Origin of the sequence: Skermanella sp. TT6, assembly GCF_016653635.2 — a bacterium.
GTDB classification, from domain to species: Bacteria; Pseudomonadota; Alphaproteobacteria; order Azospirillales; family Azospirillaceae; genus Skermanella; species Skermanella cutis.
On record NZ_CP067425.2, the window covers coordinates 1 to 46,096 of the forward strand.

51 protein-coding genes are annotated in these 46,096 nt (G+C 61.0%); 24 read left to right on the forward strand and 27 right to left on the reverse strand.

Annotated elements, in window-relative coordinates; translation table 11 throughout:
* Positions 1 to 90 precede the first annotated feature (90 nt).
* Both IGS68_RS35035 and IGS68_RS35040 read left to right on the forward strand, forming a co-directional pair.
* Entirely contained in the window at positions 91 to 2,448 is a 2,358-nt protein-coding gene (locus IGS68_RS35035) for a VirB4 family type IV secretion/conjugal transfer ATPase (RefSeq protein ID WP_201083986.1), read from the forward strand.
* A gap of 9 nt (positions 2,449 to 2,457) precedes the next feature.
* Positions 2,458 to 4,239 (forward strand): right-handed parallel beta-helix repeat-containing protein, encoded by a 1,782-nt coding sequence (locus IGS68_RS35040; RefSeq protein WP_201083988.1) that lies wholly within the window; start codon positions 2,458 to 2,460, stop codon positions 4,237 to 4,239.
* A 118-nt stretch (positions 4,240 to 4,357) separates the two neighbouring features.
* Here the strand turns inward: IGS68_RS35040 and IGS68_RS35045 are convergent, their stop codons facing one another.
* On the reverse strand, positions 4,358 to 4,933 hold the full coding sequence (locus IGS68_RS35045) for a tyrosine-type recombinase/integrase (protein WP_201082843.1): 576 nt from the start codon (positions 4,931 to 4,933) through the stop codon (positions 4,358 to 4,360).
* Positions 4,934 to 5,099: 166 nt separating this feature from the next.
* On the opposite strand from IGS68_RS35045, the gene IGS68_RS35050 reads away from it, so the two are divergent.
* The 6 genes from IGS68_RS35050 to IGS68_RS35075 all read left to right on the forward strand — a co-directional run bounded on the left by IGS68_RS35050 (position 5,100) and on the right by IGS68_RS35075 (position 12,617).
* Entirely contained in the window at positions 5,100 to 8,135 is a 3,036-nt protein-coding gene (locus IGS68_RS35050; protein ID WP_201082842.1) for a Tn3 family transposase, read from the forward strand.
* Between the two features lie 178 nt (positions 8,136 to 8,313).
* Positions 8,314 to 9,405 carry a type IV secretion system protein gene (locus IGS68_RS35055; protein ID WP_201083921.1) on the forward strand — a complete coding sequence of 364 codons (1,092 nt, stop codon included), beginning with the start codon at positions 8,314 to 8,316 and terminating at the stop codon, positions 9,403 to 9,405.
* A gap of 47 nt (positions 9,406 to 9,452) precedes the next feature.
* Positions 9,453 to 10,145, forward strand: a complete 693-nt coding sequence (locus IGS68_RS35060; RefSeq protein WP_201083923.1) for a VirB8 family type IV secretion system protein — start codon at positions 9,453 to 9,455, stop codon at positions 10,143 to 10,145.
* Positions 10,146 to 10,210: 65 nt separating this feature from the next.
* Positions 10,211 to 11,128 (forward strand): TrbG/VirB9 family P-type conjugative transfer protein, encoded by a 918-nt coding sequence (locus IGS68_RS35065; RefSeq protein WP_201083925.1) that lies wholly within the window; start codon positions 10,211 to 10,213, stop codon positions 11,126 to 11,128.
* 3 nt (positions 11,129 to 11,131) lie between these two features.
* Positions 11,132 to 12,199: a TraB/TrbI/VirB10 family type IV secretion system protein gene (locus tag IGS68_RS35070; protein ID WP_201083926.1), complete on the forward strand. Its 1,068-nt coding sequence runs from the start codon at positions 11,132 to 11,134 to the stop codon at positions 12,197 to 12,199.
* 19 nt (positions 12,200 to 12,218) lie between these two features.
* Complete coding sequence (locus IGS68_RS35075; protein ID WP_201083928.1) at positions 12,219 to 12,617, forward strand: hypothetical protein; 399 nt, start codon at positions 12,219 to 12,221, stop codon at positions 12,615 to 12,617.
* 14 nt (positions 12,618 to 12,631) lie between these two features.
* On the opposite strand, the gene IGS68_RS35080 is transcribed toward IGS68_RS35075, so the two are convergent.
* Complete coding sequence (locus IGS68_RS35080) at positions 12,632 to 12,817, reverse strand: hypothetical protein (protein WP_201083930.1); 186 nt, start codon at positions 12,815 to 12,817, stop codon at positions 12,632 to 12,634.
* A gap of 456 nt (positions 12,818 to 13,273) precedes the next feature.
* On the opposite strand from IGS68_RS35080, the gene IGS68_RS35085 reads away from it, so the two are divergent.
* The 3 genes from IGS68_RS35085 to IGS68_RS35095 are packed head-to-tail and all read left to right on the forward strand — an operon-like array spanning position 13,274 to position 14,692.
* Positions 13,274 to 13,798, forward strand: coding sequence for an HGGxSTG domain-containing protein (locus IGS68_RS35085; protein WP_305800097.1), 525 nt, complete (start codon positions 13,274 to 13,276; stop codon positions 13,796 to 13,798).
* Positions 13,798 to 14,157, forward strand: coding sequence for a hypothetical protein (locus IGS68_RS35090; protein WP_206379367.1), 360 nt, complete (start codon positions 13,798 to 13,800; stop codon positions 14,155 to 14,157). The genes IGS68_RS35085 and IGS68_RS35090 overlap by 1 nt, the downstream gene beginning before the upstream one ends.
* A gap of 10 nt (positions 14,158 to 14,167) precedes the next feature.
* Positions 14,168 to 14,692: an HGGxSTG domain-containing protein gene (locus tag IGS68_RS35095; protein ID WP_305800098.1), complete on the forward strand. Its 525-nt coding sequence runs from the start codon at positions 14,168 to 14,170 to the stop codon at positions 14,690 to 14,692.
* Here IGS68_RS35095 and IGS68_RS35100 read toward each other — a convergent pair.
* The 4 genes from IGS68_RS35100 to IGS68_RS35115 are packed head-to-tail and all read right to left on the reverse strand — an operon-like array spanning position 14,689 to position 16,283.
* Positions 14,689 to 15,159 (reverse strand): hypothetical protein, encoded by a 471-nt coding sequence (locus tag IGS68_RS35100; protein WP_201083936.1) that lies wholly within the window; start codon positions 15,157 to 15,159, stop codon positions 14,689 to 14,691. The two genes, IGS68_RS35095 and IGS68_RS35100, sit on opposite strands and share 4 nt — an antisense overlap.
* 9 nt (positions 15,160 to 15,168) lie before the next feature.
* Complete coding sequence (locus IGS68_RS35105; RefSeq protein ID WP_201083937.1) at positions 15,169 to 15,597, reverse strand: hypothetical protein; 429 nt, start codon at positions 15,595 to 15,597, stop codon at positions 15,169 to 15,171.
* The gene (locus tag IGS68_RS35110; protein WP_201083938.1) at positions 15,594 to 15,947 is read right to left on the reverse strand and encodes a hypothetical protein; all 354 of its coding nucleotides are present in this window, start codon (positions 15,945 to 15,947) and stop codon (positions 15,594 to 15,596) included. The genes IGS68_RS35105 and IGS68_RS35110 overlap by 4 nt, the downstream gene beginning before the upstream one ends.
* A 48-nt stretch (positions 15,948 to 15,995) precedes the next feature.
* Positions 15,996 to 16,283, reverse strand: a complete 288-nt coding sequence (locus IGS68_RS35115; RefSeq protein ID WP_201083939.1) for a hypothetical protein — start codon at positions 16,281 to 16,283, stop codon at positions 15,996 to 15,998.
* Between the two features lie 117 nt (positions 16,284 to 16,400).
* Here IGS68_RS35115 and parA point away from each other — a divergent pair, with 117 nt between their 5' ends.
* From parA to IGS68_RS36110, 3 genes are all read left to right on the forward strand, one after another.
* Entirely contained in the window at positions 16,401 to 17,042 is a 642-nt protein-coding gene (gene parA / locus IGS68_RS35120; RefSeq protein ID WP_201083940.1) for a ParA family partition ATPase, read from the forward strand.
* Positions 17,039 to 17,308, forward strand: coding sequence for a plasmid partition protein ParG (locus IGS68_RS35125; protein WP_201083941.1), 270 nt, complete (start codon positions 17,039 to 17,041; stop codon positions 17,306 to 17,308). Before parA ends, IGS68_RS35125 begins: the two co-directional genes overlap by 4 nt.
* 382 nt (positions 17,309 to 17,690) lie before the next feature.
* Entirely contained in the window at positions 17,691 to 17,819 is a 129-nt protein-coding gene (locus IGS68_RS36110; RefSeq protein WP_256445809.1) for a hypothetical protein, read from the forward strand.
* Here the strand turns inward: IGS68_RS36110 and IGS68_RS35130 are convergent.
* The 3 genes from IGS68_RS35130 to IGS68_RS36420 all read right to left on the reverse strand — a co-directional run bounded on the left by IGS68_RS35130 (position 17,795) and on the right by IGS68_RS36420 (position 19,572).
* A complete protein-coding gene (locus IGS68_RS35130) occupies positions 17,795 to 18,199 on the reverse strand; it encodes a hypothetical protein (protein WP_201083942.1) in 405 nt (134 codons plus the stop codon). The genes IGS68_RS36110 and IGS68_RS35130 overlap by 25 nt on opposite strands.
* Positions 18,200 to 18,223: 24 nt before the next feature.
* The gene (locus IGS68_RS35135; protein WP_201083944.1) at positions 18,224 to 19,186 is read right to left on the reverse strand and encodes a calcium-binding protein; all 963 of its coding nucleotides are present in this window, start codon (positions 19,184 to 19,186) and stop codon (positions 18,224 to 18,226) included.
* Positions 19,187 to 19,293: 107 nt separating this feature from the next.
* The gene (locus IGS68_RS36420; RefSeq protein ID WP_371822016.1) at positions 19,294 to 19,572 is read right to left on the reverse strand and encodes a hypothetical protein; all 279 of its coding nucleotides are present in this window, start codon (positions 19,570 to 19,572) and stop codon (positions 19,294 to 19,296) included.
* Here IGS68_RS36420 and IGS68_RS35865 point away from each other — a divergent pair.
* Positions 19,558 to 19,737: a hypothetical protein gene (locus IGS68_RS35865; protein ID WP_247881539.1), complete on the forward strand. Its 180-nt coding sequence runs from the start codon at positions 19,558 to 19,560 to the stop codon at positions 19,735 to 19,737. The genes IGS68_RS36420 and IGS68_RS35865 overlap by 15 nt on opposite strands.
* A 183-nt stretch (positions 19,738 to 19,920) precedes the next feature.
* Here the strand turns inward: IGS68_RS35865 and IGS68_RS35145 are convergent, their stop codons facing one another.
* The 4 genes from IGS68_RS35145 to IGS68_RS35160 all read right to left on the reverse strand — a co-directional run bounded on the left by IGS68_RS35145 (position 19,921) and on the right by IGS68_RS35160 (position 21,599).
* Positions 19,921 to 20,190: a hypothetical protein gene (locus tag IGS68_RS35145; protein ID WP_201083948.1), complete on the reverse strand. Its 270-nt coding sequence runs from the start codon at positions 20,188 to 20,190 to the stop codon at positions 19,921 to 19,923.
* A 131-nt stretch (positions 20,191 to 20,321) separates the two neighbouring features.
* A complete protein-coding gene (locus IGS68_RS35150; protein ID WP_201083950.1) occupies positions 20,322 to 20,831 on the reverse strand; it encodes a hypothetical protein in 510 nt (169 codons plus the stop codon).
* A gap of 14 nt (positions 20,832 to 20,845) precedes the next feature.
* Positions 20,846 to 21,049 (reverse strand): hypothetical protein, encoded by a 204-nt coding sequence (locus IGS68_RS35155; protein ID WP_201083952.1) that lies wholly within the window; start codon positions 21,047 to 21,049, stop codon positions 20,846 to 20,848.
* A gap of 256 nt (positions 21,050 to 21,305) precedes the next feature.
* Positions 21,306 to 21,599, reverse strand: a complete 294-nt coding sequence (locus IGS68_RS35160; protein WP_201083954.1) for a hypothetical protein — start codon at positions 21,597 to 21,599, stop codon at positions 21,306 to 21,308.
* A gap of 123 nt (positions 21,600 to 21,722) precedes the next feature.
* Here IGS68_RS35160 and IGS68_RS35165 point away from each other — a divergent pair, with 123 nt between their 5' ends.
* Together IGS68_RS35165 and IGS68_RS35170 are read left to right on the forward strand one after the other, a co-directional pair.
* Positions 21,723 to 21,977, forward strand: coding sequence for a helix-turn-helix domain-containing protein (locus IGS68_RS35165; RefSeq protein ID WP_201083955.1), 255 nt, complete (start codon positions 21,723 to 21,725; stop codon positions 21,975 to 21,977).
* 41 nt (positions 21,978 to 22,018) lie between these two features.
* A complete protein-coding gene (locus IGS68_RS35170) occupies positions 22,019 to 22,231 on the forward strand; it encodes a hypothetical protein (RefSeq protein ID WP_201083956.1) in 213 nt (70 codons plus the stop codon).
* Here the strand turns inward: IGS68_RS35170 and IGS68_RS35175 are convergent.
* The 10 genes from IGS68_RS35175 to IGS68_RS35220 all read right to left on the reverse strand — a co-directional run bounded on the left by IGS68_RS35175 (position 22,228) and on the right by IGS68_RS35220 (position 37,450).
* Complete coding sequence (locus tag IGS68_RS35175) at positions 22,228 to 28,407, reverse strand: Calx-beta domain-containing protein (RefSeq protein ID WP_201083957.1); 6,180 nt, start codon at positions 28,405 to 28,407, stop codon at positions 22,228 to 22,230. The genes IGS68_RS35170 and IGS68_RS35175 overlap by 4 nt on opposite strands.
* Positions 28,408 to 28,486: 79 nt before the next feature.
* Complete coding sequence (locus IGS68_RS35180) at positions 28,487 to 31,072, reverse strand: tape measure protein (protein WP_201083958.1); 2,586 nt, start codon at positions 31,070 to 31,072, stop codon at positions 28,487 to 28,489.
* A 24-nt stretch (positions 31,073 to 31,096) separates the two neighbouring features.
* A complete protein-coding gene (locus tag IGS68_RS35185; RefSeq protein ID WP_201083959.1) occupies positions 31,097 to 31,423 on the reverse strand; it encodes a hypothetical protein in 327 nt (108 codons plus the stop codon).
* Positions 31,423 to 31,956, reverse strand: coding sequence for a hypothetical protein (locus tag IGS68_RS35190; RefSeq protein ID WP_201083960.1), 534 nt, complete (start codon positions 31,954 to 31,956; stop codon positions 31,423 to 31,425). The genes IGS68_RS35185 and IGS68_RS35190 overlap by 1 nt, the downstream gene beginning before the upstream one ends.
* Positions 31,957 to 32,105: 149 nt before the next feature.
* Positions 32,106 to 32,411, reverse strand: coding sequence for a hypothetical protein (locus IGS68_RS35195; RefSeq protein ID WP_201083961.1), 306 nt, complete (start codon positions 32,409 to 32,411; stop codon positions 32,106 to 32,108).
* 82 nt (positions 32,412 to 32,493) lie between these two features.
* Positions 32,494 to 33,153, reverse strand: coding sequence for a ProQ/FINO family protein (locus IGS68_RS35200; RefSeq protein WP_201083962.1), 660 nt, complete (start codon positions 33,151 to 33,153; stop codon positions 32,494 to 32,496).
* A gap of 1 nt (position 33,154) precedes the next feature.
* Positions 33,155 to 33,313 (reverse strand): hypothetical protein, encoded by a 159-nt coding sequence (locus tag IGS68_RS35205; protein ID WP_201083964.1) that lies wholly within the window; start codon positions 33,311 to 33,313, stop codon positions 33,155 to 33,157.
* A gap of 458 nt (positions 33,314 to 33,771) precedes the next feature.
* Positions 33,772 to 36,369, reverse strand: coding sequence for a DUF3987 domain-containing protein (locus IGS68_RS35210; protein WP_201083969.1), 2,598 nt, complete (start codon positions 36,367 to 36,369; stop codon positions 33,772 to 33,774).
* A gap of 60 nt (positions 36,370 to 36,429) precedes the next feature.
* Complete coding sequence (locus tag IGS68_RS35215; RefSeq protein ID WP_201083970.1) at positions 36,430 to 36,672, reverse strand: helix-turn-helix transcriptional regulator; 243 nt, start codon at positions 36,670 to 36,672, stop codon at positions 36,430 to 36,432.
* 598 nt (positions 36,673 to 37,270) lie between these two features.
* The gene (locus IGS68_RS35220; RefSeq protein ID WP_201083972.1) at positions 37,271 to 37,450 is read right to left on the reverse strand and encodes a hypothetical protein; all 180 of its coding nucleotides are present in this window, start codon (positions 37,448 to 37,450) and stop codon (positions 37,271 to 37,273) included.
* 160 nt (positions 37,451 to 37,610) lie between these two features.
* Between IGS68_RS35220 and IGS68_RS35225 the strand changes: the two genes are divergently transcribed.
* Positions 37,611 to 38,315 (forward strand): recombinase family protein, encoded by a 705-nt coding sequence (locus tag IGS68_RS35225; protein ID WP_201083973.1) that lies wholly within the window; start codon positions 37,611 to 37,613, stop codon positions 38,313 to 38,315.
* 67 nt (positions 38,316 to 38,382) lie between these two features.
* Here IGS68_RS35225 and IGS68_RS35230 read toward each other — a convergent pair whose 3' ends face one another.
* The 4 genes from IGS68_RS35230 to IGS68_RS35240 form a co-directional block, all read right to left on the reverse strand.
* The gene (locus IGS68_RS35230) at positions 38,383 to 38,823 is read right to left on the reverse strand and encodes a helix-turn-helix domain-containing protein (protein WP_201083974.1); all 441 of its coding nucleotides are present in this window, start codon (positions 38,821 to 38,823) and stop codon (positions 38,383 to 38,385) included.
* Between the two features lie 2 nt (positions 38,824 to 38,825).
* Complete coding sequence (locus IGS68_RS36425) at positions 38,826 to 39,341, reverse strand: DUF6932 family protein (RefSeq protein WP_371822015.1); 516 nt, start codon at positions 39,339 to 39,341, stop codon at positions 38,826 to 38,828.
* Between the two features lie 1,092 nt (positions 39,342 to 40,433).
* On the reverse strand, positions 40,434 to 40,736 hold the full coding sequence (locus IGS68_RS35235) for a hypothetical protein (protein WP_201083975.1): 303 nt from the start codon (positions 40,734 to 40,736) through the stop codon (positions 40,434 to 40,436).
* Between the two features lie 112 nt (positions 40,737 to 40,848).
* Positions 40,849 to 41,163: a hypothetical protein gene (locus IGS68_RS35240; RefSeq protein ID WP_201083976.1), complete on the reverse strand. Its 315-nt coding sequence runs from the start codon at positions 41,161 to 41,163 to the stop codon at positions 40,849 to 40,851.
* Between the two features lie 338 nt (positions 41,164 to 41,501).
* On the opposite strand from IGS68_RS35240, the gene IGS68_RS35245 reads away from it, so the two are divergent.
* From IGS68_RS35245 to IGS68_RS35270, 6 genes are all read left to right on the forward strand, one after another.
* Positions 41,502 to 42,326 carry a hypothetical protein gene (locus IGS68_RS35245; RefSeq protein ID WP_201083977.1) on the forward strand — a complete coding sequence of 275 codons (825 nt, stop codon included), beginning with the start codon at positions 41,502 to 41,504 and terminating at the stop codon, positions 42,324 to 42,326.
* Between the two features lie 221 nt (positions 42,327 to 42,547).
* Positions 42,548 to 44,110: a type IV secretory system conjugative DNA transfer family protein gene (locus IGS68_RS35250; protein WP_201083978.1), complete on the forward strand. Its 1,563-nt coding sequence runs from the start codon at positions 42,548 to 42,550 to the stop codon at positions 44,108 to 44,110.
* 2 nt (positions 44,111 to 44,112) lie between these two features.
* Entirely contained in the window at positions 44,113 to 44,454 is a 342-nt protein-coding gene (locus IGS68_RS35255; protein WP_206379365.1) for a hypothetical protein, read from the forward strand.
* Positions 44,455 to 44,464: 10 nt separating this feature from the next.
* A complete protein-coding gene (locus IGS68_RS35260; protein WP_206379366.1) occupies positions 44,465 to 45,394 on the forward strand; it encodes an ATPase, T2SS/T4P/T4SS family in 930 nt (309 codons plus the stop codon).
* Positions 45,395 to 45,466: 72 nt separating this feature from the next.
* Positions 45,467 to 45,796, forward strand: a complete 330-nt coding sequence (locus IGS68_RS35265) for a hypothetical protein (RefSeq protein ID WP_201083984.1) — start codon at positions 45,467 to 45,469, stop codon at positions 45,794 to 45,796.
* Between the two features lie 17 nt (positions 45,797 to 45,813).
* Positions 45,814 to 46,083, forward strand: a complete 270-nt coding sequence (locus tag IGS68_RS35270) for a hypothetical protein (RefSeq protein WP_201083985.1) — start codon at positions 45,814 to 45,816, stop codon at positions 46,081 to 46,083.
* Positions 46,084 to 46,096 lie beyond the last annotated feature (13 nt).

Here is a 46,096-nt window from a genome sequence, read left to right on the forward strand (position 1 = left end):
ATGGGAGGCCGGCGCCGCTCGATACACGAGCGGTTGCCTTGGTCCTACTTCATCGCACCCGGTGTGGTCGCTCTCAAGTATGAGGGCTTCATGCGGACACTGTCATTCCGGGGTCCGGATGTGGCCTGCCTGGATGAGACGTCGCTGATCGCGCAGACCGTCCGGCTGAATGACGCGTTACGTCGCCTTCGTGGTGAGTATAGCCTCCACATCGAGGCGCAGCGGGTCCATGCCACCGATTATCCGGGCGACGATCTCACCGACGACGAACGCCGCGCTCTGTGGCCAGATCCTGTTTCCTGGATGTTCGATGAAGAGCGCCGGGAGCGGTTCAAGGAGGTCGGGGAGCACTTCGAGAACCGGCAATTCATCAGCTTCGTCTACAAAGTCCCGGCGCCGACCATCCAGCGCGCCGAACGGATGCTGGTCAAGAACGCCCACAAGCAGCCGGGCGTCGATTACCGCGGCATGCTGGGCGACTTCCTCCGGACGACGGAGGATATCAAGGAACTGCTGGCCGACATGGTCCAGGAGTGCGAATGGCTGGACGACGCCGGCATGCTGGAATTCCTTCACAACACGGTGAGTACCCACCGTCACCCCGTCACGCCGAGCAATGGGAAGGCTCGGATCGACCACGACATTGCCGATTGCAGTATCATCGGCGGGAACGATCCGATGATCGGGGACTGCCATCTCCGAACGGTAACGATCAGCAGCATCCCTGAGACGATGCCGGCGATCCTGGATGCCCTGAACGACGTCGGCTGCGAATATCGCTGGACGGTCCGTTGGATGCCCTACGACCACGGCAAGGGGCTGGAGGTCATCCAGGATCGAGCGTCGGACTGGGGAATGTTCGCGCGGCCGTTCAAGGATGCCATTGCGAAGTTCATGCATCTGGACGGTGCCGGCGATCGGAGCATCACCTCCGATGCCATGACCGACGACGCCGAGGACGCTCTACACGCGGCCAAGGACGAGGCGTTGGCCATGGGCAAACTGACTGCCACCGTCACGGTCTGGGACCCGTCCCTCGCCCAGGTGAACAAGAAGGTCCAAGCCGTCATCGGTGTGATCCAGCGGCGTTCCATGGTCGCCAAGCGGCACAAGCTTGCGGCGTTGGATACGTGGTTGGGGACGTTGCCGGGTCATATCTATGCTGATCTCCGGCAGCCGATCCGGACCAGCGTCAATCTCGCGCACCTGATCCCGTGGGCGGCTGTGTGGGCTGGTCACAAGTGGAATGCCCACCTTGACGCCCCGGCGCTGATGCACGTCAGCGGCGGGAACACGACGCCGTTCCGGCTCAACCTTCACCATGGCGACCTGGGCCATACCCTCGTCCTCGGCCCGCCTGGTGCCGGTAAGTCGACCCTGCTGAACGCGATCCGATCCCAATATCGGCGCTATGCAGGCGCCAAGGTGATCTCGATCGACATCGGCCGGTCCGCGGAGGTCTGCACCAGGCTGATGGGCGGCATCGTCTATCGCGTCGGAGAAGCCGGAGGGATTGGCTTCCAACCGCTTGCCAGGATCGATGACCCGAACTGGCGTGCGTGGGCGCTGGAGTGGGTTCTGAACCGCCTGAAGGAACAGAACGTCACGATCACGGCTGACGTCAAAGCTGCAGTCTCGACCGCTCTGGCTGATGTAGCAAAGAACCCGCTCTATGAGCGCACGCTGACCGACCTGTCGGTGGCCCTGCCGTCCGAACTGAAGCCGGCCATCAACTTTTACTGCGTCGATGGGGATTACGGCACCCTGCTCGACGACAATGCCGAACGGCTCGGAGACTCCGACTGCGTGACATTCGAGATGACGGCACTGCTCGGCAATAAACAGGTTTCCGCAGCCGTCCTGGAGTACTTGTTCTATTACATGGAGCGGGTCGTTTTTCCCGGTCCACGTCCGGTGATCTTGCTGGTCGACGAGGCGTGGCGCTTCTTGGGCGACAGCGCATTCACCAGCCGGCTGAATAGCTGGCTCCGCCTGCTTCGGAAATTGAATGTCGTCGTCGTGTTCGCGACCCAGTTCCTGAAGGATGCGCTGACTGGTCCCCTGTCGGCTGCGCTCAACGAGAGCTGTCCCACCCGCATCCTGCTGGCCAACGAAAAAGCCATGGAGCCCGAAACCCAGGCCAGTTATGCCGCATTGGGGGCCAACGTCGCCGAGTGCGAGCAGATCGCCAACATGGTCCCGAAGCGGGACTACTACTACTCCAGCAGCTCGGGGAAGCGAGTCTTCGAACTTGGTCTGGGTCCCATCGGGCTCCAGCTCTGCGGCTCGTCCTCACCGGATGCCCTCGCTCGCTGTGACCGCCTGGTCGCCGCTCCGTCCAGCATGTCTTTCGCGGAGAGATGGTTCGCCGAGGCGAAGATGCAGTGGGCCGCGGATTTGGTCGCCGACGAAACCGATGCCCCTTCCCTCTTCCTTGCCGCCGAATAGGAGACCCACATGCGTTTCATCGCGTTTCTGCTGGCTGGGACAGTACTGAGCACGCCGGTCCTGGCGGCTACGATCGAGGTCAGGCCAGGGCAGTCAATTCAGGATGCCGTCAATCGTGCCCAAGCCGGCGATGAGGTGGTGGTCGATGACGGGACCTACGGGGCCTTCGAGATCAGGACGAACGGCATCAGCGTGCGCGCTCGCAACAAGGGCGGCGCCCACGTGGTGGCTACCGGCAACAACCAGCCGGCAATCGCGGCCTATTCGCAGAGCGACATCGCGGTTCGCGGTTTTCGGCTGACCAGCCGCAACGGCGACGGCGTGAAGATCGGGGGCGACGCCTCCGCCCCGCTTGCCAAGAACATCGTGTTCGAGGGCAACACCACGGCCTATGCCCGGCTGGACGGCTTCAAGTTCTTTCACGCAGACGGCATCACCATGCGCAACAACGTGGTGGAAATGGCCGGCGGCGGGGGGGCTGCGGGATCGGCAGGAAACCCTAACGGGGACGGCGGGGTCGACTGGGTCAGAGTCAGCAATTCGCTGATGGAAGGCAACACCGTCCAGCGGACAAACGGGTGGGCCTGCGCAATGATCAAGAACGGCAGCAACAACAACCGCGTGGTGAACAACCGCTTCCAGAACTGCGAGGTGAACGGCATCGACATGGCGGCCGGCTCCAGCGGCCGGTCGGCGGCGGCCAACACCACGGGCAAGACGGCGTTCGACAACACTATCGAGGGCAACGTGGTCGAGGGCGGCAAGGGGTGTGCCGTCAAGTTCGGCCAGAAGACCAGCGGCAACCGGCTGACCGACAACGACATAGACGGCCGGCAATGCGACAAGGGCACCGGCAACAGCGGTCTTGCCGCCGGCGCCGACGATGAGGTGGGGGCGGGCGGCGGCGGCGACGGCGACTATGGCGGCGAGGAGGAATACGCTGGAGGCGGTGCCGAGGGCGGTTTCCTGGGAACCGACTACATGGGCGCCGGCGGCGGGTTCAGCGGCGGGTGCGATGCCACCATCGCCAACGGCGCCAGCGCGGGGGCGGCGGCGTTCGGCGTGATCAGTTCCGTTACCGGTCGCGCCACGGCGGGTCTTCAGGTGGCACAGCAGTTCCAGCTTCTGGCGCAGACCCTGTGCGACACCGAGCAGACGGCGCTTCAGGGCGAGCAGTTGAAGGCACAGACGCAGATGCTGCGGGGCATGAACATGACTACCCACGCAGACGTGCTCTCGACCAACCAGCGCCTGCGCTCGATCCTGACCAGCGGCCATCTCACCGGCAACCCCGGCACGATCAACCGCGACTACCAGGAGGTCTATCCCGAGCGGTTCCCCGAGGGCACCACGTATCAGGAGATGGCGGCGGCGAGAGATGCGTGGGACCGCCGCACCCGCGACGCGCTGGACGAGAGCGTGCGCATCGAGAACGCCGTGCTAGTCGACCAGCAGCGCACGCTGCGGCGCTCGGCGGGGCTGGTGCAGGCCGGCCGCGCGTCGGGCGGCATCCGCGGCGAGATCCAGGCCACCAACGGCCTGCTGAACGAGGTAGCGGGATCGCTGGATAACCTGATCACGGCGACCACGGCGCATCACCGGGCACTGAAAGAGGAGAACTACAGGCGCGAGGCGGAGATGGCGGCTGCCAAGCGGGACAGCCAGGACTTCATGGCCGGCTTCGGCGATTGCCCAGAATGCGGACAACGGCCGATCGCCATCTTCGGCAACGGCGGCACCGTGGGACGTCGGGGGATTGCCGCTGATCCTTTCGGAACGGGTGTCCCATGAGGCACGTGCTGCTGATCGCTTGTCTCATGCTGGGGTTCCAAGCCCAAACCCTCGAAATTTTTGAAATCCTCTAAATTCAATGGGTTGGGCTTCCTGGCTTGATTGTCTCGGCTGTTTTTCAGTCGTCCCAGAAGCCGTTGAAGCGATCGGCCGCCAAGTGGGTGTAGACGACGGTGTGCTGGATGTTCCGGTGGCCCAGGTAATGCTGGATGGCGCGGGTGTCCTGGCCGTCGTTGGCCAGCTTGAAGCCGGTCGAGTGCCGCAGCATGTGCGGATGGATCGGCATGCCCAGCCCGGCCGCTTCGCCGGCGCGGGCGACCAGCTTACGGAAGGTGGCCTCGGTCATCGGTGCCTTGCGCTCGGAGACGAAGACGTAGGGCGTGTCCGGATGATTGCGGAACAGCCGGCGCAAGGCTCGGATTTCCGGACCGCGTAGGGGATGGGTGCTTGGCAGCCCGTTCTTACGACGGCGCACATGCAGCAGCCCCAGGCTCAGGTCTACCTGCTCGCGCCGCAGGCCGACCAGTTCCGAGACGCGCAGCCCATGGCGATAGGCGATCAGAATCATCGTCGCATCGCGGTGGCCATGACGTCCGAGCCGTTGGGCGGCTGTGATCAGTCGGTCGATCTCGGTCGGAGTCAAGTGCTCCCGGCTGCGGCGCTCGGCATTGGGTTGTTTCGGCGGCGGTCGCACGGTAAACAGACTTTCCCGAAAACGATCAGTGGCGCGGTGGTTGCCGGCGCCTTCCGGACCAAGCCCTACCTGGGTCCGAAACAGGTTACTTTCCCGAAAAGACACTTTATAGGGAAAGTCCCAGCCCAGTCCATCCGATGGAAACAACCGCGTGCCCGACCGACCGATGCGCGCCGACGGCAGCAAGCGGCTGACCGTCCTTTCCGAGGCCGAGAGGCTCGCTCTGTACGGCCTGCCCGACTTCGACGACTTCCAGCGAGCCGAGTTCTTCGCCCTGAGCGCCGCTGAACGCGCTCTGGTCGACCAGCGCAAGGGGCTGGCGGAACAGGTCTGGTGCCTGCTGCAGATCGGGTATTTCAAGGCCAAGCAGGCCTTCTTCGGCTTCTCCTGGCCCGACGTCCCGTCCAGCGACATCGCCTTCCTGATGGAACGCTACTTTCCGGGAAGCGCGCTGACGCCGCAGCCGATCCGCGCCAACGAGCATTACGCCCAACGCCGGGAAATCGCCGGGTTGTTTGGCTATCGGCTCTGGGCGGACACGGACCGGGCGGCGGTCGTCGGCAGGGCCGGCCTTCTGGCGAAGCGGGACGTGGCCGCGACCTTCATCCTGACGGAACTGCTGGCCTTCCTGGCCACCCGGCGCATCGTGCGCCCAGGTTATACCACGCTGCAGGGCATCATCAGCGAGGTGCTCACGGCGGAACGCCGACGCCTGGAACACCTTGTCGAGGACGGGCTGGACGAGGAGGCGCGCGCCGCCCTGCAGGGCCTCCTCGTGCGCGAGGACACCCTCTCGGAACTGGCGGCGCTCAAGCAGGACGCCAAGCACTTCGGCTACCGCATGATGGCGATGGAGCGCCAAAAGCGCACCACCCTGGCGCCCTTGCACCGGGTCGCGAAGACTCTGTTGCCCAAGCTCGACATCTCGCAGCAGAACGTCGCCTATTACGCGAGCCTCGCCCATTACTACACGGTCTACGACCTGCGCCGGCTGAAGCCCGGCCAGACCCACCTGTACCTGCTGTGCTATGCTTGGCAGCGCTTCCGCCAACTTACCGACAACCTGGTCGAGGCCTTCGGTTTCCACATGGGGCAGATGGAAGGGCAGACCAAGGAGGAATCGGAGGCCGCCTTCGTCCAGGCACAAGCCGGCCGGCAGCAGGAGGGATCCCGGATTGGCCGCGTACTCCTGCTCTATGTCGACGACACGGTCGACGACGCCACGCCGTTCGGGGCCGTCCGCCACCGGGCCTTCACGATCCTGCCGAGAGAAGCGATGCTCGGCGCCGGCCAGAGGCTGTGCGAAAAGCCGGTCAGCCAGCTTGAACTGCGCTGGCAGGCGGTGGACCGCACGGCGGCGCGCTGCAGGAAGCATCTGCGCCCGCTCGCCATGGCGCTCGAGGTCTCGGCCACCACGGCGGACAATCCGTGGCTCGCCGCCTTGCGTTGGATGAAGGGCGTGTTTTCCCGTCAACAGCGCCTCGCCCAAAGGCCCTTCGGCGAGCTCCCGGAAAACACCATCCCCGACCGGCTGCGTCCGCATTTGCTCGACGTCGATGACGATGGCAAGGCGACCGGCCTGCGCGGGTACCGTTACGAGTTCTGGATCTACCGGCAGCTCCGCAAGCGCCTCGCCACCGGCGAACTCCACCTGGACGACAGCGTCCGGCATCGCCGCTTCGGTGACGAGCTGGTCGCGTCGGACCGGGCGGCGGAGGCGCTCCGGGATCTCGACAGTCCCTGGTTGCGCCAACCCGTGGACGCGACGCTCGACGGCTTGTGCGCCGACCTGCATCGACTTTGGTTGATCTTCGACCGCGACCTGCGCCAAGGCAAGCTCAAGCACCTCGAGTACGACCCCGGGCGCAAGACCCTGTCGTGGCGCACTCCCAAGGTCGACAAGGAGGAAGCGCTGCAGGCCGCCTTCTATGCCCGGCTGCCGGCGCGCGGTATCGCCGATATCTTCCGCTTCGTGGACGAGCGCTGCCGCTTTCTGTCGGCGCTGACCCCACTGCAGCCCCGCTATGCGAAGAGGATTACCGACGACGACAGCCTGACGGCCGTGATCCTTGGTCAGGCCATGAACCACGGCAACCTGGGCATGGCCGAGACCAGCGACATCCCGTACCACGTCCTGGAGGCGACCCATCAGCAGCACCTGCGCCTGTCGACCCTGAAAGCAGCCAATGACCGGGTCAGCAACTTCATCGCCGGCCTCGGCATCTTCCCCTTCTACTCGTTCGATCCGGCAGTCCTGTACGGCAGCGTCGACGGCCAGAAGTTCTCGGTCGCCGTGCCGACAGCCAAAGCGCGGCATTCGCGCAAGTACTTCGGCACCGGCAGGGGCGTCGTCGCCTACACGCTGCTGGCCAACCACGTGCCGCTGGAAACGGAGCTGATCGGCGCTCACGAGCATGAAAGCCACTACGTCTTCGACATCTGCTACCACAACACCTCGGACATCGCACCGACTACCATCACCGGCGACATGCACAGCATCAACCGCGCCAACTTCGCCATCCTCCACTGGTTCGGGCTGAAGCTGGCGCCGCGGTTCACCCGCCGGCAAGCACAGCTCAAGCACCTGTACTGCGGCAACCCGATCGAGGACTACCAGGACTGTCTGGTTCAGCCAGCCGGCCGGATCGACCGCGCGTTGATCGTCGCGGAGAAAGCCAGCATCGACCGGATCGTCGCCACGCTCGGGCTCAAAGAGATGAGCCAGGCCATCCTGGTGCGGAAACTGTGTGCCCTGTCCCCTCACGACCGGACCCGCAAGGCGGTCTTCGAGTACGACAAGCTGATCCGCAGCCTTTACACGCTCGATTACCTCCGCGACCCACAGCTGCAGCGTGACGTCCACCGCTCCCAGAACCGCATTGAGGCCTACCACCAGCTGCGCGCGGTGCTCACCCAGGTCAGCGGCGGCAAGCAACTGATCGGGCGGACCGACCTCGCGATCGCGATCAGCAACCAGTGCGGCCGGCTGGTCGCCAACGTCATCATCGCCTACAACTCGGTCCTGCTCTCGACGCTGCTGGAGCGGTACCGCCGGGAGGACGACCGCAAAGCACTCGCACTGCTGCAGAAAATCTCCCCGGTGGCTTGGCAGCATATCCACTTGCTCGGGCACTACACGTTTCGCGGCGGCAAGCACGCGATCGACCCGGAAGCCCTGCTGGCGAACGTCAGGTTAGGCTAACCCATTGATCGGCAAAGCTTCCAAAAATTTCGAGGGTTTGGGCTTAGAACCCCATGCTGGCCGCGTGCGGTCCGGCAGAGCCTGAGAAAGATCCCCAGGCCAGGGAATTCATGAAGGACTTCGGGAAGTGCCCGGAGTGCGGAAAGCGTCCGATCAAGCTGTTCGAGGGCTACGAGAAATGAACCCTATCGACCCGACTACACTCAGTCCTGAGCTGATCGACCAGTTGGCTAGCCACTTCGTCGAGATCATCAACAGCCTGTTCGGCATCCTGCCGGCAAACTTCGAGATTTTCTACGTTGCCCTGGCTCTCGTGGCGTTCGTCCTGGCTGTCGCGAAGCTGATGTGGCTCCGAAGCCTGCAGCCTGTGGCGGAGTTCTTCAAATTCTACGTCTTCCTCATGGTGCTCTTGGTCGTATCGGAGAACTGGAACAGCGCGGCCGACACCTGGGTGGGCTGGATGTCCCGTCAAGCTTACGAGGCGACGGGTCTGACCGCCTCCTACCTAGCGCCCAGCGTCGTCCTGACCGAGGGGTTCCGCATCGCCGGTAGCCTGTATGAGTCGGGCATCAGCTTCTACAGGATCTTTCTTGGATCGTCGGACGACAGCATTGCCGGGCTCATCATGCTGATCAGCATCGGCGTCTTTCTGTGGGCAATCGTCCAGATGGTCGCCGTGCTCGTCGTCACCATGATTTTTTACAAGATCAGCAGCCTCCTCGCGCTTTGCCTGCTGCCGTTCGTCCTGCTGAGTTCGACCAGGTTCGCGGCGGCACCGGGCGTGGTTCGGGTCATCCAGTACGGCGTCCAGTTCTGGGTGGTCTCGCTCATCATCGGACTGTCGTTCCGGTTCATGTCCGGCATCGAGTTTCCCGAGCGCCCCACGGCCAACGAGGTGCTTCCCTTCGCGATCGGCGTGGGCGTGCTGGCAACCCTCATGCGTCACGGTATGCACCTGGCCCGCGAACACATCGCCGGCACGCCGATGCTTTCGCTGCGCGAGGGTGCGAATACCCTGCAGCAGGCGTCCCACTCGCTCAACAACACCGCCAGGACGCTCATGAATTCGGTGAGGCAGCACAGCCGGGAAGTCGGGTTCGGAGGTGGGGTCGGCGGCGCGACTGCCCGGACGATCTCTTCCATGACCAATCGGTATCGGCTGCAGGCACCCACTCCGTCGACGTCCAAGGCTGTCCAGAACCCCAGCCAACCCCCTCAATGGGCGGCGAAACGCAGCGCTGCTTCTCGGCGTGGACGTGGTAAAATCTAACAGTGAATCAATGAGATAGGGGAAACCAGATGAGACTCTTCCGACGCATGACCAGTAAGGACCGGTGGCTTGATCCGATCGGTACGGAGCCATCCTCCGACTACCGTGCCGCCCGGTGGGCTGCCGAGGGCGAAGGTGCCGGCGCGACGAAGGCGGCCTGGGTGCTGGGCGGCTGCCTGGTCGTGATGACCGGCCTCAACGTCGTCCAGTTCTTCGATAACCGGGCTATCGCGAAGCTCGACAGCCTTCAGTTCGTGGTGGTCGAGCGAACCCGAGACGGTGAGATCCTGTCCGCCTCTGTGGCCAACGGTGAACTCCAGACCGACACCGCCATCGAGCAGCATTTCGTTGCCCAGTGGATCGACTGGGTCCGCGCCGTGCCCCTCGATCCTGTGGCCTATAACCGCGACTTCTACAAGGCGCAGCAGCACATGTGCTCCAGCGTCCAGCAGCGTATCTCGAAGCACCAGGAGAGCGACCCGCCGGCACAGATGATCGACCGTGGCATCACCCGGCGCATCCATGTCACCAACGTCACGCCCCGCGGCGGTGAGTCCAACAGCTACCGTGTCGATTGGACCGAGACCGTTTACCAGAACAGCACAGCCATCGCTCAGGCGCCCGGAACGGCCGATATCGAGCTGCGCTACTACACTCCCGCCAACGGCATCGTTGCCGCACAAAACCCCTACGGCGTCTATGTCTGCGGGTTCGACTGGTCCCCGGCTCCGGGATCGTGATCATTTTTTTTACTCCATGACTGTCATATAATGACAACTAAAGAGAACTCAGGAACTTAGGAGACATGATGCGCGTCAAGATGGCTTTGTTGGGCTCCACCATGCTGGCGCTGAGTGCCTGCGCCATGGGACAGGAGCCCCCTGCCCCGGAGCTGGTCACGGTTGCCGGTCCCACGGTCTACCAGAACATCCCCGTCGCCGTGCCCACGCCGTTCGAGTTGCCGGCTGATTCCAAGGCGTCGACCAAGAAGGCAAACCCGATCCAGGCCACGGTGCGAGCGAACGAGGCTGGCCTCGTGGTGCCTGATCCCAACGACTTCGCGGGGGCTGTCTACCAGCCCCCCTACTACCGGGACTTCTGGTACACGTTCTACGTTGCCGAGGGAGATCAGAGTGACATTGAGTTCGCCGAGGGCGAGGTGCTGAAGTCCATGTCCTGCCCGGATGGCGGCGTGGTCTTCAACCTGACCCCTAGCACCTACGGCCCGGACACGAACCCCACCTATCAGGTGCATGTGAAGGCCCGTCGTGCCGGCGCGAGAATGCAATGTACTTTCAGCACCGATCGCGGCCCGTATCGGGTCCGCATCATCGCCAACAAGAACACTAAGCACGTCGCGCTGAGGTGGATGCATCCCGGCCCGACCGTTACCCAGGTCGCACCCGTGGGACAGCGCAAGGTGTCGACCGACTTCGCCGTCTGCGGCGCCGGCTCCGATGACCGTTACCGGCTTTCCGGAGATCTCGCCGAATGGGGTCTGCGGCAGGGCGACGTCAGTACCGATGGCAAGCGAACCTGCATCAAGTTCCCGCCGACGATCGGCGCCAACGGAGGGCCTGTGGTCTTCATTCTCGATGACGACGGCAATCGCCGGCAGGGCAACCCCACCGTCATCGGCTCCTACTACGTCATGGACGGCGTGCAGAAGAAGATGGAACTGCGGATCGGCGGCAAGTCCGTCCTCGTCGAGCGGGAGGGCTGACACATGGCTATCGCACCTCCGGAATGGATCGATGATCCGCGCCCCGGCATCTCCAAGTACCGGTTCTGGCCTCTTGCGGTCCTGGCCATGGGCGTCGCCGTTGCGGTGTTCCTGCTGATCCTGTGGCTGACGTCCGGGCCATCGGAGCCTGCCAGCAGCGCGCGGGATGATGGCGCTCAGATGCTTGCGGCCGCTCGCCCCCTGCCCGGCCTGCCGACCGACTACACCCAGATCAAGCGCCCGCCTCCTCCTGCTCCGCTGCCTCAACAGGTCGAAGCGCCCCCTCCTCCCCAACCGGCACCGACACCAGCCCCGCGTCCTCAACCGGTGATCGTCCAAGGAGGGACACCGAAGAAGTCGTGGCGTGAGGAAGCACGTGAAGCCTCTCCGACCATGATCACCGTCAGCAACCCGGCACAGAGAGGGCAGCAGGCACAACAGTCTCAAGGGAGCCCGGCTGGTGATGGCCGCGGCGACATTTACAGCTCGGCCCGCCTCACCGCTCCGTTTCCCGACCAAGTTAACGCCGGCACACCGCTCCGCGCCCACACCGAACAGCCGATCACGACCGATGCACCCGGCTACGTGACCGCGCTCGTCCTGAACGACGTTTACACGGCCGACAAGCGGTGCGTTGCCATTCCCCACGGCTCCAGGCTCTTCGGAGAGACGATCGGCGAGGTGAAGGAAGGCCAAGTGCGCGTGACCACCGTCTGGACAGCGTTAACACGCCCCCAGCCCAGGAACGACACCATCACCCTGACCCGCGTCGTCGGCGCCGAGTCCGATGGCACCCCCGGAATACGGGGCACAGTTAACAATCATTGGTGGAGAAAGTTCGGCTTCATCGTCGCGTCATCGGCCATCGACCTGGGGACGGCAGCGCTCTCCGGGCGAGGCAGCAACGGCACGGCGATCGTTATTGGCGGAACTGTGGCAGAAAATGCGAGGTCCCCACTAGACGATTTTGTGAAAAAACAGCTAGATATAGCCCCTACGATCGAAGTGTCGCCGCGGGAAATATCCGTGATGTTGTCTCAGCATCTTCCCCTGTCGTGCTTCGGAGAATGACATGGGAAGGTCTAGCTTTATGCCGCAGCGCGATGATCGGGTCAGCCGACGTTTTGGAAAACTCCCGGATCGACTTTGGGAGACCCTCGGCAGGAATCCCGGACGTGCTTGCGAGGAAGTGCTCACCAAGTTCTTCGAGGCACGGAAGCGGGGGGAAACGTTCCCTCCCTTCCCTGCATCACCGGATAGCGGGAAACCCAGGACCGTCTGGCTGGAGCCGGAAATTAGCAAGGAACTCGATGCGGTCGCCGACGCGACCAGGTCGAACTTCACATCCGTGTTGCTGGCTGCTTTTCGTTACCAGCTCGGCGATGAAGCCATTCAGCCAGATCCGGACGACCAGAGCGGTCCGCCACGCCGTCAGGGACCGCGCAGGAAGACCATCCGCACAGCCCCTGAGTCCTACGCATTCGTTTAACCGATGGCCGGGTATCAGCGCCCGGCCTGCTGCTCCAGCCGGGAGATCCAGTCGTCCAGCAGCGTGCCCAGGCCGAATGCAAGGGCAGCCAGCCCGCCGTAGAAGCCCACGGAAGCGACCAGGTCGGAGACCATGCCCATGGCGTGCGCGATCGGCGAAAGGGCAATGGCGGTGATGGCGATGAGAGCGACAAACTGCATCTGAACCTCCTTCGCCTATTTTACCGCACCGACGAGTCAGCACCTAATATGAAAGCCCCGCTCGCCAGGGAAAACGAGCGGGGCTCTGCATGGCTGGACTGAACGATGGTCAAGTGCCTTGCGAGGGCACAGTCATAGTATCAGCATGACCAGCATACCGCTTGGTCTTATGCGGCCATACTCGAAGGGTGATGAGAAAACCCCGCTCGCGGAGGGTATGCGAGCGGGGGAGGCGATCAATGTCCAGTTCCTACCCGCTCCCCCTGGAGAGATGAGCGGGCTCTTGCCATTCATGCACACGCGACTGTGCATCCGAAAAATGCCTATTCAGCAACATAGCTGCGGGTCTCGGGCGATATATACCGTTCGAGTAAAAATCTATCGCGCGCAACCGCTGATGAGTCCATATTCAACACACCGATTTTGCTATTCGAAGGCGTTTTTACGAATAACCCCATGGATGACGTATCCGATCAACCATCAAGGCGCATCTGCGGCGCTCGCAACCGCCAGGGACACCCCTGCGGAAAATCCCCCATGAAGGGGCGGACCCGCTGCGCTGCGCATGGGGGAAAGACGCCCAAGGGGAGACACAGCGGCAACTTGCGGCATGGCCTTTACAGCAACGCTCTGACTGAGACCGAGGCCGCTGCCTGGGACACGGTCCCGCTGGGCGACGTCGATGCGGAAATCAGAATGTGCAAGGTGTGGCTGGCGCGGGCATTCGAACTAGACAACGCCATCAGCAACGCGCCGGCATCATTGACCAACAAGGCCGGGATGGTGCTCAGCGAGATACGGCAGTCATCGCAGGGAGAAGCCAAGGCAACCGACGTGATCACACGCCGGCCGGATACCGCGCTGAGGATCAACATGCTGTTGGGGAGGATCGCCAGCCTGGAGAAGGTCCGCGCCGAGCTGATCGCCGCCCAGGCCGAGCACGGAGACGGGGACGGCACACCGCTGCCGTGGGTGGACTGATGGAGACCGTGATGATCGACGCCGCCCAGGTCGAGCGCCTCGCCGCCCGCGGGCTGCCGGCGGATGCCGTTGCCGACTTCCTCGGCGTGCCCCGCGATACGCTCAGCGCCAGCATGAAGGACGATCCCGCCGTCATGGCCGCATGGCGCCGCGGCCGCGCCAGCCTGCAGGCGAAGACCCTGGAATGGCTGGTGATCAGCGCGAAGAAGGGAAGTGTCCAAGCGCAGATCTACCTGGCGGAACAGGTGCTCGGCATGAGCAAGCCCGCCCCCGAGGCCGACCAGGTGCGGTTCGTGGTCGAGATCCCGGCGGAGATGCCAGCGGCCGACTGGCAAGCCGCCTTCAAGCCCGTGATTTGAGAAAACCCCCATGGAGACCCCACCCAAGCGCCTCTGTGGAGCACGAAACCGGCAGGGAGAGCCTTGCCGCAAATTGCCTATGGCCGGAAAGACGAGGTGCATGATGCATGGGGGCAAGACACCCAAGGGAACCCGAGGAAACCGCACCCATGGGCTCTACAGCAGGCACCTGACCGCCGACGAACAAGCCCAGTGGGACGACATCAGCCTTGGCGCCGTCGATGATGAACTGCGGCTGCTGCGGGTCTACCTGGCCCGGTGCGTGGCGCTGGATGCCGGCACCGCCGACCTGGAGCTTGCCGAGGTGCGGAGGACATCCGGAGCGGGCGGGGACACCGAGACGACGATAGCCAAGCGTCCCGACACGTCAGGCCGCATGAACTGGCTGATCGGCCGCATCGCCCTGTTGGAAAGGACGCGGTCAGATATGATCGTCGCCCAGCAGCAAGCCGGCAAAGACCCCTATGAACAGGCGCGAATGATCCGAGAGGCCCTGGACGCCATGGCCAAGATAGAGAACGGCGAAGGCGCCTAATGCACGGTGCTGTGGGCGATCGTCGTTCGCGGTGTCAGGTCCAGTTCGGCATCCAGCGTGCCCTGTGGCGCGGCTTGGAAGGAGAAGCTCTGCAGGGTCGCGCATTCGTCCGCCACGATCACCAGCCTGGCGGCACCGTCTTCTGACAGCAGGTTCCCCAGCAGGCGCGTTATCGGGTAGTCGTAATGAAGTTCGCCCGGACGCCGGAAGGCCATCCATGCTGCCGCGACGCAGATACCCCGCGCATCGTCGGTCGCAGTGGCGAGCAGCAGCCTGAAGGACGCCAGTACCACTCCCTCATGTGAGAACGGACGAAGCCGGTCCTTCCTGCGCCGCGGCTTCGGCCCATGCTCGAAGTCCTCGATGGCGCGCAACAGATCCATCTTCGTCAGCCGTGTCGACCATCGCTCGTAGCCAAGCTGGACCGTCACGTCGATGACCTGGTTCTCGATCCCCTTCGCCTTCATTGGATATCCTCAGTTTGGAGATTGACCGATTGGAAGACCGGGGTACTGCAGCGTAAAGCTCCAATTTTCGAATTCAGCATCCGCCTTGCTGACAATCCAAGCAGCCCCATAGTCCTTCACAGATTTCTTCAGGCCATCATGTGATGCCTTCGATTGAGAAGGATTTGTACGGTAGAGGAACATCCATAAAAGGGCGGTACAAACAACACCGGTATTTCGGGTCTTGGCTGCCTCATAGGCAATGGTTCGAGCAGCTGCATAGCCATCATTAGTGCGACGGTTCTTTGCCAACCTCGCATTTTTGCGGAATTCATGCTCCAGCGCGGCTAACCGCTTCTCAATGTCCTTAACTTCAAACTGAGATGTAAAATACTCATCTCCCATCCGAAGTGAGATCCGGATGTGACCTGGCGGGATCGGTCCAAACTCGTCGGTCATACTGCCTCCTTCGCGGTTTTCGCCGCCCGCTTGCGGCGCATAGCGTCTTGGTGAAGCTCGGACATAGGCGGTGACGGTAGGCACGCCATGACGGCCCTGTCGAGCAGGTAAGCTGCATCCTCGGGCGCTATGTCGTACCAGCCCTCCCGGCGCTTCACCGCCCAGTCCTGGAGGAGCACATGGGCATATTCGAGAGTCGTGGTCGCCGCTTCCGGCCGGACCTTCGCCTGGTGGAAGAGCCTCACATGGTCGGCCCGGTGCCGTTGCCGCGCCTCCAGGTCTGCTTGCGGGTTCTCCGACAGGGTGACGTGAAGGGGGGCATCTAGGCTCCCAATCGCGACGATGTACATCCAGACCTCATGAGAAAGCCCCGCGTCATAAGACACGGGGCGACGTGATCAAGCTTCTTTCGGGTAAATGTAAGCGTTATATCGCCGCTTGTATTCGTTCTCAGATAGAAGCATTCCACTGAATGCGTCCTCTCTAACGAAATGCAGCATGTATTCCAGTTCAAGCTGCAGCTTGAACTTTTGCTCATCGGTCAGTTTGTCAGGGCTTCCCGCGTCAGAAATGATCTTCCTGATCTGGCATGCGGAGGACTCGACGCCATCCCAGCAGTCTGCAAGACCGTCGAATTCGTTCGAAGCGACTGCGTTGGGTTCCGGAAAAGCAACGACTTCAGCCATGACATAGACCCCTTGTTTCTGTGTTTCCGTACTTACAGATTCACGATACATGAAACACGGCTTCACAGCAACACAGAAATGCGATAATCTGCATAATCGCATTCACAGGGGGCGACGTTGCGCATAGCATTCTTGAACCAGAAGGGCGGCGTGGGGAAAACCACCCTCGCGGTCCACACAGCCGCAGGGTTCGCAGGACGGGGGCAGAAGGTGCTCCTGATAGATGCGGACCCTCAACACAGCGCGATCGACTGGACGGCAGCACGCGACGCTTCGGAGCTGCCCAGCCTGTTCACGTCCGTCGCCATGCCGGCAGCGACGATCCACAAGGAGATCGAGCGACTGGCCCAGCAGTTCGACGTGGTCGTGATCGACGGGCCGCCGCGGGTGACCGATCTGGCCCGGTCCGCGATCATGGCATCCGACTTGGTGCTGATCCCTGTCCAGCCGTCGCCCTACGACGTGTGGGCCAGTGCCGAGGTGGTCAGCCTGGTCAAGGAGGCCGCCATCTATAAACCCGCACTGAAATACGCTTTTACGATCAATCGTAAGGTCGTGAATACGTCGATCGGGCGAGACGTGACGGATGCCCTCCGCGAGTTCGAGGATGTCCCGGTACTGCCGGTATCTATCGGGCAGCGCGTGGCCTTCGCTGAGTCCGCTGGGGGTGGCAGAACGGTTATGGAAACAGCCCCCGGCAGTGCAGCGGCGCGGGAGATCGACGCACTGCTCGACGCTATCCAGGAGTTTGGAGCATGAACAAGAAAGTGACCTTCGGCGCCCGTCCCAAGCCGCTCAGCGTGGTCGATCCAGTGGCGGCCGATGCGTTCGTCTCCGGTGGTGCCGAGACGCAGCCCGCACCGCCCCCCCAGGCGCAGGAACCGGCCGAGAAGGTGAAGCTAAAGCGTCTCACCATCGACATCGAGCCAGCGCTGCATAAGCGGTTGAAGGCCAGGGCGGCCGAGGAGGACACCTCAATCGCCGATGTCGCCCGACGCCTGCTTCAGGAATGGGCGCATAGGTAATTTCATGGAAGTACGACGATACAGATTATCGCATCATCGTCTTTCTGTGTTTCCTTGTGTAAGGAAGTAAAGAATTAAGATCCCTCGCCGGGAGGGCATCTCCCCGGTGATCTGAAGAAGATCACCAGGGAGAGCCAGGAGGATATTCAGCTTGTGGGCATCAAGCGGCTTCCACCCAGCTTCCTGCGCTTCGCTCCGTGCAGCCGGGTCCCTGAGAAGCCGCTTGATGCCCAACGTTCAGGAGTTGGTCGGCCGCTCGATGGCGGCCTCTCCTAACCAACCGTTACAGCCAGTAGGGTAAGCAGCGCAACGATCACAATAGCAGCGAGCGGCAGTGCAGCTATTGGCAAAGCTTTTATCCAATCCCGCTGCCGACGCATCTGTGACCCCTTCATTCCTGCTGGGCGGTCCGATCAACATCACCCTGCCGATCTCGCTCCGGTTTGGCAAGATCCGCACCGGCAGCCTGGTGCTGAGTGCTGGCATCTACACCGAGAAGCTGAGCACCTGAGCGCTTATCATCGTCTCTCCGGCGAGATCCTCGCACCATGACCTCGCCACCTCTGTGCAGAAGCCCCGCGCCACCAGGTCGGCTTCGATGGGTTCAAGGTATCGGTCGATCACCGCATCAGCCTCGTCCTCGTGCATGCCGACCACTAGAGAAGACAGCTTCTGCCCGTGCTCCTCGATGGGGTACAGGTGCCACGGTGCGGCGGTCTGGTACACCGTCAGCCGATCCAGGATCTCCCCGGCCAGCGAGCGCATGAATGGATGCTCGGCTTCTAGAAGCCAGCGTGCCTGGTCTGGAGAAGCGCCCGCCAGCGCTAAGCGTGCGGCTGCCTCATCGACTGCTGACGGGATCTCCGGACGGAGATGGACGATGCTGGTCAAGGTGTGATGCTCCTATGTGAGGGGTCAACCAACGATGTAGTCGTCGGGTGGGATCGGCGGGATGCCCACCGTGTCCACCTCCAGCATGCCGACCACGGTGCCAGTCGTCTTGTCCGTGAAGGTGAAGAAGGTGTGGCCGTGCTTCTCGACCGAGGTGATGCCCAGTGGATCCGGGCCGGTGTCGTACTCGTCTCGGGAGTTCTTGGCGATGGCGTCCTGGGTGGGGTCGAAATTCCTGATGTAGTCGTATCCAAGGGTCATCCCCGGCCGCCACAGGACCTGCACCAGGTCGCCTCCGGCGCCGCCATCGAACATTTCGTCACCCGATCCGCCTTGGAACAGATCGCTGCCGGACCCGCCCAGCACGGTGGCGTTGAGCGCACCCCCGCGGTAAGCGAGCGGGGCGCTGTCCTGGGTCAACTGGAAGCGCTCGATGCCGCTGAACGATGCCGCCTGCACGAAGTCAGACTCCATCTCATAGTTCGTGTAGGCCAGCACGCCGTTCCCGTGATCATCTATGCGGATTTCCGGCCTTGCCGGGCCGTAATTCTCGGTCTCCCCCACGACGTTGATCAGCAGGGTGTCCGTGCCGGAACCGCCCTGATAGTCGTCAGAAGAGGCAGGCAGCAGTCCCTTGGTGCGGACGGTATGCTCGATGATGTCGTTGCCGTCTCCACCGCGCACCCGGTCATTGCCGGAGCCTCCGGACAAGCGGTCGTTTCCGGCGTCGCCATAGAGCATGTCGTTGCCGGAGCCGCCGGACAGGTAGTCATTGCCCGTTCCGCCGAAGAGAGCGTCGTTCCCACCATTCCCGACCAGGTGGTCGTGGCCATCGCCACCAACCAGCTTGTTGGCCGCGCCATCTCCGGTGATAGTGTCATTGCCACCCTGGCCATACCCGCCGGCTGCGCCGCGGATGTCGATGGTGTCATCCCAGCGGGTGCCCCATGTCGTGGTGCTAGGTCCTTTACCGATGATTCGTGCCATTTACGGATTTCCCGTTTATGTTGATATTTTAACTAATCGGACAACCAACTTATCATCGCTATGGATGAGGCGCAGTCCACTCGAACCGTTGGTATCCTAAAGAGAGGTCATTCCACATGGCGCCAAGTGATTCGGCGGCGTGCGGCATCGATTGTCGCTCGACTAACGCCGAGACGTGATGCGAGATCACCGGATCGCATGGCGCTGGCACGGATCAGCCGAATGTCGGCCTCAGTCAGACGTGCCGCGAAGTTCTTCTCTCCAGGCGCACAGATGATCGGCCTACCTCGCTCCAGCCCGTCCATCATGTTTCCGCGTTGCGTCCTGAGAACCAAGTGGCGAGGATTGGCGCATGCGGGCACGTCGCACCTATGGGTGACCTTCAGTTCACCGGGATGCTGGCCATAGTGAAGTTGATAGGCGACGCGGTGGGCGAGCTGGCGCCGGCTTGGTCCACCGAGGAGCCTGGAAACCAGCCAGCCGGCGACATTGCCGTATCCATCGTTCGTCTTATTGTCGCGCCAAGTCCAACAGGCATCGGTTCCACCTGAACGGTCGAACTGATACCAGAATGCGCACAGGGGCGAGCAGTACCGAGAGTTGTATCGGTTGGTATAGTTAGTTCCGCACTCGCGGCAAATTTTCACCTGAACCATTGGGACTCACTCTATTCCCGTCCCTCGATTGATGAAAAACCGGCGCCGGAATTTCCCCCTCCGGCGCCGGCTGTTCGGTTAGAACTTGAAGCTATCGAATGCTTTTTTCGAGCGGAAGCTTAGGTTGACTACCCGACCGATGACCTTCCAATGCCCAATGTTATATTCTGAGCATTTCGCTTCGAACGGGTAACCGTGAGACTCATAGAGATAGCGTTTGCCTACGACTTCTTCCTTGTCTGCAGTATCAACAGTCATCTGATTATATTTTTTCCCTTTCACAGTGTAGAGAACGAAACTATCTGCCCAAGTGCGCGCAGGATGAAGCATGGCTACTGTCGGTGTCATTATCGGTCTCCGAAATTGCAGTAGGTCGTAGGCACTGTGTCTCCGTATGCGTCGTCTATTACAATCGCAACAATCGAAGCGACTGACAACCAGACAATGCAAAATGTGAAGTAGATGCGCTGCATGGTGAGTCACTCCGCCGCGACAGGTTCGAGGTTCGCTGCGGCGACTGCCCGGCGGAACGGCTGGAGCAGGTGGTGCACGTCGCTTCGCCAGTCCGGCCTGTCGTCATCCAGCGACAGTCCCAGGCGGGTCAGCAGGCTGACGTAGGTCCGCCAGTCGCGCGTACCGACGCAGGGTTGGCCGAGCGGATTATGCGCGGCAATCACGCCTGCAGCGATGATCTGGTCATCCGTGGCGAGGTGAAGCTCTAGGTCATTTGCCAAGGCCGCGGTCTCGCTGATCGACAGCGGAAACACCGAGGCGGAAGCCGGCGAGCGGGGATGGTAGGTGGCGCCGATCTCGGACATCGCCATGGAGGCGAACCGGGAGAAGTGGAACCCCGTCACTGTGGTCGCCTTGTGCTCGATGCGCCGGGCCGTAGATCCGGCTGCCGGATCAGTGACCAGCCACCCCAGCAGGGCGGCACGGACGCAGTCCACGAGAACATCGCGCTGAGCAGTGGTCAAATTGATTGCCATGATCCTAGCCCCCTTTAAAACGCCGCAGCGGAGATGCTGAACTCATTCGGGCTCGTCCACGCCTCGCGGGACTTGCAGGTCGAGCAGATCCTGTTTCCGGCACCGAAGCTCGGGAACATGGAAGAGCAGGACAGGCACCTCCTGGTCTTGCTGGCGAGCTGGGCGCGGTGCGCTTGGGGATCGGTCACGATCAAGCCGAAGTCGAGTTGTACGGCCATCGCTCAGACCTCCCGCGAGGAAAGGAGGACCGGTCGAGCGTGCCGCGGCTGGAATGCCTGCGCGGGCAGGGGAGCAGGGCGGATGTCGTGGACACCGGCAGCCTTCAGAGCAGCGGCGACGACTGCCCAACGATCGGTGGCGTCGAGACCGCCGGGGAGGTAAATTATGGTGTTCTGCTTGGTTCGCATTGGGTGGAACTCCGTCGTTCTGGCGGAGCCGGGGGGTCTGACCACCTCCCGGCGCGCCGGGGTGGTGTTAGGCTGCAGCTGCAGTGTTGACCTTGGCGAAGTGCTTAATCAGCGCCTCCGGCCAGCCTGAGCTTTTCGTATAGTCGATATCGAGCGCGGCCATCTCATCGACCGCCGCCCATTCGAGATCCGTTGAGACGTCGATGGCGTCGTCCTCGCTGATAACCAGCTCGCGAGCCAGTTCCAACTGCATGCCCTTGCAATGCATGGTGCTGACCAGCTCCAAGCGATTGCCATCCTGGACGAGGGTCAGGTCGATATGGGTGCGGTGATCTCCGAGACTGGCGATGAAGGTGGACATTCTGACCTCCGAGTCTGGCGCTTGTTAGCGCGTCTTCGATGAGGTACTGTATATCATCGCTGATGCATCATGGTCAATAGATTATGCATCACAAAAGATGGTTAGTACATTATAGGAGATATAATGAGCATCACGCTGACGCCGGAGCAGATCAGAGCTGGACGAGCCATCCTCCGCATGACTGCGAAGGAGCTGGGGGAGAAGGCGGGGATCAGCCTGCCGACCGTGCAGCGGCTCGAAACACGGAAAGGATCGCTGGGAACCGCGGAACATGGCACGATTGAAAAACTGGTTTCGGCGTTCAGGGAAAGCGGCATCGATTTCCCTGACCAGTTTTCGGTGTCTTATCGCCGGATGGTGGAACAAGCTAGGGCATGACCATCACGCCGGCCACGCCCATTCCTGACGCTGATGTCGAGATGCAGCGCGCTGTGGCGCTTGCCTACCGCACCGCCCGCCGGCTGCGCCTGCTGGAGGTGGATGCCTGGCGTGCGGCCCGGGGAGAGGTGATGCGACTTCGGCCGGATCTCGACGAGGCCGAGGCTGGGCGCCGGGCGACTGCGATAATCGCTTGGGCGTCGAACACCCATGCGGCATGGTTCTGGAGCGGCGTCGCCCGCTGCGAGACCTAGTCGTATTGGACCTGCGCGCGGAACTTCTCCAACCAGGTCTCCATGGCCGCGCGGCTGGTCGCCGTGGATGGCTGCGGCTGTGCCGGCGGTGCGCCCGGCTTGGTCCCGTCCGGAAAGGTCGTGTTAGCATCCAACTTCCGATCCACCTTGGTCGGATTGTAGAAGCCTCCGACCTCCAACTCATGGTTGACAAACTTCCCGGTTTTGTCCTTCAACCGCTTGACCGTCCGCGCGACGTTGGGATTGAACGGCAACGTCGATCCGGCGGCGCGTTCCTTCGGCCTGGGGCCGATGTTCTGGAGCGCACGGTTATAGATCTCATCCGCGGATAGCGGCTTGATCGCGGTCGGTGTGTTGATCGGGATCGTTGTAACGACGACATCGCGCTTGGTGGTACCGTCGTTCCAGTACGGCTTGTCTGACTTCGAATAGATGATCTCGTCGTCTGGCGTGATGTAAGTGCTGGAGCTGGCGCCGCCCTTCCAGCCATACAAGTTCGAGACATAGATCGCAGAGTTATCCGGCAAAGGGTTCACGTAGGCGTGTATCCGGAATCCTCCATAAGGTCCGGCACCAGTATCCGGTCCGGAGATCGCCAGATAGCCTCGGACGGTCACCTGGAAGACGCAGTCGTTCGGTAGCGGCTTTGTCGCTGTATCAGTGCTGGCCCTGCGAGCATCCCTGTTGTGTTGAATAGTGGCGCCGTTCCTGCAATTATTACTGATGTTATTCCCGAGCACTACGCTGGTTGAATGATCAATCCAAGGACACCGCCAAACAAATTCTTGAAACAGGCAGTTCTGGATATCCACCCTCCGCGTATTGTAGCCCAAGATCACCCCATAGTTATGATTATCTTGAGTTGCGCCGCTCGAAGGCTTTACCTTCGCATGGTTGGAAAGGCTGCTATCGTAACTCCGAGGTAGATACAAGGTCTCGGCAAAAATGCAGTCGTGATAGCTGATGCCATCGATCCGGCGGGAAAGAGAAGGCCAGTGTTCAACAATCTCATCCATCGCCCACAGGAAGCAGCAGTGATAGAAATGGACGTTCGACGTAACAGTCGGCGTGCCGTTGAACTTCCCGTTGGGACCGGAACCGCTCGACGTCCCCGGCGCGATCTTGCCGCAGTCGCTGTTTCCCAGGTTATCGGCGGCGTATCCTTTCTCGAAAGTAACGTGTGAGATCCGAACGTTTGATGCCTGGATCTTGAATTCTTTCTTGGCGATGGTTATGCCCGGTGCGGGCGCGGTCTCTCCTGCAATGGTCGTGTTGGACTTGAACACCAGGTCGGACGTGAGCGCGATCCGCCCGGCCACCTCGAACACAATCATCACGTCGCCCTTGTCCACGCCTTCGCGCAGACTGCCGGCGCCCGAGTTGTTCAAGTTCGTGACTCGGTGGATCGGATAGCCGGTGCCACAGGCCGCGGCGGATGCGAAGCCGTCAGCTCTGGTATAGATGGCGTTGGTCGGCGGCGGCTCCTCGACCGGCGGGGCGCCTTCCTTGATCGTGACCGTGCACGCCGCGTTGAGGATAGAGCAACCCACGGCGTCGGAGAGCAGCACCCGGAACGTCTCATCGGGATCGGTGATGGTGTCAGCCACGGCCGACAGCGTGACGGTCTTGGTCGTCTCATTGGCCGCGAACGAGATGACGGTCGGCGCGATGGCCGTGTAGTCGGTGCCCGGCGTGGCCTGCCCGGTTGGCGTCGTGGTCGTACCGCCCAGGTAGGCGGTGATCAAGGATGCCACATTCCCCGCATCCGGCTTGGTGGTGCCTTGGGTGTTGGGGGTCGTGGTCGTGTTGGTGCCGTTGCCGCTATCGACGTCGATGTCGGGAGCGGAGGCAAAGACATTATTGGTGATGGTGTTGCTGCTGGACTTGTGGTCGATCAGCATGCCGGGTGAGCCATCAGACTGAACCGGGCACTGATAGACCCATTGGGTGACGGCGATGTTGCGGCTGAAGTAGTTGTTGGTCGCGGAGCACTGCACGGCACCCATGAAGGTGATCGAGGTGTTGCCGCTGGCTTCCACCCGGTTGTGGTGGAAGGTCACCTTGTATGCCTCATACCCCTTCGGAATATCGGCATCCCCGGTCCAGTAGGACGGGAAATTGCGGTCGCAGCGCGAGCTTCCCGAGCCGCCGATCCTGCATCCCGAGCCGGTGCCGGCGAACAGATTGCCCACGACCTCGATATTCCGGGTGCCGGCCTTCATCGTCATCGTGGTCGTGCCGTGAGTATCCGACACGGTGTTGTAGGCAACTACCGTGTCCTCGACCTGCACGAAGTCGATGGACTCGGCCGTCCATGTGCCGTTGATCGTGTTGCCGATCACCAGGCACCGCTTGGAGCCGGCGAACAGCTTAAAACCGTCCTGGCCCTTGCCGGAAATCTTGTTGCCGGTGAAGTAGAGATGCGACGACGGCGTGCTGACTGAGCCGTGCATCTTGCAGCCACCGAAGTCCCCGGTGCCGATGTAGTTGCAGCGGATGTCGAAGCCGCTGATTTTCACATAGTTGAACTTGTAGAGTTGAAGCCCGAACGATGTGGAGTCGCCCACGATGATGGCGCCCAGCGGCGTCTCGGACTCAATCAGGATCGGCTTGGTCGCGGTCCCATAGACGCTGCCGAGGTTGACGCTGCCGGTATAGGTGCCGGCCTTGACGACGACGCGGGTGCCTGGAGATGCAGCGCCGACCCCCTTGGCGATGGTCTTGTAGGGCGCCGAGGACGAACCGGTGCCGGTGGTGTCCGACCCGGTGGTCGAGACCCAGATCGTGCTGGTCGGGACATAGCCTGCGAATATGCCCAGGATCTCGGCGACGACCTCGTTTTCGTGCGTGGAAGTCGATCCTGCCGGCGCGTCACTACGGACGGTGACGGAGCAGGCGCCAGAACCGAACTTGGTGAGCGTCAGCGCCTGGGGCGTGCCCTCGTAGATAGTCACCGCATCCGGGATCGTGACGGTCGCCTTGTCCTCGATGGTGACGGTGCAGGTAGAGGTGCCGAGCGTGCAGCCGACCGGATCGTAGATCAGGATTTGCACCTGTTCATTCGCCTCGGCCGCCGTGTCGGCCAGCGTGACCAGCGAGACAGTCTTGGTGGTCTCGTTGGCGGCGAAGGACACCATCTGCGGCTCGATACCCTGGTAGTCCTGGCCGAGCGTGGCGCTGACCGCCTTGGACCTGACCCATGCGGAGCATGCGCCGCTGCCGCCCTTGTTGATGGTGACATTGACCGTCCCGCCCTCGACCACGGACAGCGCCGTGGGGACGCTGACGACCGGGAGCGGAGCAGGCCCGGTCGGAGGCACGTAGGCAAGATTGCCCGAGAACAACAGCGCATCGGCATCCAGCAGCGGGTGATCCCAGTGGAAGATGTCCTGGATAAGGAAAGATGCCGCATTCAAACCGGAGGGCTCCGTCGCCCCGACGCGCAGCACGGCTGGGGTCTTGGGCACGGCAACTCCGCCCGTTCCCACAGCGACCTCGCCGGCCTTGATGCCGTCACTGAACAACGAAATTTTTGCTGCACTATCGACCGTCATCAGGACAGTCGAGACGATACCAACGACGTTTGGGGCAAGAATTTCGATAGGATTAAGCGCGACACTTCCAATACGGATGCGCCCTCTTACAACATTATTTTCCACCAATATCGAGTTGTCATCTGTGGAGCCGGAAAGGCTTGTGTCTTTGACCTGAGCCAATAGCTGAATGTTGGGTTGACTGCGCAGCCGAATATATCTGATGCCCATGCTATAATTCGGCACCTTGTACCAGGTATCGGCGGCAGTAGCTTTGAGGATGTCGCGATCCCTGATGGTCTTAGCCGTGGCACCCGATGCGACGATCGGGCTGGTCATGCCCGCGCCGACTTCAAGCTGGACATGAGCAAGGTCGAACCCGCTGTCCGCGCTACCCAGGATCGACGTGGCGCCGGCATCGTCTTCGCTGATCAGCTCGACGACCGCGCTGACCCCTGCTGAGGTCGCCTGTGGGCGATCCATACCGATCTGGTACCAGTCGGGAAAGAATGGATCCTGCTGGCAGTAAACGATGATGCCGGGATCTTGGGAGACTATGGTCCCCGTGCCGGTCAGGTTGAAGCGGACCTGTTTCCAAACGTTGTCGACCCCTTTGATCCGAAGCCGCAGGTAAGGCCGGTTAACCGGGCGGATTAGCAGCCAGGCCGTGAACTCGCCTGTGGGCATGTCGGCGTTCGTGGTCGTAAGCGTCAGCGTCGCGCGGTGCTCCGCCGTTGTGGCATCTTCTCGCCAAAGGAGCGACCTGGTGCCCGTGGCGACCTGCGTGGTGCTGTCAATTGCCTTGGTGGCGGCGGATACCGCCCACCCTGGATCGACGCTGTCGAACAGGCGCTGCTCCGCCAATGCGGGCTCCAGCAGTAGGCCGCTGATGCCGGGGGCGATGTAGTGCTGGCGGTAAGCGTTGGCGGCGACGCTGGTCCAGATGCCGGCGCTGTTTCGAGTCCGCGCCGCGGTCGTGCGTGTCAGCGTCCATTCGGGAGGCAGCGTGACGCCGAAGCTGGTCTGCGTGGTAGCGATGGGACCGGTCGGAATGACCTTTTGCAGGGTGACTACGCATTGAGCACCGCCGAGCGTCGCGTCTACCGGGCGGAAAAGCTCGATCGCGAACGCCTTGTCCGCCTCCGTACCGCGAGCGGGAAGGGGGATGGTGATCGACCCGCTGGTCTGTCCTGGCTCAATGATGACGATGCCCGCAGAGCCGACATAGTCATCTCCGGCAATAGCTGTCCCATCTACCGTCCGGTACTCGACCCGAGCGCCGCGGGACTCCCCGGTCAGCGTGACGACCAGCTCGACCAAGTTCTCGGTCGGCCGGACGGAGATGGCGGGCTGGATGTCCAGGACCGGCAGCGCCTGCTCGGGCGGATCTCCAGGGATCGTGATGTCGCCGGAGAAGTCCCTCGCGGCATCGCGGTCGAGCCCAAGTGGCCAGTATTTCAGGCGCTGGACGAGCATGGGACCACCCGCCGCACCTGTCGCCGTCGCTCCAATGCGGATGGAGGTGAACCCCTTCGCAGGGTTTCCGCTCTTGCCGAAGCCGAGCCTGACCCCATCCTGAGCCAACCAGTGCGCATGGTAATCGGTCGTGAAGACGATAGTGCGCTGAACGCCCGTTGCCGGCGCGGTTCCGTTGACAGCCGCGGCGTTCACACCCTCTGCAAACACGACATAGCTGACGCTGTCCGGCGCATTCCGCAGCGTCAGGCTGTCATCGCCAGCGGCCTGGAGAATGGTCTGCGTGCTGCTCGCCAGAGGAGTGTACTGCAACGCAAAGCTGCTCGGCCCAGCAGAGCCCAACCACAACGGGGTGGGACTGACAAGGCTATCCCCTGGCCGAACCACCGTGGTCGTCCCGTTGGAGACGATCGGCGATGTAGCCTCCGCTCCGACTTCCACACCCAGGTAAGCCACGAAGGCGTGGCTGGTGCCATCAGCCGCGAAGTTTCTAAAACCCGTATCATCCGTGGCGAAGGATGCATTGAACGCGGGAACCGTGGCCCCTGCAGCAAGATCAGCGACCACCTTGAGGGTGTGAAACCCGTCGGTATCCCGTTCAATCGTCGCCCGGACCACAGAGGACGAAACGATGGACCCGTTGCCCTCCGTATTGACGATTACGGACTTATAGACGTTCGCCTTGTTCAGAATATGAAAGATCATGCGCGTGTAAGCGCCGACCATCCGGAAAGTTAGCTGAAATGCAACGGTACTGTTATCAGGGACATTCCCCGCACGAGGACTGGTAAGAAAAAAGTCAAAGCCGTGGCTATTCAACTCGGTCGTCGGCGTTAACTTCAGAGAGCCCAATCCGAATGGCGTCTGCACTTCAGCATCATAGGTACTGGTCGCCCTCGCTGCGGTGTAGGCAGGCCGACGACTGGCGAAGACATACTGCATCCGCTCCGGTTCGATCAGGATGCCCCGGTGCTCCAGGGTGACCGGGTCGTGGTATGGCCTGGGTGTGTCGGCGGCGTAGGATGTCCACCGTCCATCCACCCCACGTCCCAGCGCTGCGGCCGACCTGGTCAGGGTCCAGTCGTCAGGAACCGTAGTGCCGAAACTCCAATCTTCCGCAGCAGCCGGAGGAATCACGGGAGGCGCGGGGACGAAAAACCAATTCATGGCAAAATCCAAGTGTTCGCCAGCAGCGCATTCAAGCGCCGCTGGCGTTGTTGAAGATCAGGAATGTGTTAAGTGATTATTAGTACCCGTTCTGGTTCAGGAGCCCGCCGGGCCTGAGAGCCTTCATCAGATTATCATCCATGGCCTGTTGGACTTGGCGCGCGATCATCTTTGCTTGTCTTTCGCCCGCTCCAGGATCTCCGCCGGGAGATTGCCCCACAGTGACGCTGATCGGCATGTTGATGTTGTGTCCGCCACCACCGGCTGGAGCCAGAGCCGCCATCTGCTGCTTGGTGAACACTCCCTCACCGGCCTGCAGGACCGCCGGCACCTCGTTACTGGCCAAGCCCCCGGCATGATATCTGTTCCAATCGCCGATTGGCGGCAAGGTGCGGGTCATGGGCGCCGCGCCGCCGGCAATTCCGCCTGTATGAAATGCGGAGACGCGCTTCGTACCTGATGACTCCCGGCCGACGATGCCTCCGGTGTGGAGCATGGGAATGCCGAGTGCCATCCCCAACGGCTTGATGATCGCCATCCTGATAGCCATGCGCGCAAGATCTTGCGCAATGGCCCGAGCCATATCGGCGAACGCTTCCTTGGCGCTTTTCGCCCCGGTGACGATGTCCACAAGTGCGTCTTCAAATGACAGCAGACCATTCCGTGCTGCAATATCAAGAGCAGCGCCGACAGTCGGAATGGAGTTGACCAGATCATCAAGTGCAGGGGTCGCAGATACTGCCCCAGTCTGCAGTTTATTTAACGCTCGATTGAACGTTTCTTGGCTGATACCGAGTTGGCCGTTCGTCTCGATGTAGAGACGAGCCATCTCCTCCAGCTTCGCCAATGCCGCCGAATAGCGCTCCGCTTCGGTGCGGGTATCCTCGAACACCTGCGCGGCATCGCCATTAAGCTGGGTGCGCATGTCAGCAAGCGCGCGGTTGAACGTCTCCTGCGAGATCCCGACCTCGCCGTTGGTCGCAGAGAACTGGTTCAACAAATCGGTCAGCTTCGCCAATCCGGCCTGGTACTGCTGGATGGGGGAAAGGGTCTGCTCGTAGATGGAAGCAGACTCAGCCACAGCATCGGCGCGGAGCCGCTCGGCTTCGGCGTTCTGGCGAGCGGTCTCCTGCGCCTGCGCCCATGCCGTGGACACCGAAGCGATCTGGTCGATGACGACCTGGTCCTTCTGGACCCCTGCCTCCTTCGCGGCGTTCCAAAGCTTATACTGAGCCGTGAGCCGGTCGATTTCCTGTGCCTGCTGGCCGTAGTGGAGCGACTGATACGCCATCGCATCCGTCTCATCGGAATATCGGACCAGCAAGTCATCGAAGGCTTTTCGCCGGTTCTCCAGTTCGCGAACGGCATCGCTCTTACCGCCCCTACCTCCGCCGCCCTTGCCGCCGCCTTCAGGCAGCAGTGTCGCGCCTCTGGGGATGGTCGGGCCAGGTCGGGTCGGTGCGGCGCCCTGTGCAGCCCCCAGCGCCGGGACGACCGGCATCGCTTGGTTGTCGGCTTTCGCCTTCTCCCATGCGCCGGAGAAGCTCTCGATCGGCGCGGACCAGTCCAAGTTCTTTATCAGCGCGGCGATCCGCTGAACGCCATTCCAGACACCGTCCAGACCGCGGATCAGACCGAGGATGCCACGCTCCAGTCCTCCGATCGCCATAGTCACCACTTCGAGAGTCGCAGTGATGCCGGGCTCGACCTTCTGGCCGACTGTGTTCAGGAGCTGATCCCAAGCATTTTTCATGCGTGTCGAAGTCGCGTTGATATTCCCCGCTGTCTTCTCCGCGGCGCCCTGGTACTCCTGCAACGCCGTGATGAGAGTTTGCTTGAAGAACGCTGCGGTGACGCGACCATCCGCGACCATCTTCTTGAAGCCGCCGGAAGGCAAGCCGGCAGCCTTGTCCAGTTCCTGCAGCAGTCCGGGCAGGGGCTCGACCACCTGGTTCAGGTCTTCAACGTTTGTCTTCGGACTGCTGAGAGCCTGGCCAAGGCCGTACATCACATTTCCGAGCTGGTCGGCCTTGGCACCGGTCGCGGCGGCCATGTTGCCCAACCCCTCCAAGGTCGTGCGGGCTTCCTCGGTCGAAATCACGCCGGCTTTGATCAGCGGTAGGAATTTCACGTAGCTGTCGGAGAGGGCGAAGAAGTCGGTGCTCATCCTCTGCGCGGTTTCCGAAAGGTAGCGCTGCGCCTCGGCTGCCTTCTCGCTGCTGCCGGTCAGCGTCTCCAGCCGGGTCTGCAGATCCTGGAACCGGGCTGTGGTGTTGACGATCTCCCGCCCCAGATCGGCAGCCTGCAGCGCGGCGAACACCCCGACCAGGCCGCGCGCTGCACCGCTCATGGCCGTCAGCGCTGCCGTGCCCTGGACGGCTTCGCCCTGGACGTCTCGGAGGCTCTTGGTCGCATTGTCGTTGTTGATCTTGATGTTGATGTTCGCCGAGCGCCGCGCTTCGTCGCGGATCTGCTCCAGCGTGCGCAAGACGCGCCGGCCGCCGGTTTCGGCACCGGAACCGTCGATGCCGATCTTGATGCCGTCGCCGCGGCCGACCGTCCGGGTCGCGGAGTCCTGGATCTGCTTCAGACTGCGGGAGACCCGATTGGCGCCGCTTTCGGCCCCCGATGAGTCGATTGATATTCTGATGGAGTGATCGGCCATCGGGAGCCTCCAGGCGCGAGAGGATTAGGCCGCTTCGGGCGAAGCAGCGGGGGGAGTAGCGGGGGCAGGGGGCTCTTCGGCCGTGTCTACGCCGTCGTAAGCGTAGCGGAGCGCCCTATCGACGGCGGCGACGACCTGCACGATGGGCGGGCTGGCCGCGGTCAGCGTGTCCGCTGTCACGTCCGGGTGGTGCCGCTTCAGACCGATCAGCACGATGCCGCCCAGCACCTCGGGATCGAAGAGGTCGCGGGTCGGACCGTAGTCCCGATAGATCTGCGACAGCGCAGGCCAGTCGAAGTCGAGCAGGAAAGTTCGGTCACCGAGCACGATGGGGAAGGTCTTGCGGGCCATTACCACCCCCACTTCTTGGGAGCCGGAGGAAGCGTCACGCCGGCCTCGGCCGCGAGCTGGCGGGCCAAGTCGGGGTTCTCCCGTTCCAGGCGCCCCTGCTCGGTCAGATTCCAATCTGGAGAGCCTTTGACGAACGGGTTCTTCGTGCCGGCAGACGATCCGTTCGACGCACCGGCTGGCTTCACATAGAGATGGTCCGCGGTCTCCTTCTGCTCCTTGATGGCGAGCGCCGGAGTCATCGTATCGCCGCGGCCGTTGATGGCGTTCAAACCGGAGGCTTCCTTGAGCGTGATCCCGCCTTTCGCATCGACCTGCCACTCTCCCATCCTCAGGGCACGGTTGACGGCATCCTCGACCGCTGTCGGCAGCACGCCTTGCTTCTTGGCTTCTTCCTGGAGTGCATAGCGGACACGGGTAAGCCGGTGCGCATCCTCGGACCGGATGAGGCTCGCCTTCAGCGAAATGACCTCGTCCTTCAGCTTCCGGATCTGATCAGCCTGGTCTTCATCGAAATCGTAAGTGCTGGTTGCCATGTCTTACTTTCCTCTTGTTCAAGACTTAATCAATTTTCGTCGCTAAGTTCCCGCCGCGCAACAGATTTCGCATCTGTAATCGCGGCATGCGCGCATGAAAAAAGCCGCTCAGCGGCGGCTTAAATGTACACGAATCGTGCTATTTTAGATCATGTCTGCTGACCTCCTCTTGATAGAACATGCTCCTTCCGGCGCTGCACCTGTGCGAGCGAAAGCCTATACTGCGCCAGTGCGTGTCGGGCTCGGGCTCGCCAGGAAATGCGTTCGGGGGTGTCAGGTTCGTCGCGAGCCGCGTCGGAACGGAGCGCCAGGTCGATCTCCTCGACGGTGTCGGTCAATCGCAACAAAAGCTCCTCCAGATCGCCGGGATTGAGCAGCGCTCGCCGGGAGATATCGCGCTCCAGCCTTGCCCGCTCGGCCATCCGCTCGGTGAGAAGATCTTCGTCAATCGGCATGGATGCCTCCAATGAAAAAGCCCCGCCGAAGCGGGGCCTGGGGACAGGAGCAAGTTGTTGATTCAACAATCTGTTTATGGTGTCAGCCTGCCTTCGACAGCTTCTGCTGGACAGTCAATCCGGCACCCTCAATGACGCCTCCAGAAACGAGGCGCCCTTGAAGGATCACCACTGCTTCTGCCCCAGTCGCTTGGATTTCGGTCAACTGGCGGAATGCCCGGCGCCAGTTCTTTCCGCTCATCGGAGCGACGTATTTCCGGCCATCTCCCATATCGAACGTGAGATCCACAGTCTTCACCGTGTCAGCGATAAAGCGGATTTCGGATGGCGGCACCATGAGGTTCACCTTCATCGCCGGGATCTTCACGACGATCGTCTCCTTCTTCGGTCCAGGGGCAGGTTGGGGCGCAAGCTTGGATAAGGCAAAGGCGCTGTGTTCGGCAGTCACCGGCTCCGTAGGATTGCCTTCGAGATCGTGACGCCATGCCCCAGGAGCAGCCAGAGCAGCATTGTATTCGGGGCGCCGGACGTAGGCACGCAAAACCCTTGCGACGATACTCGACGCCTTACCTTCCGGCATGTCGTTGCGTGACTGGACGCGCTCCTGCAATGCCGGTCCAGAGCCGAGAGCCAGCGGCCGGATAACTGGATGTTCGGGTGTCGGGAAAACGGGTGGCAATGGGTCCACGACTAGGCGCAGCCGCTCCATCAGCCGCAAGGTGTCGTCGCTTGCTTTGGTCATCTCAGAGCACATAGCCGCCCTCCTCGACCAGGTCAAACAGGGTGGCTATTTCGGCATCCGACCGGGACATGCCGCCATCGATCTCCCGGATGGCTGCGCGCTCGGCCAAAGCAGGTTCAGCAGCTACCACAGCAGCGATGCGGACCGGATCACCGGTCATGATCGCATCTCTGATGGATCGATCGAGTACAGGCCGCCGGGAAGCGTCCCAACTGTCACTCACGCGCGTGAGAGAGTTCTGGGGAGGGGTCTGGAGAGGCGATAGGTAGGGAGAATGACCACATGAGGTATAAGGGTATTGTTCAGACGACTCCTTATTCCCCACGCGCGCAAGTGACAGTTGGGACACTTCCTGCGGAACCTTTGAAAAATCAGGGCTTTTTGAGGCTTCACCCTCTCTGTGGATTCCCTCTCCAATGCGGTTTTTGACGGTCTCAGACCCTGCCAGTGTTTTGTAGGCTACTGTTCTATAACGGTTTTTCTGAAACGTCCTAACTGTCACCGTGGGGTCACTGACACTTGGGACGGTCTGATGCCGCGTCCTAACTGTCAGTGGGTGGGTACTGACACTTGGGACGCTCGAAACCAGCACTTCACGGGCGCGGTCGTAAATGGACATCACGCACCCTCCCGCAGGCCCAAAACGCGGCTTGCAGCGGCGATTTTGGCTTTGATTTCATCGCGCCGGGCCTTTTCAGCAGCGGCGCGTTTCGCGAACACGCTGTGGACAGCCTCGTTGACGATCCACTCGGAAACATCCTTGCCGTTCCGGTTCTCGACCGGCGTGACCCAACTTGCCAGATCGAGAAGCCTCATGGCGTCCGTGATCAGGTTCGGCTTATCCCGCAGGTTACTGGAATAGGAACGGTAGATGTCGCGCTGGGTAATTTTGGTTTTGCCATGAGCGATGATGTAGCCGGCGATCCAGCGTGCCAGTTCAAGGTTGGGACTGGCGTTGCAGAGGTCACGGTAGAACCGCATCAGGTTGGGCAGCAGCAGGTCCAGCATGAACCGGGCAACGCGCCTGGCGGTCTCCCCGGAGACCGTATTGGGGGGCTCGATGCCATCCGACACTGCCTCCACCATGTGAAAGGTGAGGCAGAGACGCGCGAACAGCCCATCCCACTTTCCGAGGTGATATTTCAGAGGCTCTGGAGAGTCGGGCAGAATGTGGATCATATCGATCACATCCAGCACGGTCGTGCGCTCAGCCTGTGCGGCCTCCGACAGCAGAAAGGGAGGTTTACCCTCCCAGGGAGACATGGTCTCCAGCATCCTGATCACTGAATGATACCGGTCAGTCACGGGCCGATTGGGAGCCCGGTCGATCCCGCGACTGGACGGTTGGGCATGGACCAGCATGAAGCGCTGAAGCAAGCCGTCATCACCCATCTTTCCGAAGATCTCGCGCATCTTCCCCGGCTGAATGGTGCCGATGATGCAGGCAGACCAATTGGGAATGCGGATGTTTCCCCGTTTGATGCGGTCTACAGTATGGCGCCCGCCGTTGTAGGTCATCAGCCATTCAGACCGATCTTTCCCCGCACCGCTGGTATCCTTGCTGGCGTCCATTGATCCGACCCAGCTCACCAGCTCGTCGTTTTCGACGATGATCCCTCTCGGGTTATCGGCTAGCACTTCGCCCAGGGAGGCGATATTCACGTCGTTGACGACCTTGCGGCGCCGGGGTGGTTTATCGGGCTTGACCGGCTGTGGGCATTCCTCGCCTCGGGCCACGGCCGATGTATAAGCCTCCATCTTCTTGAGATAGATCTTCTCGTCGATCGCATACTGTTCGTGGATCGGCGCGTCCATCTCGGCGTAGTCGTGATCCAGGTTGTGCAGGGGCTTCATCACGGCGGAAAGAGCTGGGGTCTTTTTCGCGCTGGGAGGCGCGATGAAAGCACCCCACAGCCGCGCTGACTCTGTCCAGTTCGTGTCATGGACCTTGGGCTGGAGACGATAGGCGTCATCAATGACGGCAGCAGCCGCGACCAAGCAGCCAGTGGCGATCATAGCCGGATCAACGCCAAGCAACTCGGATGAATCCTTGGCAAAGGCTTCCAAAACTGGCGGCACACATCCGGCCGGCATTGCCGGAATTCCCGCGATATTGGTGTCACCAAAAATATCAACGGGCAGGGGCTGTGGCTCACACGGAGGTTCAGTCTTTTCAGGTTGCTTGGCTACTTTCGGAGGAGGTTTGAAGCTCTGGGAGACTTCATCCTCAGTCTTCAGTTTGAAGCCTTTGCTGCTGATCCTCTCAACATCATCTCGTAGATGTTTTTCGTTCCCATACCGGGAGACGAAGCCATTGGGATATTGAAGAAGCTTGCTAACGATACTTTCAGTGGACCAGCCAAGCTCCAGCATACTGGTGATTACGAGTTTCGCGCGCTCTGATCGCTTCCCGACCTGAACATCCTCTTCCATCTTGCGAAGAAGATATTCTGGAAGCTCATGTCTGTCCTTCGTCCGAACTACCGGCCTTACAGCTTTAACCAGCTCATTCTTGATCAAATCAGGAAATGCCGCTTCCATTTCCTCTGGGGAATGCACAAGCCCGCAAAATTCGGAAACGACCCGCACCCTCTGTGGTGAAGGGTCTCGGCCTTCAGCGATCTTTTTCTTGGTCGGCCAGTTGTTCGTGTCTGGTATCCGCCAGACATGGCAAACGTCTTTCGTGCAGTAGTCACAGTTGGAATGTGCCTGAACGCGGACAGCAATGGCCTTTGCACGAACGGGATCTACAGGCTTATCGAAAAGATAGATGGCTTGGTATCGCCCTCTGGACGTCTCCAGAACCATGGAAGGTTCTATAGGTAGTCTGGATGCATAGTCTAGGGCATGTTCATCGTCGAAGTCGGCGACGATGCCCAGGCTCCAGACGATGTCTGCTTCCGACGCTTTAAGCCGCGGCGAGAGATCCGGTCGAACGATGGCAAGAAGCCAATAAACGTTTCGATGGCGCTCTTTCGTCCAATTCCTGGACATCGCCGCCATGGCTCTATGTTCGCCGATTTCGAAGTGAGCGATCCGGGGTGATAGCCGAGCCCCGGTCGTTGGGTTCTCACCAAATCCGGTGAGGACCATCTTGCCTTGCCCCTTCATCGGAAGGGCTATGGCATTCATTGTACGAAAGAATTCGTCAATCCTGTCAACCGGTTGCTGATCAGCCTTGACGTATCCGGGGGATACGATATTCTCAGTGTGCATGTAAAAACTCGATGCTGGGGCGGTGCTGGGGTTGAGCACCGCCCTAAGTTTTTGCGGCTGTTAGTGCGCTGTCTGTTCAGCACGTGTGGCCAGCCACCTTTCCACTTCCTCCAATTCGTAGCGTATTACTCGATAGGACACACGTATATGTTGTGGTCCGGTCTTGCGAGCACGCCACTTCTGAAGGGTTTTAGGCGATATATCCAAAAGTTCGGCAAGCTCTTCAGGTGTCAGGAATTTCTTTCCTGCCAGCTTAGGAGATCTGCCGACTTCTTCGCGTATCGCCGATCTACTGCGTTCCATGGTCACACCAATCCGAACCGTTCGTCCCCATTCTGGGACAAACAGCGAAGATTGGCAAGAATCCAGCCATGCGGTAGGTGGAAAACTTAGGGCGGGGGTCGGCGGAGCACAGGAAATGTTGCCAATGGCAAGTATCCGGGCTCAGAAATCTGCAATTTGGAAGTAGATTGCTACAGCGTAGCGGCAGTGGCGGCCAGCGACTCGGCTTCTTGCCGGCTATATCGGACACAGCGTCGGCCAAGCCGTACTGGTACGGGTCCGAGCCCAAGTCGATCGCGACGTTCCATGGTCTTGGCTGAAACGCCCAGGATGGCAGCGGCCTGCTCTCGCGTGATCCAGTCTGGATTGATAGGCGGCGCGGGGGACGGTGGCGGCATGATTGTCTCCGGCTGAACGCGGACGCAAAAAAAGCCGCTCAGGCGATCCTGGCGGCTTGGTGGTGCGGTTGCACCTCGGGCTGTTCGGATTGTCAAATTTATCGGGTGCGATTGCAACAGATTTTTGTCCGTAAAAGGTACAAATTTTCAGGCGTCGAAACTCTCCGCCGGGAGGAGAGTTCGAAACGTCTCGGCGCCGGGACGTTTTGAGCTATCTCGTGCTACATGCCGCCGATGACTTTCATCGCGTAAAGCGCAGCAGATACACCCACAGCTATCGTCAGCGTGATCTTCAGCCTCCGCTCAAATTTCGCTGTTCGGTCTTCTGCTTTTTTCTCGTCCATTCCATTTGCCACTTTTTCGCAGTTGCGACCGAAGACGTCATCTTCCTGGTAAGCCATCTTAACCTCCATATTTTCGCCAAAACCATTTTAAACGCCAGGTTTGCAAGAGAAGTCAGGAAAATTCCGATCCGGGTAGAAACCGCCCTTTGGGCTGAGTCACGGTGCCTGTATGATTCCTTGGAACGCTCGTTCGACGGAATCAGACGGAGTATGACCAGTGCAGCGGTTCGTCACATATTACCGGGTCAGCACTCAGCGGCAGGGACGATCGGGCCTCGGCCTGGAGGCGCAGCAGGCTGCGGTGACGGCGTTCCTCGCCGGCCGGGATGCCCAGGTGATCGGTGAGTACCGGGAGATCGAGAGCGGCCGGAAGTCCGACCGCCAGCAGCTCGCCGCGGCGATGCTGATGTGTCGCATGACGGGCAGCGTCCTCCTGATCGCCAAGCTCGACCGCCTGGCCCGCGACGCGCACTTCCTGCTCGGCCTGGAGAAATCCGGCGTTGAGTTTCTCGCTGCTGACATGCCGTTCGCGAACCGGCTGACGATTGGCATCATGGCCCTGGTCGCCGAGGAGGAGGCGAAGGCGATCAGCGCCAGGACGAAGGCTGCGCTCGCCGCCAGGAAGGCGCGCGGTCTCCCGCTCGGGAACCGGGCCAGTCTTCGCCCCGCTGATCGGCAACGGGCAGCGACAGCAGCGGCGGCCTGGTCGAAGAAGGCGGCCGCGCACGCTGCCATGGTGTTGCCTGCGGTTCAGGAGATGCAGCGTTCCGGGTTGTCGCTCCGTGCCACCGCCAGGGAACTTGCTCGCCGTGGGTTCACCACCGTTACCGGCGGCCAGTGGACGGCATCTCAGGTGTCGGCCGTCCTTCGCCGGCAGATGGACGAGGCGACCGCTGCGGCACGGGCGGCGAAGGAGGGGTGATCTGGTGGAGAGGGATAGGCGTTAGAGCGCCCGGCGGTAAGTTACCGAGCGCTCTAAGTTTGTTAGATCATGCAGCCTCACGCAGCGGCTCCATCTCGACATGTGTTGTGAGGCGAACACCAAGAGCGTCGAGCACTTTTATCGCGCGGTCCACTGCGACCCCGTGATACTCGTTACGCTCATCACGTGAAACCTGAGACTCATGAACACCAAGCTTAGCAGCCAACTCACGCTGTGAGATGCCGCGCGCAATACGCAAGGAGACAAGCAGATGCCCCAGACCACGCAAATTTTCTAATTCATCAAACTCACCTCGCTTCAAGCGTTCATAGCTTTCAACTTCTTCATGAAGCTGAAGATGGAATGAAATCATAGGGTCCATGACTCTTTTGATCTCATCAGCATCAAGCCCAACAGCTGTGAGATTGGCGCGATGCTCATCCAACCTTGCACGTTCAGCCTTTAGGCGACTAACTGCTTCTTGATGTTCTTTGTCATTACGGATCATTGCTACCCCCCAAACTTGATTTTGACGATCCCTCTTGCCTTTCCATCGCGGCGTGACTGACGGAAGGCAGAAGGGAATTCGAGTTCATTTCCATGTTTGTCTAGGATGCCGCATCCATAACCGAGACCTGGCAAGTGTGGGTAAAGTTCAACTCGATACGTATGCCACATCGGTAGTTGCTTCTTTGGATACCCTTGGTAGGGTCTCCGTGATGCAGGATCCCACGTCCAGATTTTATGAGGATCAAGCACATTCAAGTCTCTAACTAAGTCGCCATTCCAATATGACTCCAGATCACTACAGACGAAATATCCGTCAATATCATTGGGATGGTCCTTATCCTCTGCAAAAGACCCGTCTGTAAAGACCTCTCGAATTCCGACTTTCCACAGCTGTCGTGTTAATACCTCCAAATTGTTAACCAACTTCAATCGCCACTGTTCATCCCAGGACGGATACATAGTTCTGTCGGTAGGTCCTTGTACTAACACTGACTGACGGAGCTCGCTGAATGTCACTTCATAATCCCCGGTGGGAGGAGCCCATCAGCATCGAACTGTGGAATTACCGACATGTAGATCTCCCTGAGCCTGCATGACATATTGTTCTTACTTGACAAGCTTGTCAAGTAGCTACTTCCGTATTAAGTAAGGACGTGAGGAAAAGCTATCCCATTCGCCATGGGGCGTTCCCGGTCGATGGGATCGACCGGGGAGGACGGCAGGATGTCTCTATGGTGTAGGCATCAAGCCCGGTCCGCCCATCCTCAGTCGCTTCGCTCCCTGTGGACGGTTCCCCGCGACCGAGCACAACTGCGATGGTTTGTACCTATAAATAGAGTCTTAAATAGACAAAAAAGAATAAGCAGGCATTAGAACCTGCTTATGGGTTGCAACTAAGTTTCACGATTACCATTGTTGCATTGCGGCAGTGATGCTGCAATGTCTTTATTGGACTTTCCTCCCTGAACTCGGGCCGCCTTTCGAGGGCGGCCTCTCTTTTGCTGCCGTAAAGTAGCCCATTGTTTTCGAGATACATCTACCAATAAGATCATGTACTTTAGGTGCGTCGATCGTTGTGGGATTGCTACACAACGTCATCCTCGGAAATTCTGAGGATGGACGCAGCGGCGGGAATGGTGGGAATTTCCCACCATAATGTGCCTGTAGGCCATATTTTCGATGCGGGCCAATCCGGCTTCGAATGCCCTCCACAGGGGCATTTGCTAAGGCATTGTTTTGGTTGGTTTCATTGACGATACTGCCGGGAAATCCGGCAATTTCCCACCGTAACCTGACTGAGGGGCTGGTTTTCGTTGCCGGCTGATCTGGCATCGAACGGTATGGTCATTTCGACCACACCTTCGACTAACGCATTGTCCCAATTTGCTTTTTCGCCAAAACTATGGAATTTGCCCATAGTTTAAGGGCTCTCGCCGAGGGGCATCCCCGGTCCGATTTCATCGAACCAGGGGCAGGAAAGCATGTCTTTCGGGTGTGGGCGTCAAGTCGGTTCCGCCCAGATGCTCCGCATCCGGTTCCCCGCGAACCGACCTGACGTTCAACCATGACGAGTTGCTTCGCCGTGCTCGATGGCCCGGCTCGACTGACTCACGCGGCAACTACCGGCGGGCGATACGTGGGATTGCCGTCCTGATCGACATAGGGGCGCTCTGCCGCCTCAGCCCAGACGAAGCCGACGTGAGACCATAGCTCCGGCGTCATCCGATCCCGCAGACGAACCAGCACGGCGTGGGGAGCATTGGCGCCGGCAGCCAAGCTAATGCACTGACCAAGCCGGTAGACCAACCGCTCGTCATCGTCGGAGAGGCTGGTCTGCTCGCCCAGGCGCACGAGCTGGTGGATGTGGTCAGAGAGGTCGAGGCGGTCGCCGCTGTGGGTCAAGATGATCACGTGTCGGTCCCGTAAAGGTTTTACATTTTGAAATCGGTATATGGGGAGGAAGGCTCGAACACCAAAGCGTTGCCGTCTGACTGATAATCAATGACAGTCAGACGGCATGCCTTTACAGGGTCATAGAGGCTGACCGGTACTGCTGCTGGCGCGTCGGCTCGTTCAGGTCGCGCCCCTTCGAGTTGAAGCGCGCTGCCATCTCGTCAGACGCCTTCTCCTTGGCCTGCTCATGAGTGGCGCCCTTGTCCTTGTGACGGTCGTAGGCGTGCATGGACTGGTCGGCGATCCTGGAAGCCGCGGTGAAGCCGACTGCATAGCCGGTGTCCTTCTCCAGGTTCGAAGCGTGGGCGAAGGCGACCCGGCTCCGGTACTCCCGGTTCTTGTCGTAGCTGTCCATCACCTCGGATGCGTACTTTTTCACGTCCATCAGGACTCCCCTTTCGGTTGTGGGCCATAGGCTCAGCGTGAACGCCATTGCAGCGACACGACTGATATTATATGACAGGCACTGCAGGACGCATAGGGCGATCCGCACCAGGTCGGCTCGGCCGGTCACCGCTGGACGTCGACGCTGCTTACGGGAGGTTGGGAGAGATGGTTTTGAGGTCTGTAGGGGTGGGGGTAATGCAAGATAAAAACGCCGTGCGCTCCCGCACGTGAGATTTCCCCCACCTTCCGCGCCTGTCGGGTACTGCCGCAAAAAACACCGTACTGCCAGATTGCTCCCATGTGTTACTGTTATTATATGACAGTCAAGGAGGTGTGATGAAGGCTATCCCGCTGCCGGACGATCTCACCGACGACGTGCTCGGACGCTATGTCCGACCGTCCGGTGGGGTGGCTGGCGAGACGAAGACGAGGCTGAAGCTTCCCAACCTGCGCGCCGGCATGGCTCAGCGCCGAGGAATCACGCTGGGCGGGCCGGTGTCGGCTTTTCGCCGCAGAGTTGTTGCCAAGCTCTCCTACCATAAGCACAACGCGCCCGATGCCATGGGCAAGCTGCATGGACACGTGAACTACATCACCCGTCCTGGAGCGGGTGAGCAGGCGGTGTCCGCGACCCTGTTCGACGGGCAGTCCGACGACGTGAAGGGGCACACCGTTGTCTCGCAATGGAAGGATGACCGGCACCACTTCAGGATCATCATTAGCCCGAACGATGGCGCGAAATTTGGAGACGCGGAGGTCATGCGCGCCCGGCTCAGGTCCCCCGGATCGGTCACCCCGGAGCGAGCAGCGGAGATTAAGGAGGCGGCGTTCCGCTCCTACGTCCGGGAGGTCATGGGACGGATGGAAACCGAACTGGGTACCAAACTGACTTGGTTCGCCGGGGTCCATGAGAAGCCGGACGCTGCGCACCCGAACAACCGCCACGCGCACGTGGTGATCCGCGGTGTCGACGATACCGGCGCCGATCTGGTCATGAACAAGGGTTACATCCAGCACGGCATTCGCGCTGCAGCGGAGGAAATCGCGACCCGCAGGCTGGGCACGATGTCGGCTTCCGAGCTGGTCGAGTACCAGCGTCGGCAGACCCGCGATCGTGGTCAGGCACGTGAACAATCGAATAAGAAGGGACGGGGGCTATGACGACGCCATGGGTGGAATACCTGCTGAACGACCCTGCGGGGACGGCTCGCATGATGCAGGATTGGGTGTGGACGAATAGGTATATGGTCGGAGGCTCCGCGGTGGCTATCGCAGCCTCTTGCGCTGCCGTTGGAGCAGGTGCCGGCGTCCTGTGGGACAGGATCTCTGCACGCAGGGCGCTAGTCGCTGCACGCAAGGAACTGAAGCGGGCGATGGGCGGAATGGCCGAGGCGACGGCGGCCGGACTGACCCGGAACCCGAAGCTCCGGTACAGCGGCATGGTCGTCGGGCGGATCGGGAAATGCCGACTGACTTGGCTGGAGCAGGAACCGATCCTCGTGACCGGAGGGACCCGGAGCGGCAAGGGCGTCGGTCTTATAAGACCCACCTTGCTCTCCTATGCCGGGCCAGTCGTAGCGTATGACGGTGGAAAAGGAGAAGCTTTTCTGGAGACGTCCGGCTGGCGGAGCACATTCAGCCATGTCCTAAACCTCGACCTGACCGACCCTAACGGCGTGCACTTCAATTTCCTCGACGAGGTGCGCACAGAGTTCCTGACCCGCGATGTCGAGAACCTGGTCCAGTCGATCCCCAAGCCGGAGCGGTCGGACGGCCACTTCGAGCCGGCGGCGGACAGCTACATCGGCGCGGTGATCATGCATGTCTTGCTCGCCGAGCCGGAGAGCGAGAAGAACATGTCGGGGGTGCTGAGGTTTATCAGCAAAGGCGACGAGGGGGCTCGCCGTATCGTCCTGGCCGCGTCGCATCCTGTGGCCGTGGACCGGGCGACAAGCCTGTTCGGCAGCTCGGCCGAAGACGTCCAGAACGACGAGGGCATGAAGTACCGCCAGTCGGTGTACAACAGCGCGCGCGTGCGGCTGAAGGCGTTCGAGGAAGAGTTTGTCGCGAAGGTTACCAGTCGGTCCGACTTCCGCCTGGCTGATCTGCTGGTGCCCGGTCCTGACGGTCGACCGGTAACCCTCTATCTCTCGACGCCGGCATCCGATGACGATCGTGTGCGTCCAGTCGTCTCGATGTTTCTGTCCATGCTCATCCAAGCGGTGCTAGCCAACCCGAAGAAGACCAGCGACGGGCGTGTGAAGGGCAAGCGCCTGCTCATGATGATCGACGAGTTTCCGTCGCTCCGGATGCAGATCCTAGAGACGGCCATTACCAAGATCGTCGGCTGCGGTGCCACGATGTTCCTCGGCGCGCAGTCGCTGTCGGCGCTCCAGCAGGCGCCATACGGGCCGAACAACCAGTTCCGCGACAACATCCGGCTGTCAGTCCATTTCGCCGCATCGGACAAGATGACCCAGGACGCGATCTCACAGGCTATCGGGACGTTCGATCAGCGCAGGACTTCCAAGAGCTATAGCCAGAAGGCGTTCGATATCACCGGCAGCCGCACGCGGAGCCGTTCGGATACCAACCGCCTGATCCTGGACCCCGGCATGGTTCGCATGATGGCTGACGACGAGGAGGTCATCCTCGTCCGTGGGCATCCCGCGATCCTGGCCACCAAGGTCCAGGACTACAAAGACCCGATCCTAAAAAAGCGCCTGGCCATGCCGTGCGTGCCGATGCGTCAAGCTGACGGCACTTACCCGGACCTGCCCTACCCGACCAGGTCGAGCCCATGGGCGGGCAAGGTCATCTCGCTGACGACGATAGCGCCGGCCGAGCCCGAGCAGCCGGCAGACACGACCAAGACTGCGGAGCCCGCTCCACCGAAGAAGCCGCGGGCGAAGAAGGCCTTCTCCACTCCGACCAAGGTTGCTTGACGATGACGATACGACGGAAAAGACGCCTCCAGATCTGGATCGAGCCGGAACTGGACGATGCCATCCAGGACGTGGTGGCACGGTATCGCGCGAATGGCCGCCCGGCCAAGAAGACGGAGATCATCGAACGGCTGCTTCGTGACGGTTTTCGGTTCTGGGCTCGTGAGGATCAGGTGTCCAACCGCATCGAGGCGGCGCTGGCCCAGGTCATAGACCATGCGGTGATGACCCGCGCCATGCAGAACGCGGCGCTCTACAACGATCTCGACGGGGACGAGGAGGCGTATCAACGCGCCCTCGCACAAGTCGAGCAGATGAAGGCTCAAATCCATGTTGCCGAGTAACGTCGACGTCGTGACGGAGGGCGTCCGCCGCAAGTTAGCGGCGCTCGACCGGGCCTACGGCGACATCATCCGCAATGCCCGCGCGAGACCGGGCGTCACGGATATCCACCGCAACGAAGACGGCAGGATTTGGCTGGAGGAACATGGCCAGATGGTCGACACGGGCGAGATCATGCCGGAGCCGCAGTCCCGCAAGATCATCCAGCTCGTCAGCGACATCGACGGCAGGCCGATCGTCCGCGGCGGCGTTGATGCCAACCTGCCGACAGGGGAACGGTTCGCAGCGCTTATTCCTGCGCATGGCCCGTCGTCGTTCTCGATCCGGCAGCCACTAGGGAAGATCTTCATGCTGGCTGACTACGAGGATCGCGGCATCCTCTCCGCCGACCATGCCGCCATCATCCGCCAGGCTGTGCGGGATCGCTGGACGGTCCTGATCGTCGGATCGACCGGTGCCGGCAAGACGACGCTGGCGAATGCGGTGCTAGCCGAGCCGCCTTTTCCCGACCGCAGGGTCTACGTCATCCAGGATCAGAAGGAACTGCAGTTTTCAGGCAGGAATGTGGTCTACGCCTTCACGGGCGAGATGACCGAGACGCAGCTCCTGAAGGCTGCGCTTCGGCGAAAACCGGACTGCATCATAAGCGGCGAGGTCCGCGACGCCTCGGCGCTGGACTGGGTCAAGGCGGCACGCAGTGGCCATCCCGGCTCGCTCACCACCATTCATGCCGACGATGCCGTGGGTGGTCTCGGCCGGCTGGAATTCCTCCTGTCGGAAGCGGGTATTGAGCCGTCCGTCGCCCGCCAATACGTGATCGACGCCGTGGACCTGGTCGTGGTCATCCGCCAGGTCGAAGAGGGCGGCAGGCGCGTCACAGAAGTTGCGAAGGTCGGAAAAACACTGGATGCAGCCGGACGGTATCAGGTCGAGCGGTTCTGACCATTGCACCGGAAGCCGTACCTATGGTTAACTCTGCCTGTCATTATATGACAGTCAACCAACTAGGAGATCATGATGCTCAAGATCCGAAACATCCTCTCTGCCGCTGCGGCCGAAGTCGTCATCCTGGGGCTGATGGCAGGCCCTGCCCTTGCTCAGCGGAGCATGAACGGCGGCGGTGGAGACGCCCCGTTCGCTCCCGGCATCACCACCGGCCTGACTTGGGTCCATTTCGGTGCGGCGGCGATCGCGATCGCCGGCTTCATCATCGGCTGCATCTTGCTGTTCATGAGGAACATCATGGGCGCTGCGGCAGCGTTTCTTTTCATCCTGATCGGCGGCGCACTGCTGGCTAACGCGGATGCGATCCTGAGCCGCCTCACTGGTCTTTCGTTCGCATGAGGCCAGGCGGCGAATGGGTGGCGCGCTCCTACCGGAGTTTGGAGCGCCCAGCCGAATACTTTGGATGCCACATCAAGGTGGGGATATTCAGCCTCTGCCTCTTGATGGGGTCCTGGGTTCCGATGGTCCTCACTAGCTTCATCAACGGTCTAATCATCGGACTGATCGGCAGTTTCTTTGCAGGTCTGGTCGTGAAGATTGGGCGTCGATTGAGTCGTGATGACCCTTACTGGCCTGATGTCTTGGTGCGCCAGATCATGGACGGGGATGACTATCTCGATGTTTAGGCATAGGCAAAAC

Bases quoted from the DNA above. Each gene is read 5' to 3' on its own strand.
- IGS68_RS35110 (WP_201083938.1), bottom strand. From the start codon at position 15,947: ATGTACATCGTCGCGATTGGGAGCCTAGATGCCCCCCTTCACGTCACC.
- IGS68_RS35080 (WP_201083930.1), bottom strand. From the start codon at position 12,817: ATGCAGTTTGTCGCTCTCATCGCCATCACCGCCATTGCCCTTTCGCCG.
- IGS68_RS35190 (WP_201083960.1), bottom strand. From the start codon at position 31,956: ATGGCAACCAGCACTTACGATTTCGATGAAGACCAGGCTGATCAGATC.
- IGS68_RS35115 (WP_201083939.1), bottom strand. From the start codon at position 16,283: ATGGCTGAAGTCGTTGCTTTTCCGGAACCCAACGCAGTCGCTTCGAAC.
- IGS68_RS35165 (WP_201083955.1), top strand. From the start codon at position 21,723: ATGAGCATCACGCTGACGCCGGAGCAGATCAGAGCTGGACGAGCCATC.
- IGS68_RS35100 (WP_201083936.1), bottom strand. From the start codon at position 15,159: ATGAAGGCGAAGGGGATCGAGAACCAGGTCATCGACGTGACGGTCCAG.
- IGS68_RS35105 (WP_201083937.1), bottom strand. From the start codon at position 15,597: ATGACCGACGAGTTTGGACCGATCCCGCCAGGTCACATCCGGATCTCA.
- IGS68_RS35240 (WP_201083976.1), bottom strand. From the start codon at position 41,163: ATGGACGTGAAAAAGTACGCATCCGAGGTGATGGACAGCTACGACAAG.
- IGS68_RS35135 (WP_201083944.1), bottom strand. From the start codon at position 19,186: ATGGCACGAATCATCGGTAAAGGACCTAGCACCACGACATGGGGCACC.
- IGS68_RS35160 (WP_201083954.1), bottom strand. From the start codon at position 21,599: ATGTCCACCTTCATCGCCAGTCTCGGAGATCACCGCACCCATATCGAC.
- IGS68_RS35200 (WP_201083962.1), bottom strand. From the start codon at position 33,153: ATGACCAAAGCAAGCGACGACACCTTGCGGCTGATGGAGCGGCTGCGC.
- IGS68_RS35070 (WP_201083926.1), top strand. From the start codon at position 11,132: ATGGCTATCGCACCTCCGGAATGGATCGATGATCCGCGCCCCGGCATC.
- IGS68_RS35185 (WP_201083959.1), bottom strand. From the start codon at position 31,423: ATGGCCCGCAAGACCTTCCCCATCGTGCTCGGTGACCGAACTTTCCTG.
- IGS68_RS35035 (WP_201083986.1), top strand. From the start codon at position 91: ATGCGGACACTGTCATTCCGGGGTCCGGATGTGGCCTGCCTGGATGAG.
- IGS68_RS35865 (WP_247881539.1), top strand. From the start codon at position 19,558: ATGGGTGACCTTCAGTTCACCGGGATGCTGGCCATAGTGAAGTTGATA.
- IGS68_RS35065 (WP_201083925.1), top strand. From the start codon at position 10,211: ATGATGCGCGTCAAGATGGCTTTGTTGGGCTCCACCATGCTGGCGCTG.
- IGS68_RS35150 (WP_201083950.1), bottom strand. From the start codon at position 20,831: ATGGCAATCAATTTGACCACTGCTCAGCGCGATGTTCTCGTGGACTGC.
- IGS68_RS35095 (WP_305800098.1), top strand. From the start codon at position 14,168: ATGGAGACCCCACCCAAGCGCCTCTGTGGAGCACGAAACCGGCAGGGA.
- IGS68_RS35075 (WP_201083928.1), top strand. From the start codon at position 12,219: ATGCCGCAGCGCGATGATCGGGTCAGCCGACGTTTTGGAAAACTCCCG.
- IGS68_RS35085 (WP_305800097.1), top strand. From the start codon at position 13,274: ATGGATGACGTATCCGATCAACCATCAAGGCGCATCTGCGGCGCTCGC.
- IGS68_RS35195 (WP_201083961.1), bottom strand. From the start codon at position 32,411: ATGCCGATTGACGAAGATCTTCTCACCGAGCGGATGGCCGAGCGGGCA.
- IGS68_RS35245 (WP_201083977.1), top strand. From the start codon at position 41,502: ATGAAGGCTATCCCGCTGCCGGACGATCTCACCGACGACGTGCTCGGA.
- IGS68_RS35255 (WP_206379365.1), top strand. From the start codon at position 44,113: ATGACGATACGACGGAAAAGACGCCTCCAGATCTGGATCGAGCCGGAA.
- IGS68_RS35205 (WP_201083964.1), bottom strand. From the start codon at position 33,313: ATGACCGGTGATCCGGTCCGCATCGCTGCTGTGGTAGCTGCTGAACCT.
- IGS68_RS35175 (WP_201083957.1), bottom strand. From the start codon at position 28,407: ATGAATTGGTTTTTCGTCCCCGCGCCTCCCGTGATTCCTCCGGCTGCT.
- IGS68_RS35180 (WP_201083958.1), bottom strand. From the start codon at position 31,072: ATGGCCGATCACTCCATCAGAATATCAATCGACTCATCGGGGGCCGAA.
- IGS68_RS35040 (WP_201083988.1), top strand. From the start codon at position 2,458: ATGCGTTTCATCGCGTTTCTGCTGGCTGGGACAGTACTGAGCACGCCG.
- IGS68_RS35090 (WP_206379367.1), top strand. From the start codon at position 13,798: ATGGAGACCGTGATGATCGACGCCGCCCAGGTCGAGCGCCTCGCCGCC.
- IGS68_RS35210 (WP_201083969.1), bottom strand. From the start codon at position 36,369: ATGCACACTGAGAATATCGTATCCCCCGGATACGTCAAGGCTGATCAG.
- IGS68_RS35155 (WP_201083952.1), bottom strand. From the start codon at position 21,049: ATGGCCGTACAACTCGACTTCGGCTTGATCGTGACCGATCCCCAAGCG.
- IGS68_RS35230 (WP_201083974.1), bottom strand. From the start codon at position 38,823: ATGATCCGTAATGACAAAGAACATCAAGAAGCAGTTAGTCGCCTAAAG.
- IGS68_RS35125 (WP_201083941.1), top strand. From the start codon at position 17,039: ATGAACAAGAAAGTGACCTTCGGCGCCCGTCCCAAGCCGCTCAGCGTG.
- IGS68_RS35250 (WP_201083978.1), top strand. From the start codon at position 42,548: ATGGCCGAGGCGACGGCGGCCGGACTGACCCGGAACCCGAAGCTCCGG.
- IGS68_RS35055 (WP_201083921.1), top strand. From the start codon at position 8,314: ATGAACCCTATCGACCCGACTACACTCAGTCCTGAGCTGATCGACCAG.
- IGS68_RS35215 (WP_201083970.1), bottom strand. From the start codon at position 36,672: ATGGAACGCAGTAGATCGGCGATACGCGAAGAAGTCGGCAGATCTCCT.
- IGS68_RS35170 (WP_201083956.1), top strand. From the start codon at position 22,019: ATGCAGCGCGCTGTGGCGCTTGCCTACCGCACCGCCCGCCGGCTGCGC.
- IGS68_RS35050 (WP_201082842.1), top strand. From the start codon at position 5,100: ATGCGCGCCGACGGCAGCAAGCGGCTGACCGTCCTTTCCGAGGCCGAG.
- IGS68_RS35220 (WP_201083972.1), bottom strand. From the start codon at position 37,450: ATGGCTTACCAGGAAGATGACGTCTTCGGTCGCAACTGCGAAAAAGTG.
- IGS68_RS35145 (WP_201083948.1), bottom strand. From the start codon at position 20,190: ATGACACCGACAGTAGCCATGCTTCATCCTGCGCGCACTTGGGCAGAT.
- IGS68_RS35265 (WP_201083984.1), top strand. From the start codon at position 45,467: ATGATGCTCAAGATCCGAAACATCCTCTCTGCCGCTGCGGCCGAAGTC.
- IGS68_RS35060 (WP_201083923.1), top strand. From the start codon at position 9,453: ATGACCAGTAAGGACCGGTGGCTTGATCCGATCGGTACGGAGCCATCC.